Genomic DNA, 56,714 nt, shown 5'->3' with positions numbered 1-56,714 from the left:
AGGAGCTGGTCGGGATCCTCGGCGGCGAGACCCGCCGCCTCCGCTTCGCCAAGAACCCGCCGACCGTGATCATGCTCGCCGGTCTGCAGGGTGCCGGTAAGACGACCCTCGCGGGCAAGCTCGGCCGGTGGCTGAAGGAGCAGGGCCACTCGCCGCTCCTCGTCGCCTGTGACCTCCAGCGCCCCAACGCCGTGAACCAGCTCAGTGTCGTCGCCGAGCGCGCCGGTGTGGCGGTCTACGCCCCCGAGCCGGGCAACGGCGTGGGCGACCCGGTCAAGGTCGCCAAGGACTCCATCGACTTCGCCAAGTCGAAGGTCCACGACATCGTGGTCGTCGACACCGCGGGCCGCCTGGGCATCGACCAGGAGATGATGCGGCAGGCCGCCGACATCCGGGACGCGGTCTCCCCGGACGAGATCCTCTTCGTCGTCGACGCCATGATCGGTCAGGACGCCGTCAACACGGCCGAGTCCTTCCGGGACGGCGTCGGCTTCGACGGTGTGGTGCTCTCCAAGCTCGACGGTGACGCCCGCGGTGGTGCCGCCCTGTCGATCGCCTCGGTCACCGGTAAGCCGATCATGTTCGCGTCGAACGGCGAGAAGCTCGACGACTTCGACGCGTTCCACCCGGACCGGATGGCCTCCCGCATCCTCGACATGGGTGACCTGCTCACCCTGATCGAGCAGGCGGAGAAGACCTTCAGCCAGGAAGAGGCCCAGAAGATGGCCTCCAAGCTGGCGTCCAAGAAGGGACAGGACTTCACGCTCGACGACTTCCTGGCCCAGATGGAGCAGGTCAGGAAGATGGGCAGCATCAGCAAGCTGCTCGGCATGCTGCCCGGCATGGGGCAGATCAAGGACCAGATCAACAACATCGACGAGCGCGACGTCGACCGCACGGCCGCGATCATCAAGTCGATGACCCCGGGCGAGCGCCAGGAGCCGACGATCATCAACGGCTCGCGCCGCGCTCGTATCGCCAAGGGTTCCGGTGTCGAGGTCAGCGCGGTGAAGAACCTCGTCGAGCGGTTCTTCGAGGCCCGCAAGATGATGTCCCGCATGGCCCAGGGCGGCGGCATGCCCGGAATGCCGGGCATGCCCGGGATGGGTGGCGGCCCCGGCCGGTCCAAGAAGCAGCCCAAGAAGGCCAAGGGCAAGCAGCGCTCGGGCAACCCGATGAAGCGCAAGCTGCAGGAGCAGGAAGAGGCCGAGCGCAGGGCCGCGGGCGCCCAGGGCGGTGCCCTCGGTCTGCCGGGTCAGCAGGGCGCCCAGGACTTCGAGCTGCCGGACGAGTTCAAGAAGTTCATGGACTGACGGCCCCATGGCGGACGCCGCGTGACCGGCCGGGGGGTGTGGCCGGGCGCGCGGCGCCGGTGCCGTTGCGTGGACGGCATGAGTGTGGTGTCGCTCGTAGTGCTTCTGGTGGCAACTCCCGTACGCGGGTGTGTTGTTCCCCTGGACGATGCGTCAGGCTATGGCTGCCGCACGGCACTTCGCCAAGGGAAAGCGCTGCCGGACGGCTTTCTTCACACCATTCACACCCGCATCGGAAGAAGTCTCGAAGACCTTCTCAGGGCGTCCGCGCGATCAGGTAGCGGAACACGTTCGGCATCCACACCGTGCCGTCCCGGCGGCGGTGCGGGTGCAGGGCCTCGGTCAGTTCCTTGTCCACCTGCGCCTGGTCGGTGGCCCTGAGCGCCGCGTCGAACAGGCCGGTGGACAGCAGCCCCCGTACCGCGTTGTCCACGTTGGCGTACCCGAAGGGGCAGGCCACGCGTCCGGAACCGTCCGGTTTCAGGCCGGCCCGCTGGGCGACCTCCTCCAGGTCGTCCCGCAGAGCCGGGCGCCAACTGCCCGCACTGCGCAGGGGATCGGCGAGTTTCGTGGCCACGCGGAGCACGGCGGACGTGGTGCAGCGCTCCGGCGGGCCCCAGCCGGCGAGGACCACGGGGGTGCCGCGTTCCGCCAGCGGGGTCGCCGAGGCGAGCAGTTCGCCGAGGCCCTCGGAGTCACCGGCCAGACAGCCGATCGGCTCGAAGGCCGTCACCAGGTTGTACAGCGGGTCGCCGGGGGCGCGGACCGCGTCCCTTGGAGTGCCGTCCACGACCCGGGTGCCGGCGCGCGCGTGCATGCCCCTGGCCTCCGGCAGCAGACGCTCCCGCGCGAGAGCCATTCTCTCGGGCGACGACGCGTCGACGCCGGTGACCGCGGCGCCCCGCGACGCCGCCATCAGCAGCGCGAGGCCCGACCCGCAGCCGAGGCCCAGCAGTCGCGTACCGGTGCCGACGTCGAGCCGCCGGTAGACGGCCTCGTACAGCGGTACCAGCATCCGTTCCTGGATCTCGGCCCAGTCACGCGCGCGTGCACACTGGTCCACGCGGGATGTGGCCCCCGCGCGAGGCAGTCGCTGCCGCACGAGCGTAGGTGTCATATCGAAAGCGCCCCAATCCGCCGTGAGTTGCTGTTGCCGGATTTCCTGGCCCCCGTGGCAGTGCGCGGTCGCACTTCCCCCGTATGCCAGGAAACTCCGCACTCGGCGAGTCGTCCAGGGGTCTCGGACACCGGCTTGCGGACTGCCTGCGCGCGGACAAAAGAATTCACGTCCCCGCAACGTGGACCCGTACCATCGCGCCATGGCAAAGGCACCCGTACTGACGCCCCGCGCGGACGACTTCCCGCGCTGGTACCAGGATCTGATCACCAAGGCCGAGCTGGCCGACAACGGTCCGGTGCGCGGCACCATGGTCATCCGACCGTACGGGTACGGGCTGTGGGAGCGGATGCAGCAGGAGATGGACACCCGGATCAAGGAGACGGGCACGCAGAACGCGTACTTCCCGCTCCTGATCCCGCAGTCGTACCTCACTCGCGAGGCCGAGCACGTCGAGGGCTTCGCGCCCGAGCTGGCCGTGGTGACGCACGGCGGCGGCAAGGAACTCGAAGAGCCCGCCGTGGTCCGCCCCACCTCCGAGATGATCATCAACGACTACTTCTCGAAGTGGGTCCAGAGCTACCGCGACCTGCCGTTGCTGATCAACCAGTGGGCGAACGTGGTCCGTTGGGAGCTTCGCCCCCGCCTGTTCCTCCGCACGAGCGAGTTCCTCTGGCAGGAGGGCCACACGGCGCACGCGACGTACGAGGAGGCGCGCGACTTCGCCGCGCACATCCATCGGGAGGTCTACGAGGACTTCATGGTGAACGTCCTCGCGATGGACGTCGTCCCTGGCCGCAAGACCGTCAAGGAGCGCTTCGCGGGCGCCATCAACACCCTCACCCTCGAGGGCATGATGGGCGACGGCAAAGCCCTCCAGATGGCCACCAGCCACGAGCTGGGCCAGAACTTCGCCAAGGCCTTCCAGACCCGGTACCTGTCCAAGGAGGGCAAGCAGGAACTCGTCTGGCAGACCTCCTGGGGCTCCACCACCCGCATGATCGGCGCCCTGGTGATGATGCACGGCGACGACAACGGCCTCCGGGTCCCGCCCCGGCTGGCCCAGGTCCAGGCCGTCGTCCTCGCGATCAAGGGCGACGACGCGGTTCTGGCCAAGGTCCGCGAGCTCGGCGATCGGCTGAAGGCCGCGGGCATCCGCGTCCAGGTGGACGACCGCACGGACATCCCGTTCGGCCGCCGCGCCGTCGACTGGGAACTCAAGGGCGTCCCCGTACGCATCGAGGTCGGCCCCCGTGACCTGGAGAACGGCACCGCGATGCTCGCCCGCCGCATCCCGGGCGGCAAGGAACCGGTCGCCCTCGACTCACTCGTACGCCTGCTGCCCACCCTTCTCGAAGAGGACCAGGCGCTCCTGCTGAAGCAGTCGCGCGAGCGCCGCGAGTCCCGTACGACCGAGGTGTCCACGCTCGACGAGGCGATCGAGGCCGCCGCGGCCGGCGGTTGGGCGCGTATCCCCTGGTCGACGCTGGGCGAGGACGGCGAGAACAAGCTCGGGGAGCACGCGGTGACCGTACGGTGTCTGGTCGCCGAGGACGGGTCGGTGCCCGACTCCTCCGACGCACCCGGTAACGTCGCTGTCGTGGCGCGCGCTTACTAGAGCGATCCCTTCCGCCGGGAGAGCGACCGAAACGCCCCTTGCGCATCTGGCGACGACAGATGCCCCGGCGCGCGGATCTCGTCTACGCGCCGGGGCGTACGTGTTACTACGTACCGCCTTGGGGGGAGCTGTGAGGCTTCTCCGCAGATCAGCGCACCCGCCCTCGTCAGGACGCACTAGTGGCAACTGACGGGTACGTGCAAATTATTTGGGATGCCCCGGAATCGGAACACAGCGGCACTCCGGCTCGTTGTCATTACGTGAGCACGACACAGACACCACCTGTTCTCGCCGCAGAACTGGCACAGGCGTGGGCCGACATTCAACGGCACCACCCCGAGCTGCCGGATCTTGCCGCTCCCGAGTCCCTGATCGGGGAGTCGTCGTCCGCCTGCGGGCACGAACTCTCCTTCGAGCGACTGCTCCATGAGGCAGTCCATGGCATCGCAGCCGCGCGCGGAGTCCGCGACACGTCCCGGGCCGGCCGGTACCACAACCGCAGATTCCTCGCGATCGCCGAGGAGCTCGGCCTCGACCACCCCGACGAGCCGCATCCCAGCAGCGGTTTCTCGCTGGTCACGCTCAACCCCGAGGCCAAGCGTCGCTACCGCCCGACGATCGACAGACTGCAGCGCGCCCTCAAGGCCCATACCGCCGCGACCTCCGCGGACACGGCCCGCAGCTTCCGGGGCCCGGCCGCCCGCCACGGCTCCTCCGGCGGCGGCGTCCGCGTCAAGGCCGTCTGCGACTGCGGCCGCAACGTCCGGGTCGTCCCGTCCGTACTCGCCCAGGCCCCCATCGTCTGCGGCGGCTGCGGCAAGCCCTTCCGGATCCCGGAGGTCGTGGGCGCGGCGTGACGGCTGACGAGCTGGGAGGACGGCTGCTCGTGGCAGCCGTACGCAGCTCGTGGGCTCGGGTTCGGCCGCACCGTGGGGTGCCGTCGGGTGGGCGCGGCGGCACCCCTGTGCGCCGGTGAGTGAAAGGCACCCTGTCGCCGGGTGCCGCTTCGGCATGGCCGCGCACAGCCCTGGTAAGAGGCGAACCGCAGCGTGTGGCAGAATGGCTAGCTGTACTCGACAGCCGCACAGGACCCCTCTCTCCTCCGGCTGACGCGTCCATCGGGCACTCGGGTACCGCAACCCCACGCGGCCATCTCGCCGTGCCCAACCACGTCAAATCCAGGAGAACCCACTCCCGTGGCAGTCAAGATCAAGCTGAAGCGTCTGGGCAAGATCCGTTCGCCTCACTACCGCATCGTCGTCGCCGACTCCCGCACCCGCCGTGACGGCCGTGCGATCGAGGAGATCGGCAAGTACCACCCCACGTACAACCCCTCGGTCATCGAGGTCGACGCGGACCGTGTCGCGTACTGGCTGGGTGTCGGCGCACAGCCGACCGAGCCCGTGCTCGCCATCCTGAAGAAGACCGGCGACTGGCAGAAGTTCAAGGGCGAGCCCGCTCCGGCGCCGCTCCTCGTGGCTCAGCCGAAGTCCGCGCGTCCGTCGTTCGAGGCCCTGGGCGGCGACGACGAGGGCAAGGGTGAGGCGATCACCCAGAAGAAGAAGGCCGACAAGAAGGACGAGGCTGCCGCTGAGTCTTCCTCGTCTGAGCCGACCGAGGCCTGAGCATGCTCGAGGAGGCTCTCGAGCACCTCGTCAAGGGCATCGTCGACTACCCCGACGATGTGCAGGTCGCTTCCCGCGACCTGCGTCGCGGGCGCGTCCTCGAGGTCCGGGTCCACCCCGATGACCTCGGCAAGGTGATCGGCCGTAACGGCCGTACCGCCCGTGCCCTGCGCACCGTCGTGGGCGCCATCGGCGGCCGCGGTGTCCGTGTCGACCTCGTCGACGTGGACCACGTCCGCTGACGAAGATTCGCAGCACCGGCTCGGGCCGGGGAGGGCCACTGGGCCGTCCCCGGCCCGTAGTCGTATGACCGTCGTTCGCCGTCGTATGAGCAGGAGATCAAGCACAGTGCAGCTCGTAGTCGCACGGATCGGCCGCGCCCACGGCATCAAGGGCGAGGTCACCGTCGAGGTCCGCACCGACGAGCCGGAACTCCGGCTCGCCCCCGGCGCCGTCCTCTTCACGGACCCCGCCTCGACGGGCCCGCTCACCATCGAGACCGGCCGCGTCCACAGCGGCCGGCTGCTCCTGCGCTTCGAGGGCGTCCGCGACCGCAACGCCGCCGAGGCCCTCCGCAACACCCTGCTGATCGCGGAGGTGGACCCGGAGGAACTGCCGGAGGAAGAGGACGAGTACTACGACCACCAGCTCATGGACCTCGACGTGGTCACCAAGGACGGAGCCGAGGTCGGCCGGATCACCGAGATCTCGCACCTGCCCTCCCAGGACCTCTTCATCGTCGAGCGGCCCGACGGGAGCGAGGTGATGATCCCGTTCGTCGAGGAGATCGTCACCGAGATCGACCTGACCGAACAGCGGGCGGTCATCGACCCGCCGCCGGGCCTGATCGACGACCAGGCGGAGATCGCGTCCGCCCGGGACTCGGCGGACTCGGCCGGGGACGAGGCCTGATGCGGCTCGATGTCGTCACGATCTTCCCCGAGTACCTCGAACCCCTGAACGTCTCCCTCGTCGGCAAGGCACGCGCACGTGGGCAGTTGAACGTCCACGTGCACGACCTGCGGGAATGGACGTACGACCGGCACAACACGGTCGACGACACCCCGTACGGCGGCGGACCCGGCATGGTCATGAAGACCGACCCCTGGGGCGACGCCCTGGACTCCGTCCTCGCCGACGGTTACGAGACGGGTGCCCACGAGCCCGTGCTCATCGTCCCCACCCCCAGCGGCCGCCCCTTCACCCAGGCGCTCGCCGTCGAACTCTCCGAGCGGCCCTGGCTGGTCTTCACACCGGCGCGCTACGAGGGCATCGACCGCCGCGTGATCGACGAGTACGCCACCCGGATGCCCGTCTACGAGGTGTCCATCGGCGACTACGTGCTCGCCGGGGGCGAGGCGGCCGTCCTCGTCGTCACCGAGGCCGTGGCCCGGCTGCTGCCCGGCGTCCTCGGCAACGCCGAGTCCCACCGGGACGACTCCTTCGCGCCCGGCGCCATGGCCGGCCTCCTGGAGGGGCCCGTCTACACCAAGCCCCCCGAGTGGCGCGACCGCGCCATCCCGGACGTGCTGCTCAGCGGCCACCACGGCAAGATCGCGCGCTGGCGCCGGGACGAGGCCCTGAAGCGTACGGCCGCCAACCGGCCCGATCTCATCGAGCGTTGCGACCCCAAGGCGTTCGACAAGAAGGACCGCGAAATGCTCTCCATCCTGGGCTGGGCCCCGGACCCGGAGGGGGAGCGGTACGGCCGATTTTGGCGGCGGCCGGAGGGCGTGGAAGAATAGTGCTGTTGTGCGTCGTCCGGCGCGCGCCCCTGCCGCAGGGGGACACGACGCCCGCCCCGACACGGACAGCATCCTTCTCGAAACACCTAGCTCCCGCCTATGACCTGTGGCATGGGCGAAGAAAGCAGACGAAATGTCTCACCTGCTCGACACCGTCGACGCCGCGTCGCTGCGCAGCGACATCCCGGCCTTCCGCCCGGGTGACACCGTCAACGTCCACGTCCGCGTCATCGAGGGCAACCGCTCCCGTGTGCAGCAGTTCAAGGGCGTAGTCATCCGTCGCCAGGGCGCCGGTGTCCGCGAGACCTTCACGGTCCGCAAGGTCTCGTTCTCCGTCGGCGTCGAGCGCACCTTCCCGGTGCACACCCCGATCGTCGAGAAGATCGAGCTCGTCACCCGCGGTGACGTCCGTCGCGCGAAGCTGTACTACCTGCGCGAGCTGCGCGGCAAGGCGGCGAAGATCAAGGAGAAGCGCGACAACTGAGCGCGCGCTCAGGTGTCACCCAGCGGGGCCGGATAACATCTGGCCCCGATGGACACCGAAGCACAGCGGCACATGGAGCGCGACCGTGCCTCCCGCCCTTCCGGCGACGAGTTCTCCGAGGAGATCTCCGACACAGGAGGGCCGGAGGGGCGGTCGCGTTTCGCATGGGCGGACCGGATCACCGCGTCGGTGCCGGGCGGGCGATACACCCTGACCGCGTTGTTCTGCCTGATTTTCCTGGCGCTGCTCAGCAACTTCGTGATGCAGCCGTTCCAGATTCCCAGCAGCTCCATGGCCAACTCATTGAGGATCGGGGACCGCGTTCTCGTAAATAAGTTGGCGTACCGTTTCGGATCTGAGCCGCAGCGCGGTGACGTCGTCGTCTTCGACGGGACCGGATACTTCGGGAACGCCGACTACATCAAGCGCGTTGTCGGCGTGGGGGGAGACCGGGTGGTCTGCTGCGACCAGGAGGGGAGGCTTGAGGTGAACGGCCGGTGGGTCGACGAGTCGTCGTTTCTTTACCCGGGAGACAGTCCGTCGACCGTGCCCTTCGACGTGGTCGTCCCCGAGGGCACCCTGTTCCTCCTCGGCGACCACCGCGGTGACTCCAGCGATTCCCGGGACCATCTGGGATCGCCCGGCGGCGGCATGATCCCCCTCGACGCCGTGATCGGCCGGGCCGACTGGATCGCCTGGCCCGCCGACCACTGGACACCTCTGGACCGTCCGGACGTCTACGGGCGCGTGGGCGCCGCCGGCGGTGCGCATGGGTAACCGTGGCAAACCCCGCGGTGCTCCCAGCACTGCAGCCGACAATCTGCTGCCCACCGGTACCCGGCGGTCCGGCGGTGCCGCCCGGCCGAGCCGCGTCGAGCGGCGCAAGCTCGCCCGCAAGATCAAGCGGCGCAGACGACGCTCCGCGGTCAAGGAGATCCCGCTCCTCGTCGGTGTCGCCGTCCTCATAGCCCTCGTCCTGAAGACCTTCCTCGTCCAGGCGTTCGTGATCCCGTCGGGCTCCATGGAGCAGACCATCCAGATCGGCGACCGCGTCCTGGTCGACAAACTCACCCCCTGGTTCGGCTCCAAGCCCACCCGCGGGGACGTCGTCGTGTTCAAGGACCCCGGCGGCTGGCTGGAGGACGAGCAGACGACGACCACCGCCGAGGACCCGATCGTCATCAAGCAGATAAAGGAAGGCCTGCAGTTCATCGGCCTCCTCCCGTCCGACGACGAGAAGGACCTGATCAAGCGGATCGTCGCGGTCGGCGGCGACACCGTGAAGTGCTGCGACACCCAGGGGCGCGTCACCGTCAACGGCATGCCGCTGGACGAGACGGCGTACATCCACCCCGGCAACCAGCCGTCCACCCAGCAGTTCGAGGTGACCGTGCCCCAGGGCCGCCTCTGGGTCATGGGCGATCACCGGGAGAACTCCGCCGACTCGCGCGCCCACCAGTCCGACGACTCCAAGACCGCCCAGTTCGGCGGCACCGTCCCCGAGGCGTCCGTCGTCGGCCGGGCCGTCGTCATCGCCTGGCCGGTCGGTCACTGGGGGCAGTTGGAGGAGCCGGACACGTTCTCGGCCGTGCCGAGCGGGTCGACCACCGCTCTCGGCGCTTCGCATAGGGTGGCTTCCGCGGATCGAAACAGTTTGATCCCCCTCCCGACCCCTGCGGAACTCCCGCTCGTTATGGGAGTGGTGGGCCTGCACCGGATGTGGCGTGGGCGGCGGTACGGAGTGAGGAGTGGATGTGGGGGATTTGGCGGTCGGCGCACGGTCCGGACACGGTGGTTCCGAAGAACGGCCGGAGCGATCCGACGAGGCGGCTTCCCCGGCCGCGGAGAACGTGGAGAACGTCGTGCGGTCCGAGGGATCCGCCGACTCCGGGAGTGACTCCCCGGGCGGAGCGGACGGCGGGGACGGGGCCCGCACCTCGGTCGACGACGGCGATCAGGACGATCGGCCCAAGAAGAAGCAGCGTTCCTTCTGGAAGGAACTGCCGATCCTGATCGGTATCGCGCTGGTGCTCGCGCTGCTGATCAAGACCTTCCTGGTGCAGGCGTTCTCCATCCCGTCGGACTCGATGCAGAACACCCTGCAAGAGGGTGACCGGGTCCTGGTCGACAAGCTCACCCCGTGGTTCGGCTCCGAGCCCGAGCGCGGCGAGGTCGTCGTCTTCCACGACCCGGACGGCTGGCTGGACGGTGAGCCCACCCTGGAGCCCAACGCCGTGCAGCGGGTCCTCGGCTGGATCGGCCTGATGCCGTCCGCCGAGGAGAAGGACCTCATCAAGCGGGTCATCGGTGTCGCCGGCGACACCGTGGAGTGCAAGGGCACCGGCCCGCTCAAGGTCAACGGCAAGGCGCTGAACGAGCCGTACGTCTACCCGGGCAACACCCCCTGCACCGTCGACGACACCGGCGGTCAGTTCAAGGTGAAGGTACCCGAGGGCAAAATCTGGGTCATGGGTGACCACCGGCAGAACTCGCTGGACTCCCGCTACCACCAGAACGACAGCAACAAGGGCATGGTCCCCGTCAGCCAGGCCGTGGGCCGCGCCATCGTGGTCGCCTGGCCGCCCACCCGCTGGTCCACGCTGCCGATTCCCGACACCTTCGACCAGAACCTGAACGCCGCCGCCCCCGGCGTGCTCGGTCTCGCGGGCGCGGTGCCGCTGGTGCTGTGGCGTCGGCGACGCCTTCTCGCCACCGAAAGCCCGAGGGTTTCTGGCACGGGTACCGCCGGGTAGGGTGCCGTCCCAGATCGCCGATCTTCCGTGGCCCGCACAGGGCCCGGACGGTCCGATTCTCCGACCTGGGGGAGCACTGGAATGAGCGGGACGACAAGTCGTACGGATCAGGGCCACGGACGGCTCGGCAGCAAGCTGTCGGGACTGGCCGTGGCCCTCGGCTGTGTGCTCTTCCTGGGCGGCTTCCTCTGGGGTGCGCTCGCCTACCAGCCCTACACCGTGCCGACCGACTCCATGGCCCCCACCATCACTTCCGGGGACCGCATACTCGCCGAGCGGATCGACGGCGCCGAGATCGAGCGCGGTGACGTCGTGGTTTTCCGGCAGGAGACCTGGGGCAACGCACCCATGGTCAAGCGGGTCGTGGCGGTCGGCGGCGACACGGTTGCCTGCTGCACCGACGGCAAGCTGACCGTCAACGGCAAGAAGATCGACGAGGGGTATCTGCCCGAGGGCGAGGACGCCGAGCTGACCGGCATCCCCGAGATCACCGTCCCCAAGGGCCGGCTCTTCCTCCTCGGCGACGAGCGCAGCGGCTCCCTGGACTCCACCGCGCACCTCACGGAGGCCGGTAACGGCACGGTGCCGCGGACCAGCGTGGACGCGCGCGTGGACGCCGTCGTCTGGCCCATGGAGGGCATGCTGGCCCGGCCCACGGGCTTCGAGGAGCTCGGCGCGCTCTCCTCTCCCGGCCCGCTGCGGCTGATCACCGCCGCGCTGGTCGTGGGCATGGTGCTCGTCCTGGGCGGCGCGGCCTACGGCCCCGTGGCCAAGCGATTCGGCGGACGCGGCCGTACGACGCAGTCGGAGCCGGCCGGTGTCGGCTGAGGACACGTACGAGGGCGGGCTGCGCAAGGTGGCCCGGGTGATCCTGCTGGATCCGCAGGAGCGCATCCTGCTGCTGCACGGACACGAGCCGGACGATCCGGCGGACGACTGGTGGTTCACGCCCGGCGGTGGTGTGGAGGGCGCGGAGACGCGCGAGGAGGCCGCCCTGCGGGAACTCGCCGAGGAGACCGGAATCACGGATGTCGAGCTGGGCCCGGTGCTCTGGCGGCGGATGTGCTCCTTCCCCTTCGCCGGACGCCGCTGGGACCAGGACGAGTGGTACTACCTCGCCCGGACCACCGATACGCGCCAGGTGGTGCCCGTCGCGGCGGGCCTCACGGAACTGGAACGGCGCAGCGTCGCCGGAGCACGCTGGTGGACGTGCGGTGAACTGGCCCGGGCGCATGAGACGGTGTACCCGACCAGACTCGCCGAACTGCTTCGCACACTGCTCGACGAGGGTCCCCCGGCCAGACCCGTGGACCTCGACACCGAAATTGTCTAGGGGCTCGCGGGACTGGCGCACAATGGTGGGATCGCACGGCTGAAGGGGAACATGCCATGAGCGCCGAGGACCTCGAGAAGTACGAGACCGAGATGGAGCTGAAGCTCTACCGGGAGTACCGCGATGTCGTCGGTCTGTTCAAATACGTGATCGAGACCGAGCGGCGCTTCTACCTGACCAACGACTACGAGATGCAGGTGCACTCGGTCCAGGGCGAGGTGTTCTTCGAGGTGTCCATGGCGGATGCCTGGGTGTGGGACATGTACCGGCCGGCTCGGTTCGTGAAGCAGGTCCGGGTGCTCACGTTCAAGGACGTGAACATCGAGGAGCTGAACAAGAGCGATCTGGAGTTGCCGGGCAGCTGAGGCCGAGGGGTCTTCATGCGTGCGGGTGATGAAGTTATCCACAATCGCCCGCTCGTCCACCAAGATCCAATAGTGGGCTGAGCTGCCCTCAATGTTGGCGCCGGAGGTGGTGCCGACATGAGCAACGCACGAGGTGCACTCGGCAGGTACGGCGAGGAGCTGGCCGCGCGGCGGCTGGCCGAGGCCGGGATGACGGTCCTGGAGCGCAACTGGCGCAGCGGCAGGACCGGCGAGATCGACATCGTGGCCCGCGACGGGGACGCACTGGTCGTCTGCGAGGTGAAGACACGCAGGGCCGGCCCCTTCGAACACCCCATGGCGGCCGTCACGACGACAAAGACGGAACGACTGCGCGGCCTCGCCGAACGCTGGCTCCAGGAACACGGAGGGAGCCCGCCGGGCGGTGTCCGCATCGACATCGTGGGCGTCGTCCTCCCCGACCGCGGCGCCCCCGTCGTGGAGCACGTGCGGGGGGTGGCCTGATGGGATTCGCCCGCACATGCTCCGTGGCCCTCGTCGGCGTCGAAGGCGTCCTCGTCGAGGTCCAGGCCGACCTGGAACCGGGGGTCGCGGCCTTCACGCTGGTGGGGCTGCCGGACAAGAGTCTGACGGAGAGCAAGGACCGGGTCAGGGCGGCGGTGGTCAACTCGGGTGCCGAGTGGCCGCAGAAGAAGCTGACGGTGGGGCTCAGTCCCGCATCGGTGCCCAAGGCCGGCAGCGGATTCGACCTGGCGGTCGCCTGTGCGGTCCTGGGCGCCTGCGAGCGGATCGATCCGCGGGTGCTCTCCGACATCGTGATGATCGGAGAGCTGGGACTCGACGGGCGGGTCCGGCCGGTGCGGGGCATTCTGCCCGCCGTGCTGGCCGCCGCCGAGGCCGGATACGAGCAGGTGGTGGTACCGGAGTGTGCCGCTGCGGAGGCCTCGCTGGTGTCCGGCGTCTCGGTTCTGGGGGTGCGCACCCTGCGGCAACTGATCGCCGTGCTCGCGGACGAACCCGTGCCGGACGAGGCACCCGACGACGGCCGCCCCGACCCGCTCATGGCGGGACTTCGTATGCCGGGCACGGGAGCGGCCACCGGTATGCACACCGCGGGGGCCGCGCAGCACGACCTGGGCCATGACCTCGCCGATGTCGTGGGTCAGCCGGCGGCCAGGACCGCCGTGGAGGTCGCGGCGGCCGGCGGGCACCATCTCTTCCTGGAAGGGCCGCCGGGCGCCGGCAAGACGATGCTCGCCGAGCGGCTGCCGGCCATCCTGCCGAAGCTGGCGAGGGAGGAGTCGCTGGAGGTCACGGCGGTCCATTCGATCGCCGGTCTGCTGCCGGCCGGGAAGCCACTGGTCGACCTGGCGCCCTACTGCGCCCCTCACCACTCGGCCACCATGCAGGCCCTCGTCGGCGGCGGCCAGGGCGTCGCCCGTCCCGGCGCGGTCTCCCTCGCCCATCGCGGCGTGCTCTTCCTCGACGAGACCCCCGAGTTCAGCGGTCAGGCACTGGACGCCCTGCGGCAGCCGCTGGAGGCGGGGCACGTCGTGATCGCGCGCAGCGCGGGAGTCGTGCGGTTCCCGGCGAAGTTCTTGATGGTGCTCGCCGCGAATCCATGTCCCTGTGGTCGCTTCTCGCGGACGGACGACCTGTGCGAGTGTCCGCCCGCCTCGATCCGCCGCTATCAGGCCCGGCTCTCCGGGCCGCTGCTGGACCGGGTCGACCTCCGGGTCGAGGTCGACCGGGTCACCCGGTCCGAACTGACCCGGCGCGGAGCCCGGGGCGAGTCCACGGCCACGGTGGCCGACCGTGTGCGCTCGGCCAGGGAGCGGACGGCCGCGCGGCTGCTCGGCACACCCTGGCGGACGAACAGCGAGGTCCCAGGGCGTGAACTGCGGAGCCGGTGGCACGCGATGCCGGGCGCGATGGACGAGGCCGAGCGCTGCCTGGAGAGGGGAGTCCTCACCGCGCGCGGCCTGGACCGGGTGCTCCGGGTCGCCTGGACCATCTCCGACCTCGTCGGCCACGACCGCCCCGACGCGACAGACGTCAACCTGGCCCTGCAGCTGCGCACCGGAGTCCCTCGCGGGGTGCCCATGGCGATCGGGGCGCTGACATGACGCCCGCGGCCTGTGGCTCGTCGGCGGGTGAGCCATGACCGGCGGCGGTGCGCCGGATGCCGAGCGGCTCGACCGCGCCTTCCTCGCCCGTGTCATCGAACCCGGAGACGAACTGGGCGGGCGGTGGCTGCGGGACCTCGGCGCCCGGGAAGTAGTGCGGAGGCTTTCCGGGGGCGGGCGACCGCTGCCGGACGCCTCGGAGAAGAGGTGGGCGGGACTGTGCGCCCGCGCCGGGCGCGCCGACCCCGAAGGAGACCTGGCCGAGGCGAGGGAGGCCGGGGTCCGGTTCCTCGTGCCCGGGGATGCAGAGTGGCCCGGGCAGTTGGACGACCTCGGGGACGGGCGGCCCGTGGGGCTGTGGGTGCGGGGGAAGGCCAATGTGCGGATGTGGGCGTTGCGGTCCGTGGCCGTGGTGGGAGCGCGGGCTTGCACGGAGTACGGGGCCCATATGGCGGCCGCGCTGGGGGCGGGGCTGGCCGAGCGGGGATGGGTGGTCGTGTCCGGTGGGGCGTACGGGGTGGACGGGGCCGCTCACCGGGGTGTGCTCGGGGTCGGTGGGGCGACCGTCGCCGTGCTGGCCTGCGGGGTGGACCGGCCGTATCCCAGGGGGCATGCGCAGTTGATCGGCAGGATCGCCGAACAGGGCCTGGTGGTGGGGGAGTTGTCGCCGGGGGAGCATCCGACACCGAGCCGGTTCATCCTGCGGAACCGGGTCATCGCCGCGCTCACCAGAGGGACCGTGGTCGTGGAGGCGGCCTACCGCAGTGGGGCGCTGGTCACGGCGCGGGCCGCGCAGCGGTTGGGTCGGTTCACGATGGGCGTGCCGGGGCCGGCGACCTCGGCCCTCTCGGCCGGCGTGCACGAGCTTCTGCGAGGGGGCGCCCTGCTCGTGTCCGACGCCGCGGAAGTCGTCGAGCTGGTGGGTGACATGGGGGAGCTGGCCCCGGACCGGCATGGGCCGGTGCTCCCTCGTGACCTGCTGGAGCCCGGCGCCCGGCAGGTGCTCGCCGCCCTGCCCGGGCGGGGGACCGCGGCTGTCGAGGAGGTCGCCCGGGGCGCGGGCACGACGGTGGACGACGCGGTCGGGAGACTGTACGAACTCCGATCACTTGGTTACGTCGAACGACACGGCGACGGCTGGAAGTTGACACGCCAGGCGATGATCTCCGTCTCGCCCGATCTGAGGCGAAGGTGACCGAGCGTGTTCGGCCGTCCGGGGGAACGCCGACAGCCTTGCGGTTTCCGGTAGTTGGCGTCCCGGGCCGGTCACACAGCGCGATCTTCGTGACCCGGTGGGGCGTCCAGCGGAACGTATCTGCGTACGAGCGATCCGCCGCCCTTCGCGCACTGCGACTCCCCAGTCACGCTACGCTCACGAGGATTCCGACTCAGGACAGGCAACTCGACATCAGACCGACAGCTCACCCAGGCACCCCCAGTTCACGGCAGAACGGCACAAGGCGACGAATGCCCCAGCACACCTCCGGGTCTGACCGGGCGGCGGTACCTCCCGCCGCTCGCGGCACCGTGCGCCCGCCCGCCCCCTCGACACTCGACGAGCTGTGGCGGACCTACAAGACGACGGGCGACGAACGGCTGCGCGAGCAGTTGATCCTCCACTACTCACCCCTGGTCAAGTACGTCGCCGGCCGGGTGAGCGTCGGCCTGCCGGCCAACGTCGAGCAGGCCGACTTCGTCTCCTCCGGCGTCTTCGGGCTCATCGACGCGATCGAGAAGTTCGACATCGACCGGGAAATCAAGTTCGAGACGTACGCGATCACCCGGATCCGGGGCGCGATGATCGACGAGCTGCGCGCGCTGGACTGGATCCCCCGGTCGGTGCGGCAGAAGGCGCGCAACGTGGAGCGGGCCTACGCCACGCTGGAGTCGCGGCTCAGACGCACCCCGAGCGAGGGCGAGGTGGCCGCCGAGATGGGGATCGCGGTCGACGAACTCCACGCCGTCTTCAGTCAGTTGTCGCTGGCCAACGTGGTGGCGCTGGAGGAGCTGCTGCATGTCGGGGGCGAGGGCGGCGACCGGCTGAGCCTGATGGACACGCTGGAGGACACGGCCGCGGACAACCCGGTCGAGGTCGCCGAGGACAGGGAACTGCGCCGCTTCCTGGCGCGGGCCATCAACACATTGCCCGACCGGGAGAAGACCGTCGTCACGCTGTACTACTACGAGGGGCTCACGCTCGCGGAGATCGGGAACGTGCTGGGGGTGACCGAGAGCCGCGTGAGCCAGATCCACACGAAGTCGGTGCTGCAGTTGCGGGCGAAGTTGGCCAGTTTCGGCCGCTGAGCCGGTCCGACCTGGCCGGATGTGGTTCCTGTCCGGGCTTCTGGGGGCTTCGCTGGGGTTTCGGCCGGGGCCGGTCGGGGGCCGGTCGAGGGAAGGCACTCCCGTGGGTGGCGGTCCGTCCGTAAAGTGGTTGAGGTGCCAAGGATTCGAGCGGCCTCTGTGGCCGAGCACCGGTCGATGCAGCGAGCCGCCCTGTTGGACGCGGCTCGATCCCTGCTGTCCGAGAGTGGGACGGAGGCGTTGACGTTCCCGGCGCTCGCCGAGCGCACGGGGCTGGCGCGGTCGTCCGTGTACGAGTACTTCCGGTCGCGGGCCGCGGTGGTCGAGGAGCTGTGCGAGGTCGACTTTCCCGTATGGGCGGCGGAGGTCGAGGCGGCGATGGCCGCGGTCGACTCGGCCGAGGGCAAGGTCGAGGCGTACGTCCGCAAGCAGCTGGAGCTGGTCGGGGACCGGCGGCACCGGGCTGTGGTAGCGATCTCCGCGAGTGAGCTGGATGCCGGGGCCAGGGAGAAGATCCGGGCCGCGCATGGTGGGCTCGTCGCGATGATCGTGGAGGCGCTCGCGGGGTTGGGGCACGCGGAGCCTCGGTTGGCCGCGATGCTGTTGCAGGGCGTCGTGGACGCGGCTGTGCGGCGCATCGAGCTGGGGGCGGCGGAGGATCCGTCCGCCATCACCGAGGCGGCTGTGGGGATGGCTCTGCGGGGCGTGCGGGGCTGAGCGTGCGGGGCTCCGGGCGCCCGGAGCCTGGGCCTTCATCGCCAGGTGCCCGGCGTCAGGGCTGAGCTCGGGGCGGGGTATCGCTCACCGGCGCCGGCCGGGTGCCGCTGCGCCCACCCGTGCCGCCCCCGGCGGCACGACTGCCCGCAGCTGGGGCAGAGGGACGCGGTGGGCAGCTGCCCCTGCGGCTCGGCCACCTGCGGTCAAGACAGCGGCAGCAGGCGTGATGGTCCCCTTCGTAGCAGCCACGGCGGCAGCAGCGACAGCGGGTCCAGGTAGGTCTCCCCTCTGCGCAGGCCCCAGTGCATGCATGCTGTCGGGCAATGGGAGCGGGCGGCTTCCAGGGTGCCCAGGATCGTGCCTGTGGTGACCTCGTCGCCCTTCTTCAACGACGCCTGTACCGGTTCGTAGGTCGTGCGCAGGGGTGGGTCGCCGGTGTCGGAGAGTTCGACCGCGATGACTCCTCGGCCCGCCACCCGGCCCGCGAAGGACACTCGGCCCGGCGCGACCGCTCGTACCGGGGAGCCGGGTGGGGCGGAGAGGTCGACGCCCCGGTGGCCCCGGGCGTAGGTGGTGGGCGGGGGCTCCCAGGCGCGGACCACCGAGGGGCGGAGGCCCACCGGCCAGGCGCGGCCCACGGCGGGTACGGACTCCTCGGCGGTCGGCGCCCCCGGGGCCGCGCGTGGCGCTGTCGTCCAGGCCGTGCCCAGGAGGGTTGCCGTCAGGCAGGACAGCAGCGTCAGCCAGGCACGTAGTCGTGCTCGTGATCGTGCTCGCAGCTTCGTTCGCTCGTGAGACATGGCGGAAGCGTCCCGTGAACGGGCCGATCCGGCCGGGATCTGTGGAGTACTCGCCGGTTGTGGATATCGGCGTCACCCGGGGCCTCGTGGGTCCCGTACACTTCTGATGGCGATCCGGGTCACCGGGTCGACTTCGCACGCCCCGGTACGAGGCCCGTCTGTGGTCCGTATCAGCGCCCCTCGGTCCTTAGTGGCAACGGCGCATCGCGGGCGTCAGGCGCGGGAGCCGTCCGGTTCCCGCGGCACAACCGAGAAATTCAAGGAGAACGGCCATGGCCGTCGTCACGATGCGGGAGCTGCTGGAAAGCGGCGTCCACTTCGGTCACCAGACCCGTCGTTGGAACCCGAAGATGAAGCGCTTCATCTTCACGGAGCGCAACGGCATCTACATCATCGACCTGCTCCAGTCGCTGTCGTACATCGACCGCGCCTACGAGTTCGTCAAGGAGACCGTCGCCCACGGCGGCACGGTCATGTTCGTCGGCACGAAGAAGCAGGCGCAGGAGGCCATCGCCGAGCAGGCCACCCGCGTCGGCATGCCCTACGTCAACCAGCGCTGGCTGGGCGGCATGCTCACCAACTTCTCGACCGTCTACAAGCGTCTGCAGCGCCTCAAGGAGCTTGAGCAGATCGACTTCGAGGACGTCGCGGCCTCCGGTCTGACCAAGAAGGAGCTCCTGGTCCTCTCGCGTGAGAAGGCCAAGCTGGAGAAGACCCTCGGCGGTATCCGCGAGATGCAGAAGGTGCCCAGCGCCGTCTGGATCGTGGACACCAAGAAGGAGCACATCGCGGTCGGCGAGGCCCGGAAGCTCAACATCCCGGTCGTCGCCATCCTCGACACCAACTGCGACCCCGACGAGGTCGACTACAAGATCCCGGGCAACGACGACGCGATCCGCTCCGTCACGCTGCTCACCCGCGTGATCGCGGACGCGGTCGCCGAGGGCCTCATCTCCCGCTCGCGTGTCGCGACCGAGGGCAAGGGCGAGAAGGCCGCGGCCGAGCCGCTGGCCGAGTGGGAGCGCGACCTGCTCGAGGGCGAGAAGAAGGCTGACACCGAGGACGCGGCCCCGGCCGCCGCTGAGGCTCCGGCTGCTGCCGAGACCCCGGCCGAGGCCCCGGCTGAGGCTGAGGCCGCCGTCGAGGCCGAGGCCCCTGCCGCTGAGGCTGAGGCCGCCGAGGCTCCGGCCGCGGACACCGAGCAGGCCTGACCTTCACGGTCGTAAGGCTGTCGAGATGACGGCGGGTGGCGCCGAGCACGCCACCCGCCGTTCATCCACAGCCACTAGATCTTCGTGGCCGTAGATCTTCACAGCCCGTAGATCTTCGGCGGGCGCCCGCCCTGTGCGCGGGGGCGGACGCCGATTCGAGACTTCGAACTCCGAGAAGAGATTCACAGATCATGGCGAACTACACCGCCGCCGACGTCAAGAAGCTCCGTGAGCTCACCGGCGCCGGCATGATGGACTGCAAGAAGGCCCTGGACGAGGCCGAGGGCAGCGTCGACAAGGCCGTCGAGGCGCTGCGCATCAAGGGCCAGAAGGGCGTCGCCAAGCGCGAGGGCCGCTCCGCCGAGAACGGCGCCGTGGTCTCCCTCATCGCCGACGACAACACCTCCGGTGTCCTGGTCGAGCTGAAGTGCGAGACGGACTTCGTCGCCAAGGGCGAGAAGTTCCAGGCCGCCGCCGCCGCGATCGCCGAGCACGTCGCCAAGACCTCCCCGGCCGACCTCGAGGCCCTGCTCGCCTCCGAGATCGAGGCCGGCAAGACCGTCCAGGCGTTCGTGGACGAGGCCAACGCCAACCTCGGCGAGAAGATCGTCCTCGACCGCTTCGCGCAGTACGCCGACGGTTTCGTCTTCTCCTACATGCACCGCACCATGCCCGACCTGCCCCCGCAGATCGGTGTCCTGGTCGAGCTGGACAAGGCCGACGCCGACGTGGCCAAGGGCATCGCCCAGCACATCGCCGCCTTCGCGCCGAAGTACCTCTCCAAGGAGGACGTGCCGGCCGAGGTCGTCGAGTCCGAGCGCCGCGTCGCCGAGGAGACCACCCGCGCCGAGGGCAAGCCCGAGGCCGCCCTGCCGAAGATCGTCGAGGGTCGCCTCAACGGCTTCTTCAAGGACGCCACGCTGCTCGGCCAGCCGTACGCGCTGGACAACAAGAAGTCCGTGCAGAAGGTCCTGGACGAGGCCGGTGTCACCCTGAAGCGCTTCACGCGCATCAAGGTCGGCATCTGAGTCCGTTACGCGACGGGCGCCCGGCCCCGATAGGGTCGAGTGCAGTCGTTCGCGTACGCACGCCACGCGCGCGCGTGACGCGCGACGGACGGCAGCAGATCTGACGAGGAGGCCATTGCCGCGCATGGGATGCGAACACCACCCCACCGGCAATGGCCTTCTTCGTATGTGCGACACGTAAAGAGGCGAATCTCCATGACCACCAAGCCCGAGAAGAGCGACGACGGCAAAGTACGCGGCCGGTATCTGCTGAAGCTGTCCGGAGAGGCGTTCTCCGGGGGCGGTGCCATCGGCGTCGACCCGGACGTGGTGCATGCCATCGCCCGGGAGATCGCGGCCGTCGTACGCGATGGAGCAGAGATCGCGGTCGTCATCGGCGGCGGCAACTTCTTCCGCGGCGCCGAACTCCAGCAGCGCGGCATGGACCGGGCCCGCTCGGACTACATGGGCATGCTCGGCACGGTCATGAACTGCCTCGCCCTCCAGGACTTCCTGGAGAAGGAGGGCATCGACAGCCGGGTCCAGACCGCCATCACCATGGGCCAGGTCGCCGAGCCCTACATCCCGCTGCGCGCCGTGCGCCACCTGGAGAAGGGCCGCGTGGTCATCTTCGGCGCCGGTATGGGCATGCCGTACTTCTCCACCGACACCACCGCCGCCCAGCGCGCCCTGGAGATCGACGCCGAGGCGCTGCTGATGGGCAAGAACGGCGTGGACGGGGTCTACGACTCCGACCCCAAGACCAACCCGGACGCGGTCAGGTTCGACTCCCTCGGCTACGGCGAGGTCATCACCCGCGAGCTCAAGGTCGCCGACGCCACCGCGATCACGCTCTGCCGCGACAACAAGCTTCCGATCCTCGTGTTCGAGCTTCTCAAGGAGGGCAATATCGCGCGGGCCGTCAAGGGTGAGAAGATCGGCACTCTCGTGGGTGATCAGGGAAGCCGGGCCTGACCGGGGCCTTCCCCTGCCCGGGGGACGGAGCCTGACCGGGGGATGGACAATGTCCTGCCGGTCGGGAACCGTGCAGGAATAAGACGCGACGCAGCCGGCCGCCGACCTGACCAAGTACAGCTGCCGGGCCTACTCAAGACACGCAGGAGCAAGTGGTGATCGAAGAGACCCTCCTCGAGGCCGAGGAGAAGATGGAGAAGGCCGTCGTCGTCGCCAAGGACGACTTCGCCGCGATCCGCACCGGTCGTGCGCACCCGGCGATGTTCAACAAGATCGTGGCCGACTACTACGGTGCGCTGACGCCGATCAACCAGCTGGCTTCGTTCTCGGTGCCGGAACCGCGCATGGCCGTGGTGACCCCGTTCGACAAGACCGCCCTGCGCAACATCGAGCAGGCGATCCGCGACTCCGACCTGGGCGTCAACCCGAGCAACGACGGCAACATCATCCGAGTGGTGTTCCCCGAGCTCACCGAGGAGCGCCGCCGCGACTACATCAAGGTCGCCAGGAGCAAGGCGGAGGACTCCAAGGTGTCCATCCGCGCGGTCCGCCGCAAGGCCAAGGACGCGATCGACAAGCTCGTCAAGGACGGCGAGGTCGGCGAGGACGAGGGCCGCCGTGCGGAGAAGGAGCTCGACGACACCACCGCGAAGTACGTCGCCCAGGTGGACGAGCTGCTCAAGCACAAGGAAGCGGAACTCCTCGAGGTCTGATGAACGACTCTTCCTGGGGAGCGCCGTCACAAGCCGGGTACTGGGCGCCGACCGACCGGGGACCTGTCCAGGGGCAAGCCCCGGCGGGTCCCACGTACGATGCGCCTGAGGCCCAGCAGACTCGCCCCATGCCCATCGTGCCCGACGTACCCGCGCAGGGCGGGAACCAGGACGACGACCGGGGGGCCGCTCGACCGGCCGGCCCCCCGTTCCCTGACGAGACGCCGTCGGCGCACCCCCACGGGGGGGCGCCGCAGAAGCCGGAGCCCATGCCCGACGCCCCGCAGCCCGCCCCGCAGAAGAAGAGTGCGGGCCGTGACCTGGGCGCCGCCATAGGGGTCGGCGTCGGGCTCGGCGTGGTCATCGTCGCGTCGCTGTTCATCGTCAAGGCCGTCTTCGTCGGCGTGATAGCGGTCGCCGTGGTGGTCGGGCTGTGGGAGCTCACCTCGCGGCTGCAGGAACGCCGGGGCATCAAGGCACCCCTCGTGCCGCTCGCGGTCGGCGGGGCCGCCATGGTCGTCGCCGGGTACGTGCGCGGGCCGGAGGGCGCCTGGGTGGCCATGGCGCTGACCGCGCTCGCCGTGCTGGTCTGGCGGATGACGGAGCCGCCGGAGAACTACCTCAAGGACGTCACGGCGGGGGTCTTCGCGGCCTTCTACGTGCCGTTCCTGGCCACATTCGTCGCGCTGATGCTCACCGCCGACGACGGGCCGCAGCGGGTCCTGGTGTTCCTGGTGCTGACGGTCGTCAGCGACACGGGCGCGTACGCCGTCGGCTGGCGCTTCGGCACGCACAAGCTCGCGCCGCGCATCAGCCCCGGCAAGACCCGCGAGGGCCTGCTCGGCGCGATCGCCTTCGCCATGGTCGCGGGCGCCCTGCTCATGCAGTTCGTCATCGACGACGGCGCCTGGTGGCAGGGACTGCTCCTCGGTCTCGCCGTCGCCGCCAGCGCCACGCTGGGGGACCTCGGCGAGTCCATGATCAAGAGGGACCTCGGCATCAAGGACATGGGCACGCTCCTGCCGGGCCACGGCGGGATCATGGACCGCCTGGACTCCCTCCTCCCGACCGCTCCGGTGGTCTGGCTGTTGCTGGTGCTGTTCGTGGGCTCTGGCTGACGAGCGCGTACGCGATGTGAGTGAGCCCCCGCCCTGTTCCGGGCGGGGGCTTCTTGCCGTGGACCCGCGGGAGGCACGGTGGGACGATTCTCGTGGAGGCCCTTGTAGGGGTCTCATGGAAGCCCTTGTAGGGGGGATCGCCCTGAAAGGGGGCGGGCTTCATGTCCGACTTCCGTGAATCGATCGACATCGATCGCCGCCCGGAGGATGTCTGGGCGTACATCACCGAGTTCACCCACGTTCCGGAATGGCAGGAGAGCGCGACTGCGACGGAGCGGCTCGACCCCGGCCCCGTCGGCGTCGGTTCCCGCCTGCGCATCACCCGGCACATCGGCCGCCGGGACATCCCCATGACCATGGAGCTCACCGAGTTCGAACCACCACGCGTCTGGGGTATGCAGGGCATCGACGGCCCCGTCCGTCCTCATGTGCACGGCGAGATCACCCCGCTCGACGACGGCCGCCGCTCCCGCGTGACCCTTGAGGTCGGCTTCGAGGGCAAGGGCATCGGCAAGGCCCTCGTCCCCCTCGTCGTCCGCCCTCAGATGCGCAAGGAACTGCCCCGCAACGAGCAGCACCTCAAGGACAGGCTGGAGCACCCCGTCGCCTAGCCCCACCGGAGGGCAGGGCCGTGGCAGCAGGTCACCCCAAACGATCTGCGACACTTGACGAGCCATGCCTAAGCCCGGAGAACTCACATTCGTCGCCCCCCGTGGAGCCAAGAAGCCGCCGCGGCATCTTGCCGATCTCACGCCTGCGGAGCGTAAGGAAGCCGTTGCCGCGATCGGTGAGAAGCCGTTTCGTGCCAAGCAGCTCTCGCAGCACTACTTCGCGCGGTACGCGCACGCCCCGGAGCAGTGGACCGACATCCCCGCGGGTGCGCGCACCAAGCTTCAGGAGGCGCTGCTTCCGGAGCTGATGACGGTCGTACGGCATCTGTCGACCGACCAGGAGACCACGCGCAAGACGCTGTGGCGGCTGTTCGACGGGACGCTCGTCGAGTCGGTCCTGATGCGGTACCCGGACCGGGTCACCATGTGCATCAGTTCGCAGGCCGGGTGCGGGATGAACTGCCCCTTCTGCGCCACCGGGCAGGCCGGGCTCGACCGGAATCTGTCCACCGCCGAGATCGTCCATCAGATCGTCGACGGGATGCGGGCGCTCCGGGACGGCGAGATCCCCGGTGGGCCCGCGCGGCTCTCCAACATCGTGTTCATGGGGATGGGCGAGCCGCTCGCCAACTACAACCGGGTCGTGGGCGCCATTCGCCGCCTCACCGATCCGGAGCCGGACGGGCTCGGGCTCTCGCAGCGGGGGATCACCGTGTCGACGGTCGGGCTCGTGCCGGCCATCCACCGGTTCTCGGACGAGGGCTTCAAGTGCCGGCTCGCGATCTCCCTGCACGCGCCGGACGACGAGCTCCGCGACACGCTCGTGCCGGTGAACACGCGGTGGAACGTGCGGGAGGTCCTCGACGCCGGATGGGAGTACGCGGCCAAGTCCGGGCGGAGGCTGTCCATCGAGTACGCGCTGATCCGGGACATCAACGACCAGGCGTGGCGCGGTGACCGGCTGGGCCGGCTGCTCAAGGGCAGGCCGGTGCATGTGAATCTGATTCCGCTGAACCCGACTCCCGGCTCGAAGTGGACGGCCTCCCGGCCCGAGGACGAGAAGGCGTTCGTCGAGGCCATCGCCGCCCACGGGGTGCCGGTGACCGTCCGGGACACCCGCGGACAGGAGATCGACGGGGCGTGCGGTCAGCTCGCGGCGACCGAGAGGTAGTCTGAGACCCGTACGTACATATTCATATTCCGACAGGGGAGCGCCACAGCGCTGAGAGTGCGGCATCCAGGCCGCAGACCCTCTGAACCTCGCCCAGGTCATTCTGGGTAGGAAGTTCGGTCTTCACTCAAGCTGTTGCGCCCTGCCCGGAAGCCTTCGGAACCTCCGACGGTCCCGGGCAGGGCCGCGTCTCTTCCTGGTCACCCCAGGAGGAATCGATTCAGTGCACATCACCAAGAAGGCAACGGTTCTCGTCGTCGGACTGGGCCTGGTCACGCTGTCCGCGTGCGGGTCGTCCGGATCGGGCGACAGCGGCACCGGCTCCAAGACCGTCACCCTCGTCAGCCACGGCTCCTTCGCCTACTCCAAGGACGTGCTGAAGGCGTTCGAGAAGGAGTCGGGGTACAAGGTCAAGGTGCTCAAGAGCGGGGACGCGGGGCAGGCCGTCAACCAGGCGATCCTGACCAAGGACAACCCGCAGGGCGACGTGTTCTTCGGCGTCGACAACACGCTGCTGTCCCGCGCGCTCGACAACGGCCTCTTCCAGCCGTACGAGGCGAAAGGGCTCGACAAGGTCGGCGCGGAGTACCAGCTGGACCAGGACGAGCACCGGGTCACGCCCATCGACTCCGGTGACATCTGCGTCAACTACGACAAGGCGTACTTCAGCAAGAACAAGATCGAGCCGCCGCAGTCGTTCGACGATCTCGTCAAGCCCGAGTACAAGGACCTCCTCGTCACCGAGAACGCCTCCACCTCCTCGCCGGGGCTCGGATTCGTCCTCGGTACGGCCGCGAAGTACGGCGACGACGGGTGGGAGGGCTACTGGGAGAAGCTCAAGGCCAATGGTGTGAAGGTCGTCGACGGCTGGGAGCAGGCGTACTACCAGGAGTTCTCCGGGTCGACGGACGGCAAGAAGGCCGGGGGCGACCGGCCGCTCGTCGTGTCGTACGCCTCCTCGCCGCCCGCCGAGGTCGTCTACGCGGACCCGAAGCCGAAGACCGCGCCCACCGGGGTCGCGACCGGGACGTGTTTCCGGCAGATCGAGTTCGCGGGGCTGCTGAGCAACGCGAAGAACGCCGAGGGCGGCAAGGCGCTGATCGACTTCCTGATCTCGAAGAAGTTCCAGGAGGACATGCCGCTCAACATGTTCGTGTACCCGGTGGTCGAGGGGGCGTCCGTGCCCGCCGAGTTCACCGAGTACGGGCCCGCGGCGAAGGACCCCGAGACCATGGCGCCGGAGAAGATCGCCGAGAACCGCGATCAGTGGGTCAAGTCGTGGACCTCGCTCGTACTGAAGTAGCAGAAGCGGCCAAGGAGACCGTGGCCGCGCCGCGTGCACCCCGTCGGCCGGGGAGCGTGGCGCGGCTCGGGCTCATGGTGCTGCCCGTCGTGTTCTTCGGGGTGTTCTTCGCCCATCCCGTCGCCGCGATCGTCGTCCGAGGGCTGAAGGCCGACGGGACCTGGGATCTCGGGCGGATCGGGGAGGTGCTGGGAGACTCCGGGATCCGGCACGTGCTGTGGTTCACCACCTGGCAGGCGCTCGTCTCGACCGCGCTCACGCTGCTGATCGCGCTCCCCGGCGCGTATGTGTTCGCGCGCTTCGATTTCAGGGGCAAGGAGACTCTGCGGGCGGTCGTGACCGTGCCGTTCGTGCTGCCGACCGTGGTCGTCGGTACGGCGTTCCTGGCACTGGTCGGGCGGGGCGGGCTGTTCGACGAGCTGTGGGGCGTACGACTGGACACCACGGTGTGGGCGATCCTGCTCGCGCATGTGTTCTTCAACTACGCGGTCGTCGTACGGACCGTCGGCGGGCTCTGGGCGCAGCTCGACCCGCGGCAGGAGGAGGCCGCGCGGATGCTCGGGGCGTCGCCGCTCGCGGCCTGGCGGAAGGTGACCCTGCCGGCGCTCGGACCCGCTGTGGCCGCCGCCGCGCTGATGGTCTTCCTCTTCACCTTCACCTCGTTCGGAGTGGTGCAGATCCTCGGCGGGCCGACCTTCTCGACGCTCGAAGTGGAGATCTACCGGCAGACCTCGGAGATCTTCGACCTGGCGACGGCCGCCGTGCTGACGCTCGTGCAGTTCGTCGCGGTCGGACTGATCCTCGCCGTGCACGCGTGGACCGTACGGCGGCGGGAGACCGCGCTGCGGCTGGTGGACGCGTCGCTCACGGCCCGGCGGCCGCGCGGGGCGGGGCAGTGGGCGCTGCTGGGCGGGGTCCTCGTCACCGTCGTCGTACTGATCCTGCTGCCGCTGGGCGTGCTGGTGGAACGGTCGCTCGACGCACCCGGGTTCGGCTACTACAAGGCGCTGACCAGCGACGACAGCGGGATCTTCCTGGTGGCGCCGATCGAGGCGGTCGGCAACTCGCTCACGTACGCGCTCGCGGCGACCGCCATCGCCCTGCTCATCGGCGGGCTCGCCGCAGCCGCGCTCACCCGGCGGGCCGGCCGTCTCGTCCGGGGCTTCGACGCGCTGCTGATGCTGCCGCTCGGGGTGTCCGCGGTGACCGTCGGCTTCGGGTTCCTGATCGCGCTGGACGAGCCGCCGCTGAACCTGCGGTCGTCCTGGATCCTGGTGCCGCTCGCCCAGGCCCTGGTCGGCGTCCCCTTCGTCGTACGGATCATGCTGCCCGTGCTGCGCGCGGTGGACGAGCGGCTGCGGGAGGCGGCGACCGTGCTCGGGGCGTCGCCGTGGCGGGTGTGGCGCGAGGTCGATCTGCCGATGGTGCGGCGGGCGCTGCTGGTCGCGGCCGGGTTCGCCTTCGCCGTGTCGCTCGGGGAGTTCGGGGCGACCGTGTTCATCGCGCGCGCCGACAACCCGACACTGCCGGTCGCCGTGGCACGGCTGCTCGGGCGGCCCGGAGACCTCAACTACGGCCAGGCCATGGCCCTTTCGACGATTCTGATGGTGGTGTGCGCGGTGGCCCTGCTGGTGCTGGAGCGCCTCCGTACCGATCGCACGGGGGAGTTCTGATGTTGCTCGGGCTTGAGGACGCGACCGTACGGTTCGACGGGCGGACGGTGCTGGACGCGGTCGGGCTGGAGGTCGCCGAGCGCGAGATCGTATGCGTGCTGGGGCCCAGCGGCAGCGGCAAGTCGACGCTGCTGCGCGTGGTCGCCGGGCTGCAACCCCTCGATGGCGGGCGGGTGTTGCTCGACGGGCAGGACCAGCGAGGTGTGCCCGCGCACAAGCGCGGTGTCGGCCTGATGTTCCAGGACCACCAGCTCTTCCCACAGCGGGACGTGGCCGGCAACGTCGCCTTCGGGCCGCGTATGCACGGTGCGGCGAAGGACGAACGGGCCGTACGGGTAAGGCAGTTGCTGGAGCTGGTCGGGCTGCCCGGGGCCGGGCGCCGCCGGGTCGGCGAGCTGTCCGGCGGTGAGCAGCAGCGGGTCGCGCTGGCCCGGGCCCTCGCCCCGCGTCCCCGGCTGCTCATGCTCGACGAGCCTCTCGGTCAGCTGGACCGTTCGCTGCGGGAGCGGCTTGTCGTCGAACTCCGGGAGCTGTTCGGGGAGTTGGGGACGACCGTGCTGGCGGTCACGCACGACCAGGGCGAGGCGTTCGCGCTGGCCGACCGGGTCGTGGTGATGCGGGACGGGCGGATCGCCCAGTCCGGCACGCCTCTTGAGGTGTGGCAGCGGCCGGTGGACGAGTTCGTGGCCCGCTTCCTCGGCTTCGACAACGTGGTCGACGCGACGGTGACCGGGGCCGTCGCGGACACGGCGTGGGGCAAGGTGCCGGTGCCGGAGGGCTCATCGCAGGGGGCGTGCGCGCTGCTTGTACGGCCCGCCGGAGTGCGCCTGATCGATGTCGCCGACGGGCTGCGCTGCACCGTGGCCGCGCGCACCTTCCGGGGCACCCATGTCGCCGTGCACCTCCAGCCGGAGGGCGCACCGCGCCTGGAGGCGGCGTGCGCGCTGCGGGACGCGCCGGAGCCCGGGGACGAGGTCGGTGTGAGCTTCGACGCGGCCGAAATCGTCGTGCTGGGGGCCGGTCCGGCCGCATGAGGTGCGGCACCATGGCGATGGGTACGCAAGAACTCCAGGCCCGGCACGACCGCTACCGCGCCGAGATCGAACGCTACCGCGCCGAGATCGAACTTTCGGATACGGCGGTTGAGGGACATCGTGACCTCCGGCGCCGATCTGTCGGCGACCGTGCCGACCCGCCCCGACTGGTCGCTGGAACAGCTTCCGCGGCACACCGGCGGCGCCCTGCGCCGGGTCGAAGTGAACGTACGGAACCCGGTCGAAGAAAGAGGTGCCCGAGCCGGACGTGCCGCTGTACGAGGGCCACGAGAAGCAGGGGGACCCGGCCGCGCTGGACGCGTGGCTCGCGGAGACCGGCGAGATGATCGTCGCCACGCTGCGCGAGGCGGGGCCGAGGCGCCGGTGTGGTCGTGGGGCTGCAGCGGACCATGCCGCACGACGCGACGGTCGCGCTGCGTGGGCCGCTCACCGAGGTGCTGCTCGCGTTCTATCGTCGATTCCCGCCGGACGGCGGGCAGTTGGAGGTGCTGGCGGACCGGAGCTGCTGACTTCTGGCTGGAGCGGGCGACGTTCGGACGACGCGGGGCCTCCGTACGCCGAGCGAGGCCTGTAGCCCCGTAGGACACGCCTGTGGCCCGCACCCCTCCGCGAAAGGTACGGGCCACAGCCCTGAGCGACAGCGATCAGCGTGTGGAGGCCCCACGCCGCCGCATGCTGTAGTAGACGGCACCGGCGCCGAGGGCGACCAGGGCCGCCGCGATGCCGGCTACGGTGCCGGTGTTGGAGTCGCCACCGGTCTCGGCGAGGTTGGAGTCGCCTTCGGGTGACGGGATGTTGTTGTCCTCGTCCCCGGTGGTCACGGGAGCGGAGTTCTTCGACTCCGAGGTGCTCGGGGTCTTGGCGGCCTCGGAGGGCTCGTCCTCGGCAGGCTCCTTGGGGCTCTTGGAAGCGGCCGGCGGGGCGTCCGCCTTCTTGCAGGTCTCAGCGGGCGCGACCAGGATCGGCAGGTCCTCGTCGACGTACTGTTCCGCCGTGACGTGGATGCGGTACTCGGCGTTCGCCTTCCAGTCCTCCTCGAAGGTGACGGTGACACCTTCGGCGGTGGAGTTCTCGATGACCTGGGTGCCGACCTTCCGCAGGTCGGCCCCGTTGTTCTCCAGATAGACGGTGACTTCGGCCTTGACACCCAGCGGGTCGACGTCGGTCACGCGGATGACGCCCTTGTCGCCGTCGCACTCGGCGACGGCGGAGAAGTCCTTGATGCTGCAGGCCAGGGCGTTGCCTGCGACACCGAGCACGAGTGCGGCGGACGCGGAGGCAACACCGAGACAACGCACTGCTCGCGCTATACGAGGGGAAATGGACACGTTTGCCCTTCAAGGGAGGCACATGGGCGGGGGGTGACGGAGTGCGCCGCCGGAGGGGCGGCTTCCCCATGTGCCTCACAGGTTTATAAGCGCGCCATAAGTACTGTCAATCCGAAGAAGTGTTTGGGCAGTTGGCTTTGCCCACCGATTAACCGTCCGCAGGTTTGACGCATGTTCAGCAACGCGCGTAGCACTCACCCCCCAAGGCGTGCCAAGGCCTCCGGGGCCTCCTCGATACGGTCCACCAGGGCGATCCGGCTCTCCATCGAGCGTCCCCGCGCGAGCGACTGGAGCAGTGGCCAGGTCGGCAGTTTCTCCGTCCAGTGGGCGCGGTCCACGAGGACCATGGGGGTCGGTTCGCCGCGCGACTCGTAGTAGTTGGGGGTCGCGTTGTCGAAGATCTCCTGGACGGTTCCGGCCGCGCCCGGCAGGAAGACGACGCCCGTGTTGGAGCGGGCGAGGAGGCCGTCCTCACGGGTGGCGTTGGCGAAGTACTTGGCGATGTGCGAGGCGAACGGGTTCGGCGGCTCGTGGCCGTAGAACCAGGTCGGGATGCCGACGGAGGTGCCGCCCTTGGGCCAGCGGGTGCGCACGTCGAAGGCGGCGGCCGCCCAGTCGGTGATCGAGGGCGTGAACTTCGGTGCCTTCGCGAGGAGTCGAAGAGACTCGGCGAGCATCTCGTCGTCGTACGGGGCCGCGTAGGCGCCCAGGTTCGCCGCCTCCATCGCGCCCGGACCACCGCCGGTGGCGACCGTCAGGCCGGAGCGGGCCAGGGTGCGGCCGAGGCGGGCCGCACCCGCGTACGCCTCGGTCCCGCGGGCCATCGCGTGGCCGCCCATCACGCCCACCACCCGGGCGCCGACGAGGAGTTCGTCCAGCGCGTCGGAGACGGAGTCGTCGTGGACGGCGCGCAGCATGGACGCGTAGACGTCCCGGTCGGCCTTGGTCCGCTGGAACCAGACGTACGAGAGGGCGTCGGGCGTCGCCTCGTAACCGCCCTCCGGCAGGGAGGCGAAGAGTTCGTCGGGGGAGTAGACCAGGCCGCGGTACGGGTCGAAGGGCAGGCCCGGGACGGGCGGGAAGACCAGGGCGCCGTCCGCGCGGATCTTCGCCGCCGCCTCCTCGCGCATCGGGCAGCCGAGGAAGACGGCTCCCGCCGCGCTGGTGGTGAGCAGTTCGCGCGTACGGTCCGTCAGGTCGACGGCCTGCACTCGGAATCCGGACAGTGTGCCGCGCGCCGAGACGGTCGCGTCGAACTCCTCGATCGTCTCGATCTCGTGGTCGTCGTGGTGGGCCGCATGGGCGGGCATCGTCTGCACCCGCCCATGCTAGGCAGAGCCCGTACGGCTCTTCGTACGGCGGTTCCTTCGGGGGCTCGTGCGGCGGGTGTTCAGCCCTGGATCGCGGCCGGGTCCATCCACACGACCTCCCAGGTGTGGCCGTCGAGGTCGTCGAAGGAGCGGCCGTACATGAAGTCCATCTCCTGGACCTTCTCCGAGGCGGTGCCGCCGGCGGCGACCGCCTTCTCGACCAGCTCGTCGACCTTTTCGCGGCTCTCGGCGCTCAGCGCGAGCAGCACCTCGCTGGTCCTCGTGGCGTCGGCGATGTCCTTGTTGGTGAAGGACGCGTAGAACGGCTTGGTGAGCAGCATCGCCACGATGGTGTCGCTGATCACGACCGAGGCCGCGTTCTCGTCGCTGAACTGTGGGTTGATCGAGTACCCGAGCTCCGTGAAGAACTTCTTCGAGGCGTCGAGGTCGTTCACGGGCAGGTTCACGAAGATCATCTGCTGGTACGTCTGGCTCATGGCGAGGCCTTTCTTGTCGGTGTCGGTCCGTTCAGTGGGATAGACCGGGGCGTGGCGCCGGACTCATCGCTCGGTACGGATTTTTTTCGTACGAGTTTTCAGACGGCCAGCGGGAGCGCCGCCAGCTGGGCGACCGTCCAGGTCAGCGGGCCGAACACGGCGAGCAGGGCGCTCACGCGGAGCAGGGCCGCCTGCCGGGGCAGCGTGCCGGGCGCCCCCAGCCGCAGCAGCGCGGCCGTGGTGTCCGCGTGCGCCCGCCGGGCCTCGACGGCTGCTGTCGCGAGGGTGAGCACGGCACAGCCGGCCACCACGAGCCCGCCCAGCAGGGTGAGCGGACCGACCGTGGGGCGTGTGCCGGAGGACAGCGTCACCATGGCGTACGCGCCGGAGGCCACCGCGCACACCACCCCGAGCGGGCGCCCGATCCGCCGGGACTCCTCCTGGAGCACGCGCCCCGCGAGCAGCCGCAGTGCGCCGGGGCGTACGGCCTGGAGCAGGCGCCCGGTGAGGTACGTGAGCCCTGGCCCGGTGAGGATCAGCCCGAGTGCGGTGAGCAGCCAGCCGCCGAGGACTCCGGCGGGGCTGTCCGCGAAGCCGCCGGGGAGGGTGAGGCCGGTACCGGAGTCGGACTGTCCGGCGTACGTCTCGACGGCGAGGCCGACGGCGAGCACGGCGATGCCCCAGGGGAGGCCGCCGGGGGCGGGGCGCGGAGCGGGCGGTTCCGGCAGTTCCCGGGGGTCGGTCGGGGCGGCGGCCTCCTCGTCCGGCTCCTCGTCGTACCTCGTCGCGCCCGCCGGTGTCGCGGCTCGTCGACGGATGTGGAAGGTGTCGTACGCCATGAAGCGCGTCCGGAGCCCGGCGGGTTGGGCCCCGGTGTCCTGGGGGCGCAGGACGAGCGCGGTCGTCACCGAGGCGATGGCCGGCACCAGGGAGAGGAGGGTGAGGGCGGCCGGGAGAGGCAGGGGCTGCCCGGCGGCGAGGACGTCGGTGGCGGCGCCGTCGAAGGGCATGCCCGTGAGGTCGCCGCGCAGATGGAGGAAGAAGAGCAGGGCGAGGAGCGAGCCGAGGACGGTGGACAGGGCCGTCGTGACCGCCGAGATGACCATCAGCCGGCCGGGGCCGAGGCCGATCGCGGACAGGCCGGGGCGGGGCCGGGTGCCGGGGTCGGTGCGGGCCACCGTCACCGCGAAGTACACGGTGGCGGCCACGGGCGCGGCGCACCAGGCCAGGCGGAGCACCGAGCCGGCCGGGGCGTGCGGGTGGGCCATGGCATGCCCGAGGGCGCAGAGCAGCAGGAAGCCCGTGCCGCCGGTGGCCGCGGTGACCAGGAGACGGCGGAGCTGGACGACGGGGTGGGCCCGGCGGGCTAGGCGGAGAGCGAGCACGCGGCCCGGCCTCCTCCCTCGGCGGCGGACGGGTGCTCCCCTTCGGCGGCGTGGCGGCCTCCCGCTTCGGGGGTGGGGCGACCTCCTCCGTCGGAGGCGGACGGGTGTTCCGCTTCGGCGGTGTGGCGACCTCCCGCTTCGGTGGCGCGCCGACCTCCCGCTTCGGCGGCGTGGCGACCTGCCCCTTCGGTGGGGTGGCCTCCCTGCTCGGCGGGCAGTGGGCCTCGCGCTTCGGGGGTGGGCCGGCCTCCCGTTTCGGTGGTGTGGCGACCTGCCGCTTCGGGGGTGGGCCGGCCTCCCGTTTCGGCGGTGTGGCGACCTCCCGCTTCGGCGGCGCGCCGGCCTCCCGCTTCGGCGGCGTGGCGACCTGCCCCTTCGGTGGGGTGGCCTCCCTGCTCGGCGGGCAGTGGGCCTCCCCCCGTGGCGGTGAGCCGGGATTTGTCTTCCGCGGTGGGTCGGCGGTCGCCTTCGGTGGCCGAGGGCAGGTGGACGGTTTTCACGCAGCGGCCGTCGAGCAGGGAGACCGTGCGGTCGGCGAGGGACGCGGTGTCGGGGTCGTGTGTGGCGAGGACGATGGTGATGTCGTGCGAGCGGGCGGCCGTGGTGAGGGTGCGCAGGACGTGGGAGTGTTCGGCGCGGTGCAGCGGGGCGGTCGGTTCGTCCGCGAAGAGCACGGTGGGGGCGGCGACCAGGGCGCGGGCGACGACCACGCGCTGGCGTTCGGACTGGCGGAGGGCGTGCGGCCGTTTGCGGGCCGAGTCGCGGATGTCGAGGCGCTCCAGCCACTCCAGGGCGGCGGCCTTGGCGGCCCGGCGGCCGGTGCCGCGCAGCATCAACGGCAGCGCGGTGTTCTCCCAGGCGTTCAGCTCGGGGACGAGGACCGGCTCGGGGTCGATCCAGCCGAAGCGGTCACGGCGCAGCCGTTCCCGGGCGAGCGGGCCCATGGTGTGCACGGGCACGCTGTTGAACCACACCTCGCCCTGCCCCGGCACCAACTGCCCCGACAGACACCGCAGGAGCGTGGTCTTGCCGCTGCCGCGCGGGCCGGTGACGGCGAGGATCTCGCCCTCCCGGACGCTCAGCGACACTCCTTGCAGCGCGGGCGAGCCGTCGTGCGCGTAGGTCAGACCACGTGCCCAGAGCACGTCGTTGTCCGGCGGGGCCACCATGGGCGTACACCTCGGTTCGGATCAGGATTGCCGTGGGGAGTCCCCCGTGCGGGGGAACGAAGGCAGGGCCGATCGGTTACAAGGCACGCTAGGCATGAGGGGTGGCAGGGCCGGAAGGCACGCGGCCCGGGGCACACCCATCTCACTCGTACGGGCGCATCCCGGGCCGTTTGAAACGCCGGAGAGCGGAATTACAGCAGGGTCCACGCCTCCGTCAGCGTCGCCCGCAGGATCTGCTCGATCTCGTCGAAGGTCGACTGGTCGGAGATCAGCGGCGGGGCGAGCTGGACGACCGGGTCACCGCGGTCGTCGGCACGGCAGTACAGGCCGTTCTCGAACAGCTTCTTCGACAGGAAGCCGTAGAGGATCCGCTCGGTCTCGTCGTCGTCGAAGCTCTCCTTGGTCGCCTTGTCCTTGACCAGTTCGATTCCGTAGAAGTAGCCGTTGCCGCGGATGTCCCCGACGATCGGCAGGTCGTACAGCTTCTCCAGCGTGGACCGGAACGCGTCCTCGTTGTCGAGGACGTGTTGGTTGAGGCCCTCGCGCTCGAACAGGTCGAGGTTGGCGAGGCCGACGGCCGCGGAGACCGGGTGGCCGCCGAAGGTGTAGCCGTGCAGGAAGGTGTTGTCGCCCTTGTAGAAGGGCTCGGCTATGCGGTCCGAGACGACGCAGGCGCCTATCGGGGAGTAGCCCGAGGTCATGCCCTTGGCGCAGGTGATCATGTCGGGGACGTAGCCGAACTTGTCGCAGGCGAACATCGTGCCGAGCCGGCCGAAGGCGCAGATGACCTCGTCCGAGACGAGCAGCACGTCGTACCGGTCGCAGATCTCGCGGACCCGTCGGAAGTAGCCGGGCGGCGGCGGGAAACAGCCGCCGGCGTTCTGCACCGGCTCCAGGAAGACGGCCGCGACCGTGTCCGGGCCCTCGAAGAGGATCTGCTGCTCGATCTGGTCGGCGGCCCAGCGGCCGAAGGCCTCCGGGTCGTCGCCGAAGAGCGATGCCCGGTAGATGTTGGTGTTCGGGACCTTGTGCGCGCCCGGCACCAGCGGCTCGAAGGGGGCCTTGAGGGCCGGCAGGCCGGTGATGGACAGGGCGCCCTGCGGAGTGCCGTGGTAGGCGACCGCGCGGGAGATGACCTTGTACTTGGTCGGCTTGCCCATGAGCTTGAAGTACTGCTTGGCGAGCTTCCAGGCCGTCTCGACCGCCTCGCCGCCGCCGGTCGTGAAGAAGACCTTGTTCAGATCGCCGGGCGCGTACGAGGCGATACGTTCCGCCAGTTCGACGGCCTTCGGGTGGGCGTAGGACCAGACCGGGAAGAAGGCCAGCTCCTGCGCCTGCTTGAACGCGGTCTCCGCGAGTTCGGTGCGGCCGTGGCCCGCCTGGACCACGAAGAGGCCCGCGAGACCGTCGAGGTACCGCTTGCCCTTGTCGTCGTAGATGTAGGTGCCCTCGCCCCGGACGATGGTGGGGACCGGGGAGTTCTCGTACGAGGACATGCGGGTGAAGTGCATCCACAGGTGGTCGTACGCGGTCTGGCTGAGATCCTTGGGGCTCACGGCTTTTCCGTCCTCACGGTCATCGGGTTCCCCACATGTAGGTCTGCTTCTTGAGCTTGAGGTAGACGAAGCTCTCGGTGGAGCGCACTCCGGGCAGGGTCCGGATGCGTTTGTTGATCACTTCCAGGAGGTGGTCGTCGTCCTCGCAGACGACCTCCACCATGAGGTCGAAGGAGCCGGCGGTGATCACGATGTACTCGACCTCCGACATGGCCGTCAGCGCGTCGGCCACGGGATCCAGGTCGCCGTCGACGTTGATGCCGATCATGGCCTGACGCCGGAAGCCCACGGTGAGCGGGTCGGTGACGGCGACGATCTGCATCACGCCCTGGTCGAGCAGCTTCTGGACGCGCTGGCGCACGGCCGCCTCGGAGAGGCCGACGGCCTTGCCGATCGCCGCGTACGGCCGTCGGCCGTCCTCCTGGAGCTGCTCGACGATGGCGAGGGAGACGGCGTCCAACTGCGGAGTGCCGTTCCTGGGCTCCCTGGTGTCCCTCCTGGGTTCCCTGGAGTCTCTCTGGTCTGCGCTTCGACTGGCCACGACCTCACTGTGCACGACGTCTCGACAGTTCCGCAAGGCGGGATCGATGAAATTCGTTGTTTACGGGCTCGTAGCTTGCGGATTTCGCAGTCCGTGGCGGGTCGGGGGTGTTGAAAACGTGGGGCGGCGGATTAGGGTGGTGTCTCAAGGAATGGACACCCCAACCTGGACACCCACATCTGGAGGGCCGGCAGTGAGCACCGAGCTGCGTCGTCTGCGCAATTACATCGACGGGGAATTCCGTGACGCCGTCGACGGACGGACCACCGAGGTGGTCAACCCCGCGACGGGCGAGGCCTACGCGACCGCGCCCCTGTCCGGCCAGGCCGACGTCGACGCGGCGATGGCCGCCGCCGAGGCCGCGTTCCCGGTCTGGCGGGACACGACTCCGGCCGAGCGTCAGAAGGCCCTGCTGAAGATCGCCGACGCGTTCGAGGAGCGGGCCGAGGAACTCATCGCGGCGGAGGTGGAGAACACGGGCAAGCCGATCGGGCTGACCCGCTCCGAGGAGATCCCGCCGATGGTGGACCAGATCCGCTTCTTCGCGGGCGCCGCGCGGATGCTGGAGGGCCGGTCGGCCGGCGAGTACATGGAGGGGATGACCTCGATCATCCGCCGTGAGCCGGTCGGCGTCTGCGCCCAGGTCGCGCCCTGGAACTACCCGATGATGATGGCCGTGTGGAAGTTCGCGCCGGCGATCGCCGCGGGCAACACGGTCGTGCTGAAGCCGTCGGACACGACTCCGGCGTCGACCGTTCTCATCGCGGAGATCATCGGGGCGATCCTGCCGAAGGGCGTCTTCAACGTGATCACGGGTGACCGTGACACGGGGCGGCTGATGGTCGAGCACCCGGTTCCGGCGATGGCGTCCATCACCGGGTCCGTGCGCGCCGGTATGTCCGTCGCCGAGTCCGCGTCCAAGGACCTCAAGCGGGTCCACCTGGAGCTGGGCGGCAAGGCGCCGGTCGTCGTCTTCGCCGACACCGACATCGCAAAGGCCGTCGAGGACATCTCCGTGGCGGGCTTCTTCAACGCCGGGCAGGACTGTACGGCCGCGACCCGCGTCCTCGTCCAGGAGGGCATCCACGACGAGTTCGTGGCCGCGCTCGCGAAGGCCGCGGCCGGGACGAAGACCGGGCAGCCGGACGACGAGGACGTGCTGTACGGGCCGCTCAACAACCCCAACCAGCTCAAGCAGGTCGCCGGGTTCATCGAGCGGCTGCCCGCCCATGCCAAGGTCGAGGCGGGTGGGCACCAGGTCGGGGAGAAGGGGTACTTCTACGCGCCGACCGTCGTCTCCGGGCTGAAGCAGGACGACGAGATCATCCAGAAGGAGGTCTTCGGGCCGGTCATCACGGTTCAGTCGTTCGCCGACGAGGCCCAGGCGGTCGGCTGGGCGAACGGGGTCGAGTACGCGCTCGCGTCGTCCGTGTGGACGAAGGATCACGCTCGGGCGATGCGGATGTCCAAGGCGCTGGACTTCGGGTGTGTGTGGATCAACACGCATATTCCGCTGGTCGCGGAGATGCCGCACGGTGGGTTCAAGAAGTCCGGGTACGGCAAGGACCTCTCGGGTTATGGGTTCGACGACTACACGCGGATCAAGCACGTGATGACGTCGTTGGGCTGAGGGGTGTCGACGGCTGCGGGTCGGTCTGTGGCTGGTCGCGCAGTTCCCCGCGCCCTCTGTTGGGCCTTCGGCCCCTAGGGGGTTGGGGGGGGCATTGCGTGCGGGGCGCAGCTTCGACGGGGGGCGCCGCCTGCGCCCCGCACCCGCCCCGACGCCGCCACCTCGCCAGCCGCCGCCGCGACCGTGGCCGGCGCGGTGGCGGCCGAAGGCTCCCGGCTCATACTCCTCGATGTGCCCGGCGGGGTGAAAGGGGCTACGCGGACGGTCGGCCGATGGGCGCGCTCCCTGTCGACGAGGCCTGGCAGGTCGGTGTCGACGCGGCGGCGATCAGGGCCGTCGTCCCCGGCTGCGCCGTGCTCACGTGCGCCCGGCCCCCGGAGCGGGGCGTGGCCGACGCCGCCCCACCGGGCCGCGCTGCGGGACGGTTGCTCGCTGCGGGCCGTGCCGCGTCCGGGAGTTGCGGACACCGACTCCGCCGAGCACCTGACGGCGAAGACCGTGGCCGGCACCGGGCGCGGCGGGGCCGACGCCGTGGACTTCTACCACTACGGCCTGGCCCCGCTCCCGGTGCTGGACCGCATCCCCGCAGCGCTCAAGGAGCGGCGCTGATTCCGGGGGCGTATTCCGGTCGTCCCGAGGTGAATTTCGGCGGGCAATGCGTGACGGCGTTGTGGAGATAGTGCAATTGGTCTGCCGCGCGGTGGCGCTTTATCAGCCTTTCGATGCCGATGGCGGGCCGACGGATCAACCGGCGAAGGGTTGCGGCAAATTCCGTCGTGCCGTAGTTACCTGAATCATGAACCTGTTCAACCGTGCTGCGTCCCTGCGCCGCTCGGCAACCCCCACAGTCTCGCAACTCCCCCACGAATCCCCGGCCTTCGCTCCCACCGGCCCGACCGATCCCGCCCTGGCGATGCTGACCGGCGAATGGATGATCGACGCGGCGCACAGCCGTATCGGCTTCTCCGTCCGCCATGCCTTGGTGACGACCGTGCGCGGGGCTTTCACGGAGTATCAGAGCCGGCTCTACTTCGACGGCCGTGATCCGGCCCGTTCCCGGGCCGAGATCGTCCTGTCCACCGCGTCCGTGGACACCGGCGTGGAACAACGTGACGCCCACCTGGTGGGCCGCGACTTCCTGGACGCCGCGAACTATCCGCGCATGCGCTTCGTCAGCACGGCGGTGCGTCTCGTTGGCAACGATGTCTACCGCATGGCCGGCGAACTCACCATCAAGAACTCCACCCGTCCCGTCGACCTGGAACTCACCTACATAGGACACGTCATGGACCCGTTCGGATACGAGCGGGTCGGCTTCGACGGGACGACCACCATCAATCGTTCCGAATGGGGCCTTACGTACAACCAGCGACTGGCGGAGGGCGGTGCCATGGTGAGCGAGAAGGTGCGCCTGCAATTCGACATCGCCGCGATCCGCACGATCCCCGGCGGCTGACGACCCGTCGACCTCCCCGGGGCCCGGCCTGGCCGGTGGGCCCCGGGGACCCCACTTTTGAACACGTTCAAGCAGGGGCGTACGCTCCCCGCATGAGCGACAGAGCCGCCCTGTTGAAGGGCATCCGTGCGTGGCTGGTCTTCTTCGTCGTCTGTCTGGTGCTGAGCGGGGCCACGGCCTTCCCGCTGGTCCATGAGCTGCGGTGGACCGAGGAGTTGTTGCGTTCGCTGTCCGTCGGCGAGTACCTGCCCGGACTCGTGGAGTGGATCGAGCGCGTACGGGCGGGGCTCGACGAGGCCGACGCCGAGTACCCGTTCCTCCTGTACGGCACGGACTGGCTCGCCTTCGCGCACCTCGTGATCGCGGTGGCCTTCTACGGCCCCTACCGTGACCCGGTCCGCAACATCTGGGTCGTCGAGTTCGGCATGATCGCCTGCGCCGGGATCGTCCCACTGGCCCTGATCTGCGGGCCGATCCGCGGCATCCCCTTCTGGTGGACGGTGATCGACATGTCGTTCGGGGTGTTCGGGGTGATCCCGCTGTACGTCGTACGGCAGCGGATCAAGCGGCTGGAGGCGCTCATGGGCGGAGGGGACCGAAAAACTGTTATCCCGGCCGTCTCCACACCGTCTCCGTAGGCATCCCCTGTTTCCCCACGTACAGGAGTGAGCCGTATGAGCAGTGTGATCTCCGCCTCGGAGGTTCCCCACATCACGGAGATGGCTGAGAAGGTACGGAACACAGCCGAGTGAACAGGGTGAGCCCCGCAGGACCGGAAGGAACGTACGTGGACGGGCGGCAGTGGCGTTCCACCATCGCGGCCGCGCAGGCGGGGGACCGGCGCGCCCTGGACGAGCTGGTCGAGGGCTGGCTGCCCCTCGTCTACAACATCGTCGGGCGGGCCCTCAACGGCCATGCCGACGTCGACGACGTCGTGCAGGAGACCATGCTGCGCGCCGTCGACAACCTCGACACGCTGCGCGATCCGGACAGCTTCCGCTCCTGGCTGGTCGCGATCGCGATGCGGCAGATACGGGACCGGGCGCGCCGCCGCACCGCCGACCCGCTCGACGACAGCGACGCCCACAGCGCCGCCGACTTCGCGGAACTGACCGTGTTGCGGTTGCAGTTGGAGGGTCAGCGAAAGGAGGTCGCGGAAGCGGTCCGCTGGCTCGACGACGAGGACCGTCAGCTGCTGTCGCTGTGGTGGCTGGAGGTCGCGGGCGAACTCACCCGGCGCGAACTCGCCGCCGCCGCCGGCATCAGCCGGCAGCACGCCGCCGTACGGGTGCAGCGGATGAAGGCCCGCCTCGAAACCGCGCGCGGCATCGTCCGCGCCCTCGACTCCTCCTGCTCCGACCTGGGCCGGGTCACCGCCCGCTGGAGCGGGCAGCCCGACTCGGTGTGGCGCAAGCGCATCGCCCGGCACATCCGCGGCTGCGCCCGCTGCGACGGTCACGGCCGCCCCGGGGAGGTCGTCGTCCCCGCCGAACGCCTCCTCGTCGGGCTCGCCCTGGTCCCCGTCCCCGTCGGCTTCACCCTGTCGCTGGTGTTCGGCGGGAAGACCGCCGTGGCGGCGACCGCCGCGACCACCACGGTGGGCTGGTCCGCCAAGATGCTCGGTGTCCTCACCAAGCCCGCCGTCGCGGTGACGGCGGGCGCGACGATCGCCGCCGGCGGCGCGTATGTCGTGACACAGCCGCCGGGCGACCGGACCCCGCAGGCCGCGCCCACCGCGCTGAGCACGGCCCGCTCGCCCGCGCTTTCGGCGCCCCGCTCCCCGTCGCCCTCCGCCTCGCCGTCCCCTTCGTCCTCGCCGTCCCCCTCTCCGTCGCCGACGAAGAAGGCCGACCTGTACGGCAGTGTCGTCGACGCCGTGGACACGGCGCCGGACCCGGACACCCCGCCCGCCGCCCTCCCGCGCCGGCCCGAGTCCGGGCTCACCAGCAGCGGCGGCGCGCGGACCGTGATGCAGCACCGGGGCGACAACGTGACCTTGACGGGCGAGGGCTATGTGCTGGTCCGCTGGCAGATCTCGCCCCAGTACCGGCCGGGCGCCCTCGTCATGCCGTCCTGGACCGGCCTGAAGGGCAAGCTCTTCCATGTCGCCTCGGGCGGCGGCCGCCGCATGGACGACCCGACGTCCGCCGACGGCAGGACCTCCGGCATGGGCGGCCCCGACACCGGATACACCGTCCTCCCCGACGGCACCCAGCAGATGTGGCAGAACGAGTACTTCTACCTCGACGGCACGGTCACCCTCACCCAGAACGAACGCGGCGCCGACTACGGCATCACCGTCGCCCCCACCACCTGGGACGCCATCACCGAGGACGTCACCTACGGCCCCGACCAGGGCGCCCGCCGCTACGGCCTCGTCCGCGACAACGGCAAGGACTCGGCACCGGTACCGCAGTACGTCACGCGGGAGAGGCCGGAGGACGCGGCGACGGTGGCTCAGCGGTCGGAGGTGTAGTGCTCGGTGGTGGGGTGATCGGTGGAGGAGTGTTGCTCGCGCGGTTCCTCGCGCCCCTTACCGGGGCCGGTCCAGCTCTTCCGTAGTGCGCACAGCGCGTCGACCCGGTTCGTTGTGATCGAGTCGACGCCCAGGTCCATCAGGCGGCTCATGGAGCGGCGGGTGTCGGGGGTCCAGACGGAGAGGAGGTAGCCGTCGCGGTGGACGCGGTCCGCCAGGGCACGGGTGACCAGGCCGAAGCGGTAGTTGAGCCAGCGGGGGCGTATGGCGTCGAGGAGGGCGGGGCGGGGTGGGGCGAGGGTTTTCCAGGTGAGGGCGATCTCTGCGGTGGGGGCGGCCGCGCGGACGGCGAGCATGGTGGGCGGGTCGGCGCTGTAGTAGACGCGGTCCTCGGCCTCGTACTCACGTACGACGTCGAGGATCTGCCGCACCGCCCGCGGGCTCACCGCGCCCGGCAGGTCCACCATGACCCGGCTGTCCCTCGTGGCGAGCAGCGCGTCGGCCAGCGTCGGCACCCCGTCGGCCGTCAGACCGCGCAGCTCCGCGGCGGAGAGCGCGGCCAGCGGCCGGTCCAGCTCCCAGAGCCGGTTCAGCGTCGAGTCGTGGAGCAGGACGGGCACACCGTCACGGGTCGTCCGTACATCGAACTCGACGGCGTCCGCGCCCAGTTCGAGCCCGGCCCGCAGGGAGTCGAGCGTGTTCTCACGGTGGCGGTAGGGGGCGCCGCGATGGGCGACGGCTGTCACGGTGCGCATGGCGTTGATTGTGGTCCCGATCGGGTCAGGGGGTCAGCCAGGCCGACGTGTAGGTGTCGATCTCGGCGGAGATGCGGGCCTTGCCGGGCTCGTCGAGGAAGGACGCCTCCACCGCGTTCTTCGCGAGGGCGGCCAGGCCCTGCTCGTCGAGGTCGAGGAGGCGCGCGGCGACCGCGTACTCGGTGTTGAGGTCGGTGCCGAACATCGGCGGGTCGTCGGAGTTGACGGTCACCAGGACCCCGGCCCGCACGAACTCCTTGATGGGGTGCTCGTCGAGGGTGCGGACCGCACGCGTCGCTATGTTCGAGGTCGGGCAGACCTCCAGGGCGATGCGGTGCTCGGCGAGGTGGGCGAGCAGCTTCGGGTCGCGGGCCGAGCTCGTACCGTGCCCGATGCGCTCCGCGCGCAGGTGGGTGAGCGCGTCCCAGACCGTCTCGGGGCCGGTGGTCTCACCGGCGTGCGGCACGGAGTGCAGCCCGGCCGCGATCGCCCGGTCGAAGTACGGCTTGAACTGCGGCCTCGGCACGCCGACCTCGGGCCCGCCGAGCCCGAACGACACCAGCCCCTCGGGCCGCACCCGGTCCTCCGTCGCGAGCCGCGTCGTCTCCTCGGCGGCCTCGAGCCCCGCCTCGCCGGGGATGTCGAAGCACCACCGCAGTACGGTCCCGAACTCGGCCTCCGCCGCCTTGCGCGCGTCCTCGATCGCCGCCATGAAGGCCAGTTCGTCGATCCCGCGCCGGGTGGAGGAGAACGGCGTGATGGTCAGCTCGGCGTACCGCACCTGCTGCCGGGCCAGGTCCCGGGCCACCTCGAACGTCAGCAGCCGGACGTCCTCCGGGGTGCGGATCAGGTCGACGACGGACAGATACACCTGGATGAAGTGGGCGAAGTCCGTGAACGTGAAGTAGTCCACGAGCGCCTCCGGGTCCGTCGGCACCTTGGAGTCGGGGTGCCGGGCGGCCAGTTCGGAGACGATACGGGGGGAGGCGGAGCCGACGTGGTGCACGTGCAGTTCGGCCTTGGGCAGGCCCGCGATGAACGCGTGCAGGTCGCGGGTGCCGGAGGCGCCGGGCGCGGCGGTCGTGCCGGGAACGGCGGGGGTGACGGGCACGCCCTGCGCGGTGCGGTTGTCGGTCAAGGTTCCTCCCCGGGAACGGCGTCCGCCCCGGACCGTGGTCGTCGTCGGGGGACGCGGGTGATCGGCTGATCGATGACTCGGGGATCATCGTAGGCGGCGGCCCGCAGGTTGAACCCCGGGCCTTAGCATGACCGAACGTACGGCTGAACGCGTACGGCGGAGAAAACGACGCAGAACGGCACGGAATGGTACAGGGGGATCCACGTATGTCGTCCGATGAGGCACCGACTCCGGAGACACCGTCCGACTCGCAGCCGGACCCGTGGGCACCCCCGCAGGACCGCACCCCGACCCCGCCGACGGTGGCTGATGGTGCCGCGCTGCCGACCCTGACCGAGGGGGCGGTAGTACCGACCGTGGCCGACGGCGTTCCTCTGCCGGCCGCGCCGGACGCCGGCTCGCAGCCCGAGGACGCGGTTCCCGCCCCGAAGGTCGCGGTTCCCGCCCCGAAGGTCGCGCTGGACAAGCCCGCCGACACCCCGGCGCCGAGCCCCGCTCCGCCCCCGGCCTCGGCGCACGACCAGCTGACGGTCGTGTCCATGCAGGATGTGGGCACGAGCGCCCCGGTGCCGCCCGGCACAGGCGTGCCGACGCCTTCGCAGGCCCCCGCGGCCTCGCAGCCCTGGGCCGGCCCCGGCGGCTTCGCACCCCCGGGCGGCCCGCAGCCCGCCATGTCCTCCACCCCCGCCCCCAATCCCTTCGCCCCGCCGCCGCCCCACGCGTCCTTCCCGCCGCCCGCGCCCCACGGGCCCCACGCGTCCTTCCCGCCGCCCGCAGCCGGCGCCCCCTTCGCCGCACCCGCCCCCGGAGCCCCCGGCGCTGCGGTCCCACCCCCGCCCATCAGCCCCGAAGGCCCCGGGCAGGTCCCGTACGGCTATCCCCAGTACCCGGCGTACCCGGGCGCCCACGCCCACCCCGGCGTCGGCTATCCCGGCCCCGCCCCCGGCTACGCCTGGTCCGCCATGGCGCCGCCGCCGAGCAACGGCATGGGGATCGCGGCGATGGTGCTCGGGATCTGCGCAGCCGTGCTCTTCTGTCTGTGGCCGCTGGCGATTCTGCTCGGGGTCATGGCCGTGATCTTCGGATGCATAGGCCGGGTCAAGGCGCGCCGGGGAGAGGCGACGAACCCGGGGCACGCGCTGGCCGGGATCATCTGCGGAGTGGCCGGCATCCTGCTGGGCATCGGCTTCATCGTCCTCATCATCGTGGCGCCGGGCAGCAGCGACTACGACTCGGACCCCGACCCCTTCGACGACAGCTACTCCACGTCCCTGTCCCTGGTGCTACCGCCCGGGGACGCCGACGCCGCCCCCGCCGCCGACGTGTCCTCGCCCCACGTCCGCTAGGCAGGTCCGGCGAAGTCCACTGCGGTTCGGCAGCGCCCTGAAGGGGCGCGGGCTGTCTCACATTGCGGCTCCGCCGCGGGGCGCGACCAGCCACGACGGTGCCGCAGACGACCCACGGCACAGCGCGGCACTGCCGGCGGAGCGCTCAGGCGTCGACCCCGCTCAGCAGCCGCTCCCGGGCCGCCATCAGCGCGAAGCCCAGCAGGTTGGGGCCCCGCCAGTGGGCGGGGTCCATGGCGCGCTCGTCGTCCGCCGCGAGGCCGATGCCCCACACGCGGTCGAGGGGGCTGGCCTCGACGAGCACGCGGTTCCCCGTGCCCAGGAGGAACGTCCGCAGGTCGGGGTGGGCGGCGAACTTGTGAAAGCTGCCCTCGACGACGATTCCGAAGCGCTCCCGCTCCCATATGGCGTCGTCGAAGCCGCGTACGAGCCGTCCGATCTTCTTGGCCTGCGCGGGGCTCGACGCCGCGACGGCCCTGCGCTCCGCCTCCGCGTCCCCGAACAGCCGGGCCTTCGACGCCATCATCCAGTGCTCGGCCGTCGCGTACTCCACTCCGTCCACCGTGAACGGCGACGGCCACCACTGGCTGAGACAGCTCGCGCCGATCTGGCCGTCGGCCTGTGGCCGGTGGCCCCAGAAGTGCAGGTACTTGACCCTTGCCCCCGCGCGGACCGCTCCGGTGAGCGTGTCCCAAGAATCGATCTTCTCCATGCCGACGAGTCTGGCAGCCACCACTGACAATCCGTCCCCGATTTTCCCCTCCCACTGCTCCCTCACTGGACACGTGCTCGACAGATTCCGTCGCGTAACCAAAAGGCAACAACGGAATCACTTGTTGGTGCCGCATTGCTCTGTCAGGATCGGCACTCAAATCGAGCTGGAGCTACGCCACCTGCCCTCGGGGACGGAGAGGGCACCGGCGGAGGAGAGCGACATGGAGAACCCGGGCACCGCCACCCCGGACCGATTCCCCGCACAGGAACGCTTCGCGGACGGCGCGCAGTACATCGCCGGCCGCCTGACCAAGGGCACATCGGGGCACACCCACACGGTCGTCGACCCCGCGACCGGCGACCAGGTCTTCACATACGACCTGGCCGGTACGGACGATGTGGACGCGGCCGTCGCCGCCGCCCGCGAGGCGTTCCCCGGCTGGGCCGCCACCACGCCCGGCGAGCGCTCCGACGCGCTGCACCGCTTCGCCGCGGTCCTGGCCGAGCGGGCGGAGGAGTTCGCGCGGGCCGAGTCCCTGCAGTGCGGGAAGCCGCTCAAGCTGACGCGCGAGTTCGACGTGCCGGGCACCATCGACAACACCGCGTTCTTCGCGGGCGCCGCCCGCCATCTCCAGGGCCAGTCGGCCGGCGAGTACTCCGGCGACCACACCTCGTACGTCCGCCGCGAGCCCATCGGCGTGGTCGGTTCCATCGCGCCCTGGAACTACCCGCTCCAGATGGCTGCCTGGAAGATCCTCCCGGCGATCGCCGCGGGCAACACGATCGTCCTGAAGCCCGCCGAGCCGACCCCGCTCACCTCGCTGCTCTTCGCACAGGCCGCCACCGACGCGGGCATCCCCGACGGCGTGATCAACATCGTCACCGGCACCGGCAAGGAGGCCGGCGAGCACCTCGTCGGGCATCCCGACGTGGCGATGACCTCCTTCACCGGGTCCACGGCTGTGGGGAAGCGCGTGGCCGAGATCGCGACGGCCACCGTCAAGCGCATCCATCTGGAACTGGGCGGCAAGGCCCCCTTCGTCGTCTTCGACGACGCCGACCTGGAGGCCGCCGTCAACGGCGCGGTCGCGGGCGCCCTCATCAACACCGGCCAGGACTGCACGGCCGCCACGCGCGCCTACGTGCAGCGGCCCCTCTACGAGGAGTTCGTCGCGAGGACGGCCGCCCTCATGGAGACCGTCCGGCTGGGCGACCCCTTCGCCCCGAGCACCGATCTCGGGCCGCTGATCTCGCACGTCCAGCGTGACCGTGTCGCCGGGTTCGTCGAGCGGGCACGCGCGTACGCGCGCGTGGTCACCGGTGGCGAGGCGCCCCGGGGAGAGCTGCGGAACGGCGCCTACTACCGGCCCACGCTCGTCGCGGACGCCGCCCAGGACAGCGAGATCGTCCAGTCGGAGATCTTCGGCCCGGTGCTCGTGGTCCTGCCCTTCGACAGCGACGACGAGGGCATCCGGCTGGCCAACGACACTCCGTACGGGCTCGCCGCCTCCGCCTGGAGCCGGGACGTGTACCGGGCGGGCCGTGCCACGCGGGAGATCAAGGCCGGATGCGTGTGGATCAACGACCACATCCCGATCATCAGCGAGATGCCGCACGGCGGACACAAGGCGTCCGGCTTCGGCAAGGACATGTCCGCGTACTCGTTCGAGGAGTACACCCAGATCAAGCATGTCATGTTCGACAATACGGCGGTCGCCAGGAAGGACTGGCACCGCACGATCTTCGGGGACCGCTAGCCAGCCGGGGACCCGCCGCCCGACCCCCGGCCGGTCTCCGCCCACCCTCCCGAAAGGGCCCCTCCGAAAGGGCATCACGCGCATGGAGCAGTACGAGCCCGACCGCCTGTCCCCGGCCCAGGTGGCCGCCGTGCGGCGCAGCCTCAGGAACGGCAGGGCCGCACTCAGCCGCCGTTCGCTGCTGCGCGCCGGAACCGGCGGCGCACTCGCGATCGGCGGGCTCGGGGCGCTGAGCGCCTGCGGCATCCCCGCGGCGAAGAACACCGCGGGCGTCTCGTCCGAGGACCACTCGGCCAAGGAGAAGGAGATCAACTTCTCCAACTGGACCGAGTACATGGACGTCGACGACAGCGGCAAGCACCACCCCAGCCTGGACCGGTTCACCGCGCGCACCGGCATCAAGGTCAAGTACACCGAGGACATCAACGACAACGTCGAGTTCTTCGGCAAGATCAAGCCGCAGCTCGCCGCCGGTCAGGACACCGGGCGCGACCTGATCTGCGTCACGGACTGGCTCGCGGCCCGGCTGATCCGCTTCGGGTGGGTCCAGAAACTGGACGCGTCCAACCTGCCGCACGCCTTCGTGAACCTCTCCCAGCAGTTCCGCGACCCCGACTGGGACCCGGGACGCGCGCACTCGTACCCCTGGACCGGCATCTCCACCGTCATCGCCTACAACAAGAAGGCCCTCGACGGCGAGGAGGTGAAGTCGGTCTCCGACATGCTCGACAACCCCAAGCTCAAGGGCCGGATCGGCTTCCTCTCCGAGATGCGCGACAGCGTCGGGATGACGCTGCTGGACATGGGCAAGGACCCGGCGAAGTTCACCGACGACGACTACGACGCGGCGATCGCCCGGCTGCAGAAGGCCGTCGACCAGGGCCAGATCCGCCGCTTCACCGGCAACGAGTACATCTCGGACCTCAGCAAGGGCGACTTCGCGGCCTGTATCGCCTGGGCCGGTGACGTGGTCCAGCTCAAGCTCGACAGCCCGGACGTCGACTTCGTCATCCCCGACAGCGGCTACATGACCTCGACGGACAACCTGCTGATCCCGAACAGGGCCCGGCACAAGACCAACGCCGAACGGCTCATCGACTACTACTACGAGCCGAAGCCGGCCGCCGAACTCGCCGCGTACATCAACTACGTGTGCCCCGTCGACGGTGTGAAGGCGGAGCTGGCCAAGATCGACGAGGACGCGGCGGACAACCCGCTGATCATTCCCGACGCCGCCATGGCAGCCAAGTCCCGCGCCTTCCGCTCCCTCAGCCAGCGGGAAGAGACGGCGTACGAAGAGAAGTTCGCGAAGCTGACAGGGGCGTGAGCAGGACGATGAAGACCACAGACAACGGCAGCGGTGACGTCCGCCTCTCCGGCATAGGCAAGACCTACGGCTCCTTCACGGCCGTCCACCCGCTCGACCTGACCGTGCCGGAAGGTTCCTTCTTCGCCCTTCTGGGCGCCTCCGGCTGCGGCAAGACCACCACCCTGCGCATGATCGCCGGCCTGGAGGAACCTTCCTGCGGAAGCGTCTCGCTCGGCGACCAGGACGTGACGAACCTGCCCCCGTACAAGCGGCCGGTGAACACGGTCTTCCAGTCGTACGCCCTCTTCCCGCACCTCGACATCTTCGAGAACGTCGCCTTCGGTCTGCGCCGACGCGGCATCAAGGGCGTGAAGAAGCAGGTCGAGGAGATGCTGGAGCTGGTCCAGCTCGGCGAGCAGGCGCGCAAGAAGCCGCACCAGCTCTCCGGCGGCCAGCAGCAGCGCGTCGCCGTGGCCCGCGCGCTGATCAACCATCCCAAGGTCCTCCTCCTCGACGAGCCCCTCGGCGCCCTCGACCTCAAGCTGCGCCGCCAGATGCAACTGGAGCTGAAGCGCATCCAGACCGAGGTCGGCATCACCTTCATCCATGTCACGCACGACCAGGAGGAGGCCATGACCATGGCCGACACGGTCGCCGTGATGAACGCCGGCCGCGTCGAGCAACTCGGCTCACCCGCCGACCTGTACGAGAACCCGCAGACCACCTTCGTCGCCAACTTCCTCGGCACCTCCAACCTGATAGAGGCCGAGGTCGACTCCAGGCACGGCGGCGAGATCGTGCTGACGGCGGGCGACGGCAAGCTGGTCCTGCCCGAGGCGCGCTGCGGCGCGCCCACCCGGACCGGCGGCAAGGTCCTCGTCGGGGTCCGCCCGGAGAAGATCACCCTCACGCACGCGGACGACGCCGGGGAGATCCCGGTCGGCCGCAACCGCATCACCGGCAGGATCGCCGCGACCAGTTTCATCGGCGTCTCCACGCAGTACGTGATCGGCAGCTCGGTCTGCCCCGAGTTCGAGGTGTACGTCCAGAACATCGACCGCGACGCCCGGCTCGTCCCCGGCGCCGACGTCGTCCTGCACTGGAGCCCGGCCCACACCTTCGGCCTGGATGCCGACCAGTCCCTGCTCGCAGGGACAGCGGGCTCCGCGGGCGTCGAAGAAGCGGCGGCCGTCTGATGTCGACCCTCACCGAAGCCGAGGCGCCACCGCCCCTCGCTCCCGTCCCGACCACCGCGAAGCCGCCCCGCAAGCGGGGCCGCTGGACGCCGTATCTGCTGCTCGCGCCCGGTCTCGTCTGGCTGCTGGTCTTCTTCGCGATGCCGATGGTCTACCAGGCCTCCACGTCCGTGCAGACGGGCTCCCTGGAGGAGGGCTACCAGGTCACCTGGCACTTCGCTACCTACTGGGACGCGCTGTCCGAGTACTACCCGCAGTTCCTGCGCTCGGTGCTCTACGCCGGCTCGGCGACGGTCCTGTGCCTGTTGCTGGGCTATCCGCTGGCGTACCTGATCGCGTTCCGCGCGGGACGCTGGCGCACTCTGATCCTGATCCTGGTGATCGCCCCGTTCTTCACCAGCTTCCTGATCCGCACCCTCGCCTGGAAGACGATCCTGTCGGACAGCGGCCCGGTCGTCGGCGCTCTCGACGCCCTGCACGTCCTGGATGTCACCAGCTGGCTCGGCCTCACGGCCGGGGACCGCGTGCTGGCCACCCCGCTCGCGGTGGTCTGCGGCCTCACGTATAACTTCCTGCCCTTCATGATCCTGCCGCTCTACACCTCGCTCGAACGGATCGACGGGCGGCTGCACGAGGCGGCCGGGGACCTGTACGCGAAGCCGTTCACCACCTTCCGCAAGGTCACCTTCCCGCTGTCCATGCCGGGTGTCGTCTCCGGGACGCTGCTGACGTTCATCCCGGCGAGCGGCGACTACGTGAACGCCGAACTGCTCGGCTCCACCAACACTCAGATGATCGGAAACGTCATCCAGAGCCAGTTCCTGCGGATTCTCGACTATCCGACGGCGGCGGCCCTTTCGTTCATCCTCATGGCCGCGATCCTCCTCATGGTCACGGTCTACATCCGTAGGTCCGGGACGGAGGAACTGGTTTAAATGGACACACGACGGAGTCGTAAATCTGGCACGAGCGTCACCTGGCTCAAGCGCCGTCTCGTGGTCATCGCGGGACTTCTGACGCTCGGTTATCTGCTGCTGCCGAATGTCGTCGTCACGGTCTTCTCCTTCAACCAGCCGAAGGGCCGCTTCAACTACGAGTGGCAGGAACTCTCCACGGCCGCGTGGACCGACCCGTGCGGCGTCGCCGACCTGTGCGGCTCGCTCGCGCTCAGCCTCCAGCTGGCCGCCTGGGCGACCCTCGGCGCGACCGTCCTCGGCACGATGATCGCCTTCGCGCTGGTGCGGTACCGCTTCCGCGCGCGGGGCGCGGTCAACTCGCTGATCTTCCTCCCGATGGCGATGCCCGAAGTCGTGATGGCCGCCTCGCTGCTCACCCTGTTCCTCAATCTGGGTGCACAGTTGGGATTCTGGACGATCCTGATCGCCCACATCATGTTCTGCCTCAGCTTCGTCGTCGTCGCCGTCAAGGCGCGCGTGATGTCGATGGACCCGAAGCTGGAGGAGGCCGCGCGGGATCTGTACGCCGGTCCCGTCCAGACCTTCGCCCGGGTCACCCTGCCCATCGCCGCCCCGGGCATCGCGGCGGGCGCGCTGCTCGCCTTCGCGCTCTCCTTCGACGATTTCATCATCACCAATTTCAACGCGGGCTCGACCGTCACCTTCCCCATGTTCGTCTGGGGTTCGGCACAGCGCGGCACGCCCGTCCAGATCAATGTCATCGGTACGGCCATGTTCCTGGTCGCCGTACTGTTCGTGGTGGCCGGAATGGTCATCGGAAACCGCCGGAAGAAGCAAAAGGCATAATCCCCTGTTGACTCTGTAGGGAGTTGAAATCATGGCCCCGAGCGCCATGAACCGTTGGACAAAGTCTCTTTCCGACGCACAGCCGGTCCCGTACTGGCTCGAGGACCACGGCAAGCCCCGCCCCGAGCCCGCGCTCACCGGCGCCGAGACCTGCGATCTGCTGGTCGTCGGCGGCGGCTACAGCGGACTGTGGACCGCGCTCATCGCCAAGGAGCGGGACCCGCGACGGGATGTCGTCCTGCTGGAGGGCCGTGAGGTGGGCTGGGCCGCCTCCGGCCGCAACGGCGGCTTCTGCGCCGCCTCGCTCACCCACGGCCTGGCCAACGGCCTCGCCCGCTGGCCCGACGAGATCCACAAGCTCCAGGAGCTGGGCGCCCGCAACCTCGACGAGATCGAGGTGGCGGTGGCCCGTCACGGCCTGGACTGCGACTTCGAACGCACCGGCGAGATCGACGTCGCGACCGAGACGTACCAGGCCTGGGAACTGCGCGACTGGTACGACGAGATCACCCGCAAAGGCCTCGCCGACGGCATCGAGTTCCTGGACGCCGACGCCGTCCGCGACCAGGTCGCCTCCCCCACCTTCCAGGCGGGCCTGCACGACCGCCGGGGCGTCGCCATGCTGCACCCCGCCAAACTCGCCTGGGGCCTGAAGCGGGCCTGCCTGAACCTCGGCGTCCGCATCCACGAGCACACCCCCGCGCTGACCCTGAAGGCGTACGGCGCCGGCATGGCCGTCCGCACCCCCTACGGCCACATCCGCACCCGCCAGGTGGCGCTCGGCACGAACATCTTCCCCAGCCTGGTCAGACGCGTCCGCGCGTACACCGTCCCCGTCTATGACTACGCGCTGATGACGGAGCCGCTGACCGCCGGCCAACTCGCCTCGATCGGCTGGAAGAACCGGCAGGGGCTCGGGGACTCGGCGAACCAGTTCCACTACTTCCGGCTCAGCGCCGACAACCGGATCCTCTGGGGCGGCTACGACGCCGTCTACCCGTACGGCGGCCGGGTGCGCGCCGAGTACGACGACCGGCCGGAGACGTACGCCAAGCTCGCCGGGCACTTCTTCACCTGCTTCCCGCAGTTGGAGGGCGTCCGCTTCACCCACGCCTGGGGCGGCGCGATCGACACCTGCTCCCGCTTCTCGGCGTTCTTCGGCACGGCCCACCACGGCAAGGTCGCGTACGCGGCCGGCTATACGGGGCTGGGAGTGGGCGCGACCCGGTTCGGCGCGGACGTCATGCTCGACCTGCTCGCGGGGGAGCGCACGGAGCGCACGGAACTGGAGATGGTCCGCAAGAAGCCGCTGCCGTTCCCCCCGGAGCCGTTCGCGTGGACCGGCATCGCCCTCACCAAGTGGTCCCTGGCCCGCGCCGACTCCCACGCCGGCCGCCGCAATCTGTGGCTGAAGGCGATGGACCGGCTGGGGTTGGGCTTCGACAGCTGAGGGCGTGCGGCGTGCGGGCGTGTGGAGTGAGGGCGTGCGGGCGCACTCGTGATCGCACGGCGTACGCCCTGCTCAACCGCTGTGCCTCTCTTCACCACCAACAAGTTCCCGGAACCCGCGTAATGCCCGGCCGGAACCTCTGTCTGTGCTCCTGACGCAAACCGCGTCCGAAGGAGCTCTACAGAGAGGAAGGTCCCTGTCATGACTGGGGCCAAGACGGCGGTCGAGTGGCTGGCATCCGTATCACCGGATCCCGAGGCCTGCCGCTGGGAGTGGGAGCGCAACCCCTTGGGGGTCGCCCTGCTTCCGGCGGGCAGGGCCTGGGACGTGCTGATCCTGCCGGGCGAACTCGGCTACCCCACGCTCGACATCCTGATCCGCATCATCGACCAACCCGGACCCGTGCTCGTCGACTTCGGCGACGACCGCATGGGTTTCTTCGTGCCGCCGGGCACGGCGTCCGGATGGCTCGGCACGGGTGTGCGCAGCGCGGGTCACGGCACCTGGATCGTGGTGCCGTACCCGGGCCGGCAGACCGGTGGCGTCCGCTGGCTGGTCCCGCCGGACGGCAGCGGCACCCTCACCGACCCGGCACTGCTCGAACTGGCCATGCACGAGGCGGCGGCGAGCCTGGCGAGGGACGAGGACCGGTAGCCGGGGCTGACAGCCACACGTCGTGACGGCGGCCGTCCCCCGGCCGCGCCGCGCTCTCGTCGGCCGCCCGTGCGGCCGACGCGGAAGTCACCCGGCAGAACGTCCGAGCAGGCCATCCGGCACAACGTCCGAGGATGTCACCCGGCAGAACGTCCGAGGACGTCACCTGGCAGGGCGACGCATCCGGAACCACAGCGAGGAGAGCAGCAGCGCGCACACGCACCAGCTCGCCGCCACGTCGAGGGGCCAGTGGTAGCCCTGGCGCACCAGGCCGAAGGCGACGCCCATGTTCAGGGCGACCGCGACGACGACGGCCGCGCGGCGCGCGAGGGCGCCGCGCAGCCAGGGCAGCAGAAGCAGGACGGCGGCGCCGTAAGCGATGGAGGCGGTCGCGGTGTGGCCGGAGGGGTAGAAACCCGTGCCCGGGCCCATGATCGGCGGGCCCGACCGGGCGATGAGCTCCTTCAACGGGATCACCCAGAGCGGTACGGCGGCCATGAGGAGCGCCGCCGCGGCGGCCGGCCGCCACCAGTGGTCCCTACCGGTGGCACGCGCACGCCGCGCGACATACAGCAGTACGAGGGCGAGGACCGGGACGGCGACCGTGATGTTGCCGAGGTCGGCGAGGAACTGGGTGGGGGCGCCCCGGTGCACGAGGGAGTCGCTGAGGCGTTCGTCCGCGCGGGCCAGCGGTCCGCGCGCGAGGATCTGCCAGGTGATCAGCGCGAAGAGGAGGGCCGGGAGGCCGAGAAGGAGGAGAGCGGCACGGCGGCCGGAGGGGGTGGTCGGCCACCCCCGAACAGGGGGGGTGGTTCGGGGGCGGCCGACCGGATCGGTGTGCCGCACGCCCCGGGGGGTTTGGGGCGGGCGGCCATCCGATCGGTGAGGAGATCCGGAGCCGGAAGCTCCGGGTGTGTGCGCGAGGGCACGACCAGGGCGAAGCTGGGGAGGCCCCGACCCGGTGTCACCCACAGTCCCCTGTGGGCGGGGTGTATCTCTCATCTGCATCAGAACCTACGGCAGGGAATGCGGTGACGACAGGTGGAATCGCGACCCGCCATGCACCTTGCACACCTTCTTCACGCCCTCTGACGCTTGTCCACAGGGACCGGAATCCGGGGTCGGATTCCGGTTCCGGGAAGCGTGGGACGTCGGAGGCTGATGGGAGGTTCCGTATGCGAGCGACCCGCGAAAGTGGGCACTCAGACGCGGGTGAACGCCTGCTCGATGATGTCGAGGCCCTCGTCGAGGAGGTCCTCGCCGATGACGAGCGGCGGCAGGAAGCGCAGGACGTTGCCATAGGTGCCACAGGTCAGGACCAGCAGGCCTTCCTGGTGGCAGGCCTTCGCCAGCGCGGCGGTCGCCTCCGGGTTCGGCTCCTTCGTCGTGCGGTCCTTGACCAGTTCGATGGCGATCATGGCGCCGCGGCCGCGGATGTCGCCGATGACGTCGAACTTCTCGGCCATGGCGGTGAGGCGCGCCTTCATGGTCGCCTCGATCGCCTTCGCCTTGCTGTTGAGGTCGAGCTCCTTCATCGTCTCGATGGAGCCGAGGGCGCCCGCGCAGGCGACGGGGTTGCCGCCGTAGGTGCCGCCCAGGCCACCCGCGTGGGCCGCGTCCATCATCTCCGCGCGCCCGGTCACGGCGGCGAGCGGGAGGCCGCCGGCGATGCCCTTGGCCGTGGTGATCAGGTCCGGGACGATGCCCTCGTCCTCGCAGGCGAACCACTGGCCGGTGCGGCAGAAACCGGACTGGATCTCGTCGGCGACGAAGACGATGCCATGGTCGGAGGCGAACTGCCGGACGGCCGGCAGGAAGCCCTTGGCCGGCTCGATGAAGCCGCCCTCGCCTAGCACCGGCTCGATGATGATCGCGGCCACGTTCTCCGGGCCGACCTGCTTGGTGATCTGGTCGATGGCCTGTGCGGCGGCCTCGGGGCCCGCGTTCTCCGGGCCGGTCGGCCAGCGGTAGCCGTACGCCACCGGCACGCGGTACACCTCGGGCGCGAACGGGCCGAAGCCGTGCTTGTACGGCATGTTCTTCGCGGTCAGCGCCATCGTGAGGTTGGTGCGGCCGTGGTAGCCGTGGTCGAACACGACCACGGCCTGCCGCCTGGTGTACGAGCGGGCGATCTTCACGGCGTTCTCGACGGCCTCGGCGCCGCTGTT

55 protein-coding genes and 2 pseudogenes (2 of these 57 only partly in view) are annotated in these 56,714 nt (G+C 70.0%); 43 read left to right on the top strand and 14 right to left on the bottom strand.

Annotated elements, in window-relative coordinates; genetic code table 11:
• Positions 1-1,313: the 3' portion of a signal recognition particle protein gene (ffh, locus tag JIX56_RS12250; protein ID WP_257540108.1), read on the top strand. Its footprint begins 238 nt before the window's first position; 1,313 of the gene's 1,551 nt are visible here — the last part of the coding sequence; the start codon falls outside the window, past its left edge; the stop codon is at positions 1,311-1,313.
• Positions 1,314-1,569: 256 nt separating this feature from the next.
• Here the strand turns inward: ffh and JIX56_RS12245 are convergent, their stop codons facing one another.
• Complete coding sequence (locus JIX56_RS12245; protein WP_257540106.1) at positions 1,570-2,328, bottom strand: SAM-dependent methyltransferase; 759 nt, start codon at positions 2,326-2,328, stop codon at positions 1,570-1,572.
• 304 nt (positions 2,329-2,632) lie between these two features.
• On the opposite strand from JIX56_RS12245, the gene proS reads away from it, so the two are divergent.
• From proS to JIX56_RS12155, 18 genes and pseudogenes are all read left to right on the top strand, one after another.
• Positions 2,633-4,048: a proline--tRNA ligase gene (proS, locus tag JIX56_RS12240; RefSeq protein WP_257540105.1), complete on the top strand. Its 1,416-nt coding sequence runs from the start codon at positions 2,633-2,635 to the stop codon at positions 4,046-4,048.
• A 260-nt stretch (positions 4,049-4,308) separates the two neighbouring features.
• A complete protein-coding gene (locus JIX56_RS12235; RefSeq protein ID WP_086746543.1) occupies positions 4,309-4,905 on the top strand; it encodes a hypothetical protein in 597 nt (198 codons plus the stop codon).
• A gap of 339 nt (positions 4,906-5,244) precedes the next feature.
• On the top strand, positions 5,245-5,673 hold the full coding sequence (rpsP, locus tag JIX56_RS12230; RefSeq protein WP_257540103.1) for a 30S ribosomal protein S16: 429 nt from the start codon (positions 5,245-5,247) through the stop codon (positions 5,671-5,673).
• Between the two features lie 2 nt (positions 5,674-5,675).
• Positions 5,676-5,915: an RNA-binding protein gene (locus tag JIX56_RS12225; protein ID WP_013000410.1), complete on the top strand. Its 240-nt coding sequence runs from the start codon at positions 5,676-5,678 to the stop codon at positions 5,913-5,915.
• Positions 5,916-6,021: 106 nt separating this feature from the next.
• On the top strand, positions 6,022-6,585 hold the full coding sequence (gene rimM / locus JIX56_RS12220) for a ribosome maturation factor RimM (protein WP_257540101.1): 564 nt from the start codon (positions 6,022-6,024) through the stop codon (positions 6,583-6,585).
• Positions 6,585-7,418, top strand: a complete 834-nt coding sequence (trmD, locus tag JIX56_RS12215; RefSeq protein ID WP_257540099.1) for a tRNA (guanosine(37)-N1)-methyltransferase TrmD — start codon at positions 6,585-6,587, stop codon at positions 7,416-7,418. Before rimM ends, trmD begins: the two co-directional genes overlap by 1 nt.
• 133 nt (positions 7,419-7,551) lie before the next feature.
• Positions 7,552-7,902, top strand: a complete 351-nt coding sequence (rplS, locus tag JIX56_RS12210) for a 50S ribosomal protein L19 (RefSeq protein ID WP_257540098.1) — start codon at positions 7,552-7,554, stop codon at positions 7,900-7,902.
• A gap of 48 nt (positions 7,903-7,950) precedes the next feature.
• Positions 7,951-8,679, top strand: coding sequence for a signal peptidase I (gene lepB / locus JIX56_RS12205; RefSeq protein ID WP_257540096.1), 729 nt, complete (start codon positions 7,951-7,953; stop codon positions 8,677-8,679).
• Positions 8,672-9,769, top strand: a pseudogene (gene lepB, locus JIX56_RS12200) (signal peptidase I); the annotation flags it as partial. The gene lepB (JIX56_RS12205) and the pseudogene lepB (JIX56_RS12200), both read left to right, overlap by 8 nt.
• The gene (gene lepB, locus JIX56_RS12195) at positions 9,657-10,655 is read left to right on the top strand and encodes a signal peptidase I (protein WP_443031808.1); all 999 of its coding nucleotides are present in this window, start codon (positions 9,657-9,659) and stop codon (positions 10,653-10,655) included. The pseudogene lepB (JIX56_RS12200) and the gene lepB (JIX56_RS12195), both read left to right, overlap by 113 nt.
• A gap of 81 nt (positions 10,656-10,736) precedes the next feature.
• A complete protein-coding gene (gene lepB / locus JIX56_RS12190) occupies positions 10,737-11,483 on the top strand; it encodes a signal peptidase I (protein WP_257540090.1) in 747 nt (248 codons plus the stop codon).
• Entirely contained in the window at positions 11,473-11,988 is a 516-nt protein-coding gene (locus tag JIX56_RS12185; RefSeq protein ID WP_257540088.1) for an NUDIX hydrolase, read from the top strand. The genes lepB (JIX56_RS12190) and JIX56_RS12185 overlap by 11 nt, the downstream gene beginning before the upstream one ends.
• A gap of 56 nt (positions 11,989-12,044) precedes the next feature.
• Positions 12,045-12,353 (top strand): DUF2469 domain-containing protein, encoded by a 309-nt coding sequence (locus tag JIX56_RS12180; RefSeq protein ID WP_005311352.1) that lies wholly within the window; start codon positions 12,045-12,047, stop codon positions 12,351-12,353.
• 117 nt (positions 12,354-12,470) lie between these two features.
• Positions 12,471-12,836, top strand: coding sequence for a YraN family protein (locus tag JIX56_RS12175; RefSeq protein WP_257540086.1), 366 nt, complete (start codon positions 12,471-12,473; stop codon positions 12,834-12,836).
• Positions 12,836-14,458, top strand: coding sequence for a YifB family Mg chelatase-like AAA ATPase (locus JIX56_RS12170; protein WP_257540084.1), 1,623 nt, complete (start codon positions 12,836-12,838; stop codon positions 14,456-14,458). Before JIX56_RS12175 ends, JIX56_RS12170 begins: the two co-directional genes overlap by 1 nt.
• 34 nt (positions 14,459-14,492) lie before the next feature.
• Complete coding sequence (gene dprA, locus JIX56_RS12165) at positions 14,493-15,653, top strand: DNA-processing protein DprA (protein ID WP_257540082.1); 1,161 nt, start codon at positions 14,493-14,495, stop codon at positions 15,651-15,653.
• A gap of 272 nt (positions 15,654-15,925) precedes the next feature.
• The gene (whiG, locus tag JIX56_RS12160) at positions 15,926-16,762 is read left to right on the top strand and encodes an RNA polymerase sigma factor WhiG (protein WP_257540081.1); all 837 of its coding nucleotides are present in this window, start codon (positions 15,926-15,928) and stop codon (positions 16,760-16,762) included.
• A gap of 159 nt (positions 16,763-16,921) precedes the next feature.
• On the top strand, positions 16,922-17,479 hold the full coding sequence (locus tag JIX56_RS12155; RefSeq protein ID WP_257550828.1) for a TetR/AcrR family transcriptional regulator: 558 nt from the start codon (positions 16,922-16,924) through the stop codon (positions 17,477-17,479).
• A 203-nt stretch (positions 17,480-17,682) separates the two neighbouring features.
• Here the strand turns inward: JIX56_RS12155 and JIX56_RS12150 are convergent, their stop codons facing one another.
• Positions 17,683-18,279: a M23 family metallopeptidase gene (locus tag JIX56_RS12150; RefSeq protein ID WP_257540079.1), complete on the bottom strand. Its 597-nt coding sequence runs from the start codon at positions 18,277-18,279 to the stop codon at positions 17,683-17,685.
• Positions 18,280-18,551: 272 nt separating this feature from the next.
• On the opposite strand from JIX56_RS12150, the gene rpsB reads away from it, so the two are divergent.
• From rpsB to JIX56_RS12095, 11 genes are all read left to right on the top strand, one after another.
• Positions 18,552-19,490: a 30S ribosomal protein S2 gene (gene rpsB, locus JIX56_RS12145; RefSeq protein ID WP_257540077.1), complete on the top strand. Its 939-nt coding sequence runs from the start codon at positions 18,552-18,554 to the stop codon at positions 19,488-19,490.
• Between the two features lie 191 nt (positions 19,491-19,681).
• Positions 19,682-20,518 (top strand): translation elongation factor Ts, encoded by an 837-nt coding sequence (gene tsf, locus JIX56_RS12140; RefSeq protein ID WP_257540075.1) that lies wholly within the window; start codon positions 19,682-19,684, stop codon positions 20,516-20,518.
• 195 nt (positions 20,519-20,713) lie between these two features.
• Complete coding sequence (pyrH, locus tag JIX56_RS12135; RefSeq protein ID WP_257540073.1) at positions 20,714-21,472, top strand: UMP kinase; 759 nt, start codon at positions 20,714-20,716, stop codon at positions 21,470-21,472.
• Positions 21,473-21,627: 155 nt separating this feature from the next.
• A complete protein-coding gene (frr, locus tag JIX56_RS12130) occupies positions 21,628-22,185 on the top strand; it encodes a ribosome recycling factor (protein ID WP_037696051.1) in 558 nt (185 codons plus the stop codon).
• A complete protein-coding gene (locus JIX56_RS12125) occupies positions 22,185-23,303 on the top strand; it encodes a phosphatidate cytidylyltransferase (RefSeq protein WP_257540071.1) in 1,119 nt (372 codons plus the stop codon). The genes frr and JIX56_RS12125 overlap by 1 nt, the downstream gene beginning before the upstream one ends.
• A gap of 161 nt (positions 23,304-23,464) precedes the next feature.
• Entirely contained in the window at positions 23,465-23,914 is a 450-nt protein-coding gene (locus JIX56_RS12120; RefSeq protein WP_257540069.1) for an SRPBCC family protein, read from the top strand.
• Positions 23,915-23,978: 64 nt separating this feature from the next.
• Positions 23,979-25,085, top strand: a complete 1,107-nt coding sequence (rlmN, locus tag JIX56_RS12115; RefSeq protein WP_257540067.1) for a 23S rRNA (adenine(2503)-C(2))-methyltransferase RlmN — start codon at positions 23,979-23,981, stop codon at positions 25,083-25,085.
• A gap of 223 nt (positions 25,086-25,308) precedes the next feature.
• Positions 25,309-26,388, top strand: coding sequence for a thiamine ABC transporter substrate-binding protein (locus tag JIX56_RS12110; protein WP_257540065.1), 1,080 nt, complete (start codon positions 25,309-25,311; stop codon positions 26,386-26,388).
• Positions 26,364-28,061, top strand: a complete 1,698-nt coding sequence (locus JIX56_RS12105) for an ABC transporter permease (RefSeq protein ID WP_443031807.1) — start codon at positions 26,364-26,366, stop codon at positions 28,059-28,061. The genes JIX56_RS12110 and JIX56_RS12105 overlap by 25 nt, the downstream gene beginning before the upstream one ends.
• A complete protein-coding gene (locus tag JIX56_RS12100) occupies positions 28,061-29,095 on the top strand; it encodes an ABC transporter ATP-binding protein (protein WP_257540063.1) in 1,035 nt (344 codons plus the stop codon). Before JIX56_RS12105 ends, JIX56_RS12100 begins: the two co-directional genes overlap by 1 nt.
• A 392-nt stretch (positions 29,096-29,487) precedes the next feature.
• Positions 29,488-29,625, top strand: coding sequence for a hypothetical protein (locus JIX56_RS12095; RefSeq protein WP_257540061.1), 138 nt, complete (start codon positions 29,488-29,490; stop codon positions 29,623-29,625).
• A 135-nt stretch (positions 29,626-29,760) separates the two neighbouring features.
• Here JIX56_RS12095 and JIX56_RS12090 read toward each other — a convergent pair whose 3' ends face one another.
• The 7 genes and pseudogenes from JIX56_RS12090 to JIX56_RS12060 all read right to left on the bottom strand — a co-directional run bounded on the left by JIX56_RS12090 (position 29,761) and on the right by JIX56_RS12060 (position 36,917).
• The gene (locus JIX56_RS12090) at positions 29,761-30,444 is read right to left on the bottom strand and encodes an LAETG motif-containing sortase-dependent surface protein (protein WP_257540059.1); all 684 of its coding nucleotides are present in this window, start codon (positions 30,442-30,444) and stop codon (positions 29,761-29,763) included.
• Positions 30,445-30,638: 194 nt separating this feature from the next.
• Positions 30,639-31,763, bottom strand: a complete 1,125-nt coding sequence (locus JIX56_RS12085) for an LOG family protein (RefSeq protein ID WP_257540057.1) — start codon at positions 31,761-31,763, stop codon at positions 30,639-30,641.
• A gap of 71 nt (positions 31,764-31,834) precedes the next feature.
• A complete protein-coding gene (locus JIX56_RS12080; protein ID WP_257540055.1) occupies positions 31,835-32,251 on the bottom strand; it encodes a VOC family protein in 417 nt (138 codons plus the stop codon).
• Positions 32,252-32,349: 98 nt separating this feature from the next.
• Positions 32,350-33,636 (bottom strand): hypothetical protein, encoded by a 1,287-nt coding sequence (locus JIX56_RS12075; protein ID WP_257540053.1) that lies wholly within the window; start codon positions 33,634-33,636, stop codon positions 32,350-32,352.
• A 455-nt stretch (positions 33,637-34,091) separates the two neighbouring features.
• Positions 34,092-34,805: pseudogene (locus JIX56_RS12070) on the bottom strand (ABC transporter ATP-binding protein); the annotation flags it as partial.
• A 191-nt stretch (positions 34,806-34,996) separates the two neighbouring features.
• Positions 34,997-36,361 (bottom strand): aspartate aminotransferase family protein, encoded by a 1,365-nt coding sequence (locus tag JIX56_RS12065; RefSeq protein WP_443031806.1) that lies wholly within the window; start codon positions 36,359-36,361, stop codon positions 34,997-34,999.
• Positions 36,362-36,380: 19 nt separating this feature from the next.
• Positions 36,381-36,917: an Lrp/AsnC family transcriptional regulator gene (locus JIX56_RS12060; RefSeq protein ID WP_257540052.1), complete on the bottom strand. Its 537-nt coding sequence runs from the start codon at positions 36,915-36,917 to the stop codon at positions 36,381-36,383.
• Between the two features lie 178 nt (positions 36,918-37,095).
• On the opposite strand from JIX56_RS12060, the gene JIX56_RS12055 reads away from it, so the two are divergent.
• The 5 genes from JIX56_RS12055 to JIX56_RS12035 all read left to right on the top strand — a co-directional run bounded on the left by JIX56_RS12055 (position 37,096) and on the right by JIX56_RS12035 (position 42,464).
• Positions 37,096-38,532 (top strand): gamma-aminobutyraldehyde dehydrogenase, encoded by a 1,437-nt coding sequence (locus JIX56_RS12055; protein ID WP_257540050.1) that lies wholly within the window; start codon positions 37,096-37,098, stop codon positions 38,530-38,532.
• 441 nt (positions 38,533-38,973) lie between these two features.
• Positions 38,974-39,141 (top strand): hypothetical protein, encoded by a 168-nt coding sequence (locus JIX56_RS12050; RefSeq protein ID WP_257540048.1) that lies wholly within the window; start codon positions 38,974-38,976, stop codon positions 39,139-39,141.
• A 187-nt stretch (positions 39,142-39,328) separates the two neighbouring features.
• The gene (locus tag JIX56_RS12045; RefSeq protein WP_257540046.1) at positions 39,329-39,988 is read left to right on the top strand and encodes a YceI family protein; all 660 of its coding nucleotides are present in this window, start codon (positions 39,329-39,331) and stop codon (positions 39,986-39,988) included.
• Positions 39,989-40,080: 92 nt separating this feature from the next.
• Positions 40,081-40,626, top strand: a complete 546-nt coding sequence (locus JIX56_RS12040) for a hypothetical protein (RefSeq protein ID WP_257540044.1) — start codon at positions 40,081-40,083, stop codon at positions 40,624-40,626.
• 149 nt (positions 40,627-40,775) lie between these two features.
• The gene (locus JIX56_RS12035; RefSeq protein ID WP_257540042.1) at positions 40,776-42,464 is read left to right on the top strand and encodes a sigma-70 family RNA polymerase sigma factor; all 1,689 of its coding nucleotides are present in this window, start codon (positions 40,776-40,778) and stop codon (positions 42,462-42,464) included.
• On the opposite strand, the gene JIX56_RS12030 is transcribed toward JIX56_RS12035, so the two are convergent.
• Positions 42,446-43,219, bottom strand: coding sequence for a glycerophosphodiester phosphodiesterase (locus JIX56_RS12030; RefSeq protein ID WP_257540040.1), 774 nt, complete (start codon positions 43,217-43,219; stop codon positions 42,446-42,448). The two genes, JIX56_RS12035 and JIX56_RS12030, sit on opposite strands and share 19 nt — an antisense overlap.
• Before the next feature lie 25 nt (positions 43,220-43,244).
• Positions 43,245-44,357, bottom strand: a complete 1,113-nt coding sequence (locus JIX56_RS12025) for an adenosine deaminase (protein ID WP_443031805.1) — start codon at positions 44,355-44,357, stop codon at positions 43,245-43,247.
• A 206-nt stretch (positions 44,358-44,563) separates the two neighbouring features.
• Between JIX56_RS12025 and JIX56_RS47635 the strand changes: the two genes are divergently transcribed.
• A complete protein-coding gene (locus JIX56_RS47635; RefSeq protein ID WP_306819844.1) occupies positions 44,564-45,703 on the top strand; it encodes a DUF4190 domain-containing protein in 1,140 nt (379 codons plus the stop codon).
• A 145-nt stretch (positions 45,704-45,848) separates the two neighbouring features.
• On the opposite strand, the gene JIX56_RS12015 is transcribed toward JIX56_RS47635, so the two are convergent.
• Complete coding sequence (locus JIX56_RS12015; RefSeq protein ID WP_257550822.1) at positions 45,849-46,415, bottom strand: NADAR family protein; 567 nt, start codon at positions 46,413-46,415, stop codon at positions 45,849-45,851.
• Between the two features lie 223 nt (positions 46,416-46,638).
• Here JIX56_RS12015 and JIX56_RS12010 point away from each other — a divergent pair, with 223 nt between their 5' ends.
• The 7 genes from JIX56_RS12010 (at position 46,639) to JIX56_RS11980 (ending at position 54,546) form a co-directional block, all read left to right on the top strand.
• The gene (locus JIX56_RS12010; RefSeq protein WP_257540038.1) at positions 46,639-48,174 is read left to right on the top strand and encodes a gamma-aminobutyraldehyde dehydrogenase; all 1,536 of its coding nucleotides are present in this window, start codon (positions 46,639-46,641) and stop codon (positions 48,172-48,174) included.
• 82 nt (positions 48,175-48,256) lie between these two features.
• Entirely contained in the window at positions 48,257-49,501 is a 1,245-nt protein-coding gene (locus JIX56_RS12005; RefSeq protein ID WP_257540036.1) for a polyamine ABC transporter substrate-binding protein, read from the top strand.
• Positions 49,502-49,509: 8 nt separating this feature from the next.
• Entirely contained in the window at positions 49,510-50,679 is a 1,170-nt protein-coding gene (locus JIX56_RS12000) for an ABC transporter ATP-binding protein (protein ID WP_257540034.1), read from the top strand.
• Positions 50,679-51,614, top strand: a complete 936-nt coding sequence (locus tag JIX56_RS11995) for an ABC transporter permease (protein WP_257540032.1) — start codon at positions 50,679-50,681, stop codon at positions 51,612-51,614. Before JIX56_RS12000 ends, JIX56_RS11995 begins: the two co-directional genes overlap by 1 nt.
• Positions 51,615-52,442 carry an ABC transporter permease gene (locus JIX56_RS11990; RefSeq protein WP_257540030.1) on the top strand — a complete coding sequence of 276 codons (828 nt, stop codon included), beginning with the start codon at positions 51,615-51,617 and terminating at the stop codon, positions 52,440-52,442. It abuts the gene before it with no gap.
• 31 nt (positions 52,443-52,473) lie between these two features.
• Positions 52,474-53,892: an NAD(P)/FAD-dependent oxidoreductase gene (locus JIX56_RS11985; protein WP_257540028.1), complete on the top strand. Its 1,419-nt coding sequence runs from the start codon at positions 52,474-52,476 to the stop codon at positions 53,890-53,892.
• A gap of 201 nt (positions 53,893-54,093) precedes the next feature.
• Positions 54,094-54,546: a bifunctional DNA primase/polymerase gene (locus JIX56_RS11980; RefSeq protein ID WP_257540026.1), complete on the top strand. Its 453-nt coding sequence runs from the start codon at positions 54,094-54,096 to the stop codon at positions 54,544-54,546.
• Positions 54,547-54,708: 162 nt separating this feature from the next.
• On the opposite strand, the gene JIX56_RS11975 is transcribed toward JIX56_RS11980, so the two are convergent.
• Together JIX56_RS11975 and gabT are read right to left on the bottom strand one after the other, a co-directional pair.
• Positions 54,709-55,392 (bottom strand): phosphatase PAP2 family protein, encoded by a 684-nt coding sequence (locus tag JIX56_RS11975; protein WP_257540024.1) that lies wholly within the window; start codon positions 55,390-55,392, stop codon positions 54,709-54,711.
• Positions 55,393-55,748: 356 nt separating this feature from the next.
• Positions 55,749-56,714: the 3' portion of a 4-aminobutyrate--2-oxoglutarate transaminase gene (gabT, locus tag JIX56_RS11970; RefSeq protein WP_257540023.1), read on the bottom strand. It continues 378 nt past the right edge of the window; the window shows 966 of its 1,344 coding nt (coding positions 379-1,344); its start codon lies beyond the right edge, outside the window — the gene reads right to left on this strand; the stop codon is at positions 55,749-55,751.

The organism is Streptomyces sp. CA-210063, from assembly GCF_024612015.1.
GTDB lineage: Bacteria > Actinomycetota > Actinomycetes > Streptomycetales > Streptomycetaceae > Streptomyces.
This window is presented reverse-complemented; position numbering and strand designations above follow the sequence as displayed.

Coding starts and splice junctions, on each gene's coding strand:
- JIX56_RS11985 (WP_257540028.1), top strand. CDS start 52,474: ATGGCCCCGAGCGCCATGAACCGTTGGACAAAGTCTCTTTCCGACGCA.
- JIX56_RS12000 (WP_257540034.1), top strand. CDS start 49,510: ATGAAGACCACAGACAACGGCAGCGGTGACGTCCGCCTCTCCGGCATA.
- JIX56_RS11990 (WP_257540030.1), top strand. CDS start 51,615: ATGGACACACGACGGAGTCGTAAATCTGGCACGAGCGTCACCTGGCTC.
- JIX56_RS12225 (WP_013000410.1), top strand. CDS start 5,676: ATGCTCGAGGAGGCTCTCGAGCACCTCGTCAAGGGCATCGTCGACTAC.
- JIX56_RS47635 (WP_306819844.1), top strand. CDS start 44,564: ATGTCGTCCGATGAGGCACCGACTCCGGAGACACCGTCCGACTCGCAG.
- JIX56_RS12015 (WP_257550822.1), bottom strand. CDS start 46,415: ATGGAGAAGATCGATTCTTGGGACACGCTCACCGGAGCGGTCCGCGCG.
- JIX56_RS12030 (WP_257540040.1), bottom strand. CDS start 43,219: ATGCGCACCGTGACAGCCGTCGCCCATCGCGGCGCCCCCTACCGCCAC.
- proS (WP_257540105.1), top strand. CDS start 2,633: ATGGCAAAGGCACCCGTACTGACGCCCCGCGCGGACGACTTCCCGCGC.
- JIX56_RS12100 (WP_257540063.1), top strand. CDS start 28,061: ATGTTGCTCGGGCTTGAGGACGCGACCGTACGGTTCGACGGGCGGACG.
- JIX56_RS12180 (WP_005311352.1), top strand. CDS start 12,045: ATGAGCGCCGAGGACCTCGAGAAGTACGAGACCGAGATGGAGCTGAAG.
- JIX56_RS12080 (WP_257540055.1), bottom strand. CDS start 32,251: ATGAGCCAGACGTACCAGCAGATGATCTTCGTGAACCTGCCCGTGAAC.
- JIX56_RS12045 (WP_257540046.1), top strand. CDS start 39,329: ATGAACCTGTTCAACCGTGCTGCGTCCCTGCGCCGCTCGGCAACCCCC.
- JIX56_RS12005 (WP_257540036.1), top strand. CDS start 48,257: ATGGAGCAGTACGAGCCCGACCGCCTGTCCCCGGCCCAGGTGGCCGCC.
- trmD (WP_257540099.1), top strand. CDS start 6,585: ATGCGGCTCGATGTCGTCACGATCTTCCCCGAGTACCTCGAACCCCTG.
- rlmN (WP_257540067.1), top strand. CDS start 23,979: ATGCCTAAGCCCGGAGAACTCACATTCGTCGCCCCCCGTGGAGCCAAG.
- whiG (WP_257540081.1), top strand. CDS start 15,926: ATGCCCCAGCACACCTCCGGGTCTGACCGGGCGGCGGTACCTCCCGCC.
- dprA (WP_257540082.1), top strand. CDS start 14,493: ATGACCGGCGGCGGTGCGCCGGATGCCGAGCGGCTCGACCGCGCCTTC.
- JIX56_RS12125 (WP_257540071.1), top strand. CDS start 22,185: ATGAACGACTCTTCCTGGGGAGCGCCGTCACAAGCCGGGTACTGGGCG.
- JIX56_RS11995 (WP_257540032.1), top strand. CDS start 50,679: ATGTCGACCCTCACCGAAGCCGAGGCGCCACCGCCCCTCGCTCCCGTC.
- lepB (WP_257540090.1), top strand. CDS start 10,737: ATGAGCGGGACGACAAGTCGTACGGATCAGGGCCACGGACGGCTCGGC.
- tsf (WP_257540075.1), top strand. CDS start 19,682: ATGGCGAACTACACCGCCGCCGACGTCAAGAAGCTCCGTGAGCTCACC.
- lepB (WP_257540096.1), top strand. CDS start 7,951: ATGGACACCGAAGCACAGCGGCACATGGAGCGCGACCGTGCCTCCCGC.
- JIX56_RS12120 (WP_257540069.1), top strand. CDS start 23,465: ATGTCCGACTTCCGTGAATCGATCGACATCGATCGCCGCCCGGAGGAT.
- pyrH (WP_257540073.1), top strand. CDS start 20,714: ATGACCACCAAGCCCGAGAAGAGCGACGACGGCAAAGTACGCGGCCGG.
- JIX56_RS12010 (WP_257540038.1), top strand. CDS start 46,639: ATGGAGAACCCGGGCACCGCCACCCCGGACCGATTCCCCGCACAGGAA.
- JIX56_RS12150 (WP_257540079.1), bottom strand. CDS start 18,279: ATGTCTCACGAGCGAACGAAGCTGCGAGCACGATCACGAGCACGACTA.
- rpsB (WP_257540077.1), top strand. CDS start 18,552: ATGGCCGTCGTCACGATGCGGGAGCTGCTGGAAAGCGGCGTCCACTTC.
- JIX56_RS12175 (WP_257540086.1), top strand. CDS start 12,471: ATGAGCAACGCACGAGGTGCACTCGGCAGGTACGGCGAGGAGCTGGCC.
- JIX56_RS12040 (WP_257540044.1), top strand. CDS start 40,081: ATGAGCGACAGAGCCGCCCTGTTGAAGGGCATCCGTGCGTGGCTGGTC.
- JIX56_RS12170 (WP_257540084.1), top strand. CDS start 12,836: ATGGGATTCGCCCGCACATGCTCCGTGGCCCTCGTCGGCGTCGAAGGC.
- JIX56_RS12245 (WP_257540106.1), bottom strand. CDS start 2,328: ATGCTGGTACCGCTGTACGAGGCCGTCTACCGGCGGCTCGACGTCGGC.
- rplS (WP_257540098.1), top strand. CDS start 7,552: ATGTCTCACCTGCTCGACACCGTCGACGCCGCGTCGCTGCGCAGCGAC.
- JIX56_RS11980 (WP_257540026.1), top strand. CDS start 54,094: ATGACTGGGGCCAAGACGGCGGTCGAGTGGCTGGCATCCGTATCACCG.